Origin of the sequence: Roseicyclus sp., from assembly GCF_018402035.1 — a bacterium.
GTDB lineage: Bacteria > Pseudomonadota > Alphaproteobacteria > Rhodobacterales > Rhodobacteraceae > Roseicyclus.
Map to the genome: position 1 here is coordinate 285,151 of NZ_JAGYJN010000001.1, position 56,638 is coordinate 341,788.

Annotated in this window: 53 protein-coding genes and 1 tRNA gene (2 of these 54 running past the window's edge); 21 read left to right on the forward strand and 33 right to left on the reverse strand. The window is 61.3% G+C overall.

Annotation, left to right across the window (positions count from 1 at the left end; translation table 11 throughout):
* Both KG698_RS01345 and KG698_RS01350 read right to left on the reverse strand, forming a co-directional pair.
* Positions 1-294, reverse strand: the 5' end (the start) of a protein-coding gene (locus KG698_RS01345) for a 50S ribosomal protein L21 (protein WP_213683765.1). The gene continues 390 nt to the left of window position 1, outside the view; only the first 294 of its 684 coding nucleotides appear in the window; its start codon is at positions 292-294; its stop codon lies beyond the left edge, outside the window.
* 201 nt (positions 295-495) lie between these two features.
* Positions 496-1,389 (reverse strand): DUF2059 domain-containing protein, encoded by an 894-nt coding sequence (locus KG698_RS01350; protein WP_213683766.1) that lies wholly within the window; start codon positions 1,387-1,389, stop codon positions 496-498.
* A 192-nt stretch (positions 1,390-1,581) separates the two neighbouring features.
* Here KG698_RS01350 and KG698_RS01355 point away from each other — a divergent pair.
* The 3 genes from KG698_RS01355 to KG698_RS01365 all read left to right on the forward strand — a co-directional run bounded on the left by KG698_RS01355 (position 1,582) and on the right by KG698_RS01365 (position 4,850).
* Positions 1,582-1,671, forward strand: a tRNA-Ser gene (locus KG698_RS01355).
* A 271-nt stretch (positions 1,672-1,942) separates the two neighbouring features.
* Complete coding sequence (locus KG698_RS01360; RefSeq protein WP_213683767.1) at positions 1,943-3,388, forward strand: ATP-binding protein; 1,446 nt, start codon at positions 1,943-1,945, stop codon at positions 3,386-3,388.
* The gene (locus KG698_RS01365; protein ID WP_300982795.1) at positions 3,360-4,850 is read left to right on the forward strand and encodes a M20/M25/M40 family metallo-hydrolase; all 1,491 of its coding nucleotides are present in this window, start codon (positions 3,360-3,362) and stop codon (positions 4,848-4,850) included. The genes KG698_RS01360 and KG698_RS01365 overlap by 29 nt, the downstream gene beginning before the upstream one ends.
* Here KG698_RS01365 and KG698_RS01370 read toward each other — a convergent pair.
* The 3 genes from KG698_RS01370 to KG698_RS01380 all read right to left on the reverse strand — a co-directional run bounded on the left by KG698_RS01370 (position 4,802) and on the right by KG698_RS01380 (position 9,506).
* On the reverse strand, positions 4,802-5,359 hold the full coding sequence (locus KG698_RS01370; RefSeq protein ID WP_213683768.1) for a holin family protein: 558 nt from the start codon (positions 5,357-5,359) through the stop codon (positions 4,802-4,804). The genes KG698_RS01365 and KG698_RS01370 overlap by 49 nt on opposite strands.
* Complete coding sequence (locus KG698_RS01375; protein WP_213683769.1) at positions 5,350-5,961, reverse strand: holin-associated N-acetylmuramidase; 612 nt, start codon at positions 5,959-5,961, stop codon at positions 5,350-5,352. The genes KG698_RS01370 and KG698_RS01375 overlap by 10 nt, the downstream gene beginning before the upstream one ends.
* A 137-nt stretch (positions 5,962-6,098) precedes the next feature.
* Positions 6,099-9,506, reverse strand: coding sequence for an indolepyruvate ferredoxin oxidoreductase family protein (locus KG698_RS01380; RefSeq protein WP_213683770.1), 3,408 nt, complete (start codon positions 9,504-9,506; stop codon positions 6,099-6,101).
* 216 nt (positions 9,507-9,722) lie between these two features.
* Here KG698_RS01380 and KG698_RS01385 point away from each other — a divergent pair, with 216 nt between their 5' ends.
* The 5 genes from KG698_RS01385 (at position 9,723) to grxD (ending at position 14,216) form a co-directional block, all read left to right on the forward strand.
* Positions 9,723-10,637: a LysR family transcriptional regulator gene (locus KG698_RS01385; RefSeq protein ID WP_213683771.1), complete on the forward strand. Its 915-nt coding sequence runs from the start codon at positions 9,723-9,725 to the stop codon at positions 10,635-10,637.
* A 205-nt stretch (positions 10,638-10,842) separates the two neighbouring features.
* On the forward strand, positions 10,843-11,319 hold the full coding sequence (locus KG698_RS01390) for a GNAT family N-acetyltransferase (protein WP_213683772.1): 477 nt from the start codon (positions 10,843-10,845) through the stop codon (positions 11,317-11,319).
* 64 nt (positions 11,320-11,383) lie between these two features.
* Complete coding sequence (gene purL, locus KG698_RS01395) at positions 11,384-13,543, forward strand: phosphoribosylformylglycinamidine synthase subunit PurL (protein WP_213683773.1); 2,160 nt, start codon at positions 11,384-11,386, stop codon at positions 13,541-13,543.
* A 61-nt stretch (positions 13,544-13,604) separates the two neighbouring features.
* Positions 13,605-13,841, forward strand: a complete 237-nt coding sequence (locus tag KG698_RS01400) for a BolA/IbaG family iron-sulfur metabolism protein (protein ID WP_213683774.1) — start codon at positions 13,605-13,607, stop codon at positions 13,839-13,841.
* 15 nt (positions 13,842-13,856) lie between these two features.
* The gene (grxD, locus tag KG698_RS01405) at positions 13,857-14,216 is read left to right on the forward strand and encodes a Grx4 family monothiol glutaredoxin (RefSeq protein ID WP_213683775.1); all 360 of its coding nucleotides are present in this window, start codon (positions 13,857-13,859) and stop codon (positions 14,214-14,216) included.
* Positions 14,217-14,343: 127 nt separating this feature from the next.
* On the opposite strand, the gene der is transcribed toward grxD, so the two are convergent.
* The 4 genes from der to KG698_RS01425 are packed head-to-tail and all read right to left on the reverse strand — an operon-like array spanning position 14,344 to position 18,328.
* A complete protein-coding gene (gene der, locus KG698_RS01410) occupies positions 14,344-15,816 on the reverse strand; it encodes a ribosome biogenesis GTPase Der (protein WP_213683776.1) in 1,473 nt (490 codons plus the stop codon).
* 55 nt (positions 15,817-15,871) lie between these two features.
* A complete protein-coding gene (locus KG698_RS01415; protein ID WP_213683777.1) occupies positions 15,872-16,318 on the reverse strand; it encodes a YaiI/YqxD family protein in 447 nt (148 codons plus the stop codon).
* A complete protein-coding gene (locus KG698_RS01420; protein ID WP_213683778.1) occupies positions 16,315-17,076 on the reverse strand; it encodes an aldolase/citrate lyase family protein in 762 nt (253 codons plus the stop codon). Before KG698_RS01420 ends, KG698_RS01415 begins: the two co-directional genes overlap by 4 nt.
* 25 nt (positions 17,077-17,101) lie before the next feature.
* Positions 17,102-18,328, reverse strand: a complete 1,227-nt coding sequence (locus KG698_RS01425; protein WP_213683779.1) for a urate hydroxylase PuuD — start codon at positions 18,326-18,328, stop codon at positions 17,102-17,104.
* A gap of 3 nt (positions 18,329-18,331) precedes the next feature.
* Here KG698_RS01425 and KG698_RS01430 point away from each other — a divergent pair, with 3 nt between their 5' ends.
* The 7 genes from KG698_RS01430 (at position 18,332) to KG698_RS01460 (ending at position 24,198) form a co-directional block, all read left to right on the forward strand.
* A complete protein-coding gene (locus KG698_RS01430) occupies positions 18,332-18,490 on the forward strand; it encodes a hypothetical protein (protein WP_213683780.1) in 159 nt (52 codons plus the stop codon).
* A gap of 116 nt (positions 18,491-18,606) precedes the next feature.
* On the forward strand, positions 18,607-19,800 hold the full coding sequence (locus tag KG698_RS01435; protein WP_213683781.1) for an ABC transporter substrate-binding protein: 1,194 nt from the start codon (positions 18,607-18,609) through the stop codon (positions 19,798-19,800).
* Between the two features lie 72 nt (positions 19,801-19,872).
* On the forward strand, positions 19,873-20,667 hold the full coding sequence (locus tag KG698_RS01440) for an ABC transporter ATP-binding protein (RefSeq protein ID WP_213683782.1): 795 nt from the start codon (positions 19,873-19,875) through the stop codon (positions 20,665-20,667).
* Positions 20,664-21,488, forward strand: coding sequence for an ABC transporter ATP-binding protein (locus KG698_RS01445; RefSeq protein ID WP_213683783.1), 825 nt, complete (start codon positions 20,664-20,666; stop codon positions 21,486-21,488). Before KG698_RS01440 ends, KG698_RS01445 begins: the two co-directional genes overlap by 4 nt.
* A gap of 2 nt (positions 21,489-21,490) precedes the next feature.
* Positions 21,491-21,874 (forward strand): hypothetical protein, encoded by a 384-nt coding sequence (locus KG698_RS01450; protein ID WP_213683784.1) that lies wholly within the window; start codon positions 21,491-21,493, stop codon positions 21,872-21,874.
* On the forward strand, positions 21,875-22,891 hold the full coding sequence (locus tag KG698_RS01455) for a branched-chain amino acid ABC transporter permease (RefSeq protein ID WP_213683785.1): 1,017 nt from the start codon (positions 21,875-21,877) through the stop codon (positions 22,889-22,891).
* Positions 22,892-22,899: 8 nt separating this feature from the next.
* Entirely contained in the window at positions 22,900-24,198 is a 1,299-nt protein-coding gene (locus tag KG698_RS01460) for a branched-chain amino acid ABC transporter permease (RefSeq protein ID WP_213684266.1), read from the forward strand.
* A 97-nt stretch (positions 24,199-24,295) separates the two neighbouring features.
* Here the strand turns inward: KG698_RS01460 and KG698_RS01465 are convergent, their stop codons facing one another.
* The 3 genes from KG698_RS01465 to KG698_RS01475 form a co-directional block, all read right to left on the reverse strand.
* Positions 24,296-25,072 carry an enoyl-CoA hydratase-related protein gene (locus KG698_RS01465; RefSeq protein WP_213683786.1) on the reverse strand — a complete coding sequence of 259 codons (777 nt, stop codon included), beginning with the start codon at positions 25,070-25,072 and terminating at the stop codon, positions 24,296-24,298.
* A 71-nt stretch (positions 25,073-25,143) separates the two neighbouring features.
* Positions 25,144-25,632, reverse strand: a complete 489-nt coding sequence (locus tag KG698_RS01470) for a cytochrome c-type biogenesis protein (RefSeq protein ID WP_213683787.1) — start codon at positions 25,630-25,632, stop codon at positions 25,144-25,146.
* Positions 25,629-27,617, reverse strand: coding sequence for a heme lyase CcmF/NrfE family subunit (locus tag KG698_RS01475; protein WP_213683788.1), 1,989 nt, complete (start codon positions 27,615-27,617; stop codon positions 25,629-25,631). Before KG698_RS01475 ends, KG698_RS01470 begins: the two co-directional genes overlap by 4 nt.
* Before the next feature lie 182 nt (positions 27,618-27,799).
* Here KG698_RS01475 and KG698_RS01480 point away from each other — a divergent pair, with 182 nt between their 5' ends.
* Positions 27,800-28,642: a BadF/BadG/BcrA/BcrD ATPase family protein gene (locus KG698_RS01480; protein ID WP_213683789.1), complete on the forward strand. Its 843-nt coding sequence runs from the start codon at positions 27,800-27,802 to the stop codon at positions 28,640-28,642.
* Entirely contained in the window at positions 28,639-29,751 is a 1,113-nt protein-coding gene (locus tag KG698_RS01485; protein WP_213683790.1) for an N-acetylglucosamine-6-phosphate deacetylase, read from the forward strand. The genes KG698_RS01480 and KG698_RS01485 overlap by 4 nt, the downstream gene beginning before the upstream one ends.
* Here KG698_RS01485 and KG698_RS01490 read toward each other — a convergent pair.
* Together KG698_RS01490 and KG698_RS01495 are read right to left on the reverse strand one after the other, a co-directional pair.
* Positions 29,748-30,467, reverse strand: coding sequence for a VIT family protein (locus KG698_RS01490; protein WP_213683791.1), 720 nt, complete (start codon positions 30,465-30,467; stop codon positions 29,748-29,750). The two genes, KG698_RS01485 and KG698_RS01490, sit on opposite strands and share 4 nt — an antisense overlap.
* Positions 30,467-31,873: an FAD-linked oxidase C-terminal domain-containing protein gene (locus KG698_RS01495; protein ID WP_213684267.1), complete on the reverse strand. Its 1,407-nt coding sequence runs from the start codon at positions 31,871-31,873 to the stop codon at positions 30,467-30,469. The genes KG698_RS01490 and KG698_RS01495 overlap by 1 nt, the downstream gene beginning before the upstream one ends.
* A gap of 121 nt (positions 31,874-31,994) precedes the next feature.
* Between KG698_RS01495 and KG698_RS01500 the strand changes: the two genes are divergently transcribed.
* Positions 31,995-33,491, forward strand: coding sequence for a fused MFS/spermidine synthase (locus tag KG698_RS01500; protein WP_213683792.1), 1,497 nt, complete (start codon positions 31,995-31,997; stop codon positions 33,489-33,491).
* A 28-nt stretch (positions 33,492-33,519) separates the two neighbouring features.
* Here KG698_RS01500 and KG698_RS01505 read toward each other — a convergent pair whose 3' ends face one another.
* The 10 genes from KG698_RS01505 to KG698_RS01550 all read right to left on the reverse strand — a co-directional run bounded on the left by KG698_RS01505 (position 33,520) and on the right by KG698_RS01550 (position 42,522).
* Positions 33,520-34,743 (reverse strand): cysteine desulfurase, encoded by a 1,224-nt coding sequence (locus tag KG698_RS01505; RefSeq protein ID WP_213683793.1) that lies wholly within the window; start codon positions 34,741-34,743, stop codon positions 33,520-33,522.
* Positions 34,744-35,334 (reverse strand): YIP1 family protein, encoded by a 591-nt coding sequence (locus KG698_RS01510; RefSeq protein WP_213683794.1) that lies wholly within the window; start codon positions 35,332-35,334, stop codon positions 34,744-34,746. It abuts the gene before it with no gap.
* The gene (locus KG698_RS01515) at positions 35,331-35,840 is read right to left on the reverse strand and encodes a YIP1 family protein (protein ID WP_213683795.1); all 510 of its coding nucleotides are present in this window, start codon (positions 35,838-35,840) and stop codon (positions 35,331-35,333) included. The genes KG698_RS01510 and KG698_RS01515 overlap by 4 nt, the downstream gene beginning before the upstream one ends.
* Entirely contained in the window at positions 35,840-37,138 is a 1,299-nt protein-coding gene (locus KG698_RS01520) for a SufD family Fe-S cluster assembly protein (protein WP_213683796.1), read from the reverse strand. Before KG698_RS01520 ends, KG698_RS01515 begins: the two co-directional genes overlap by 1 nt.
* Entirely contained in the window at positions 37,138-37,893 is a 756-nt protein-coding gene (gene sufC, locus KG698_RS01525; protein ID WP_213683797.1) for a Fe-S cluster assembly ATPase SufC, read from the reverse strand. Before sufC ends, KG698_RS01520 begins: the two co-directional genes overlap by 1 nt.
* A 97-nt stretch (positions 37,894-37,990) precedes the next feature.
* Complete coding sequence (locus KG698_RS01530; RefSeq protein WP_213683798.1) at positions 37,991-38,878, reverse strand: FkbM family methyltransferase; 888 nt, start codon at positions 38,876-38,878, stop codon at positions 37,991-37,993.
* 128 nt (positions 38,879-39,006) lie between these two features.
* Entirely contained in the window at positions 39,007-39,201 is a 195-nt protein-coding gene (locus KG698_RS01535; protein WP_213683799.1) for a hypothetical protein, read from the reverse strand.
* A gap of 87 nt (positions 39,202-39,288) precedes the next feature.
* Positions 39,289-40,809, reverse strand: coding sequence for a Fe-S cluster assembly protein SufB (gene sufB / locus KG698_RS01540; RefSeq protein ID WP_213683800.1), 1,521 nt, complete (start codon positions 40,807-40,809; stop codon positions 39,289-39,291).
* Positions 40,810-40,911: 102 nt separating this feature from the next.
* Positions 40,912-41,955, reverse strand: coding sequence for an aminotransferase class V-fold PLP-dependent enzyme (locus tag KG698_RS01545; protein WP_213683801.1), 1,044 nt, complete (start codon positions 41,953-41,955; stop codon positions 40,912-40,914).
* A 105-nt stretch (positions 41,956-42,060) separates the two neighbouring features.
* Positions 42,061-42,522: an Rrf2 family transcriptional regulator gene (locus KG698_RS01550; protein WP_213683802.1), complete on the reverse strand. Its 462-nt coding sequence runs from the start codon at positions 42,520-42,522 to the stop codon at positions 42,061-42,063.
* 167 nt (positions 42,523-42,689) lie between these two features.
* Here KG698_RS01550 and KG698_RS01555 point away from each other — a divergent pair, with 167 nt between their 5' ends.
* Positions 42,690-43,343, forward strand: a complete 654-nt coding sequence (locus KG698_RS01555) for an alpha/beta hydrolase (protein ID WP_213683803.1) — start codon at positions 42,690-42,692, stop codon at positions 43,341-43,343.
* Positions 43,344-43,352: 9 nt separating this feature from the next.
* Positions 43,353-43,583, forward strand: coding sequence for a hypothetical protein (locus KG698_RS01560; protein WP_213683804.1), 231 nt, complete (start codon positions 43,353-43,355; stop codon positions 43,581-43,583).
* A gap of 26 nt (positions 43,584-43,609) precedes the next feature.
* Here KG698_RS01560 and KG698_RS01565 read toward each other — a convergent pair whose 3' ends face one another.
* The 3 genes from KG698_RS01565 to recA all read right to left on the reverse strand — a co-directional run bounded on the left by KG698_RS01565 (position 43,610) and on the right by recA (position 47,827).
* On the reverse strand, positions 43,610-43,900 hold the full coding sequence (locus tag KG698_RS01565) for a DUF1330 domain-containing protein (protein WP_213683805.1): 291 nt from the start codon (positions 43,898-43,900) through the stop codon (positions 43,610-43,612).
* Positions 43,901-43,903: 3 nt separating this feature from the next.
* Positions 43,904-46,564: an alanine--tRNA ligase gene (gene alaS / locus KG698_RS01570; protein WP_213683806.1), complete on the reverse strand. Its 2,661-nt coding sequence runs from the start codon at positions 46,562-46,564 to the stop codon at positions 43,904-43,906.
* A gap of 183 nt (positions 46,565-46,747) precedes the next feature.
* A complete protein-coding gene (gene recA / locus KG698_RS01575) occupies positions 46,748-47,827 on the reverse strand; it encodes a recombinase RecA (RefSeq protein ID WP_213683807.1) in 1,080 nt (359 codons plus the stop codon).
* Positions 47,828-48,013: 186 nt separating this feature from the next.
* On the opposite strand from recA, the gene KG698_RS01580 reads away from it, so the two are divergent.
* Positions 48,014-48,610, forward strand: coding sequence for a gamma-glutamyl kinase (locus tag KG698_RS01580; RefSeq protein ID WP_213683808.1), 597 nt, complete (start codon positions 48,014-48,016; stop codon positions 48,608-48,610).
* A 10-nt stretch (positions 48,611-48,620) separates the two neighbouring features.
* On the opposite strand, the gene KG698_RS01585 is transcribed toward KG698_RS01580, so the two are convergent.
* The 6 genes from KG698_RS01585 to KG698_RS01610 form a co-directional block, all read right to left on the reverse strand.
* A complete protein-coding gene (locus KG698_RS01585) occupies positions 48,621-50,945 on the reverse strand; it encodes an ATP-binding protein (protein ID WP_300982802.1) in 2,325 nt (774 codons plus the stop codon).
* A gap of 109 nt (positions 50,946-51,054) precedes the next feature.
* On the reverse strand, positions 51,055-52,218 hold the full coding sequence (locus KG698_RS01590; RefSeq protein ID WP_213683809.1) for an RsmB/NOP family class I SAM-dependent RNA methyltransferase: 1,164 nt from the start codon (positions 52,216-52,218) through the stop codon (positions 51,055-51,057).
* Positions 52,219-52,249: 31 nt separating this feature from the next.
* Entirely contained in the window at positions 52,250-53,704 is a 1,455-nt protein-coding gene (gene guaB / locus KG698_RS01595) for an IMP dehydrogenase (protein WP_213683810.1), read from the reverse strand.
* Positions 53,705-53,788: 84 nt separating this feature from the next.
* Positions 53,789-54,532, reverse strand: a complete 744-nt coding sequence (locus KG698_RS01600) for an RlmE family RNA methyltransferase (RefSeq protein WP_213683811.1) — start codon at positions 54,530-54,532, stop codon at positions 53,789-53,791.
* 119 nt (positions 54,533-54,651) lie between these two features.
* The gene (gene acuI, locus KG698_RS01605; RefSeq protein WP_213683812.1) at positions 54,652-55,644 is read right to left on the reverse strand and encodes an acryloyl-CoA reductase; all 993 of its coding nucleotides are present in this window, start codon (positions 55,642-55,644) and stop codon (positions 54,652-54,654) included.
* A 53-nt stretch (positions 55,645-55,697) separates the two neighbouring features.
* Positions 55,698-56,638 carry the 3' portion of a dimethylsulfoniopropionate demethylase gene (locus KG698_RS01610; protein ID WP_213683813.1) on the reverse strand. 163 nt of this gene lie beyond the right edge of the window, so the window shows 941 of its 1,104 coding nt (coding positions 164-1,104); its start codon lies beyond the right edge, outside the window; the stop codon is at positions 55,698-55,700.

Here is a 56,638-nt window from a genome sequence, read left to right on the forward strand (position 1 = left end):
CACGCGGATCAGCGTCAGCTTTTGACGATGGCCCTTGGTGCGCTGCGACGAGTGCTTGCGGCGGCGCTTGACGTAGTGAATGAGTTTTTCGCCCTTGATCTGGTCGATCACGGTGGCCTGAACGGCCGCGCCCGTGATCATCGGGCTGCCAACGCTGGGCGTATCGCCGCCGAGCATCAGAATATCGTTGAATTGGACGGTTTCACCCGCCTCTGCTGCCAGCCTTTCAACGCGCACGACGTCACCCGCCTGCACCTTGTATTGCTTGCCGCCTGTCTTGAGGACTGCGAACATCGCAATCGGTTCCTTCTTGTTTCCCGCGCCCTGTGGCCCCTGTCGTAACAGGTGTTTTTGGGGTTTCCCCGCCTCGGGCAGCGCGCCCCGCTTGGGGCGTGTGTCATCAAAAATCCAAAACCGCCCTGTTGGGGGCGGTGTCGGAGGCCTGCATTTGCCCCAAAGCGCGTGACGTGTCAAGCGGCCAAGGCCATTGGCGGCTTAGGTATCTTCACCTGCAATAAACCCCGCCGCGGCACGCCCCAGATCATGGCTAATGGCGTTAAAGACCGTGTCGAAAGCGGCAAACAGGCTGGCGTTGATCGCTTGGCCCGCAGCCGAGCGCGAGAAATCGATATAGGCCTGAAGATCAGCATCCGACAAATCCTCATAGGCAAGCGTCTGATAGGCCAAAAGCCATTGCACAGTATCGGCGCGGATCGCGGGCTCTTGGCCCCATACTTCGGCCAGCATCATCTCTTCGGGGATGGGCGTAGCAAAGGCGCCACCATCCGACAGACCCCGGTAAAAGGCGAAATTGGCATTGAGCGCGCCCGAGACGTTCCGCTCGACCAGATCATTGACGATGTTGAACGTGGTCAGCTGCGCGATGCGCGGATGGTTCTGCGCCGCGCGCTCATTGGCCAGATCGGTGGCGATCTGCTCAAGGGCCGGATCAAGAAACGCTTGCCGCGCCGCGATCTCGCCTGCCGCGATGCGTGCGCCCAGATCGCTTTCGAAAAATCCGCGCAAGGCTGCGATATCTGCGTCTGACAAGCGCTCCAAGGGCAGCGCCGCCTCGAAAGCGGCGGTCATCTTGTCAGTGGCGTAAATGCTTGCCGCGACGGCCATCCATGCCGCCCCGCCCTGCCCCGGGAACATATCGGCCGCGATATCGGGCGCAGACTCGCGCCCCTCGGCGGCCATGATCGCCAGAATATCATATAGGCCCATCGCTGCGAGCAATGCGCGCAATTCCGCCGCGCGTGGCCCCAGCGGATCATCGGGTGCGATCACCTGCGCCTGCATCGCGGGCGGCGCGCTTTGGGCAAAGCCCGCATGGCCCGACAGCGACAAGGTCGCGATGGCAAAAGCAATCAAAGGTCGACGCAGCATCGCAAATCTCCGGCTTGGGGGCGCTGTCCTTTTAGATGTGCGCATCATGACAGAATTTCCACTACCATCGCGATGATTTGCCCATGGCTTTGCATATTCGCGCCCGACGGTAGCAGGGATACGCCCATTGCCCCCTTGCGCACCCTCGCTATGCCAGCTAAATGCCCGCCCACTGACCCTGACCCAAAGCGCGGAGAGGTGCCGGAGTGGTCGAACGGGGCGGTCTCGAAAACCGTTGTGGGGGTGACTCCACCCAGGGTTCGAATCCCTGTCTCTCCGCCACTTTACTTATGTCATTGCGTTGACGCCGAAAGGCGCTTTTGATCATTACATTGGCACTTTCGCGCGGTGGTCATTGCTTTTGATCAATGTTGGGGCCTTCAGCCTGCCCTATGCGTGGTTAAGGTTTGTTTTTGAAAGCCCGTACCAGTGCATGACCCCTTTGGGATCGCATGCGTGATAAGATGCGCTTTCGCGCACCAAGCGCCCTTTTGGGTGAAATCAGCGGCGAAGGATAAGTTTAAGCATTCAACCAAATCAGCAAGAACACAGCATGCTCGTTTTGATCCTCGATCCAGCGATGACAGTGGCTTTCGTATCTGCGGATGCGGCGCTAGATTTCGCCCCTGCGCAAAACGCGATCACAAAGCCCATCGCGGACTGCGCGGGTTTGCTTGATGCCGATCCTGCGCTTTTAGACGATTGCCGCATGGTCTTGGCCACGAAAGAGCCCAAAGCGCTTCGCCTGCGGTCGGCCAATGGTGCAGGGATCTTGCGCAAGATCGCCCTGCGCGAGACTGCGCATCAGCCACCAGAGCTGATCATCACTTATGAATACGCAGCCGATCTTCACAACGCCGCAGCGCAAAGCATCGGGGCCGGTGGCAACGACCTCGCGCAAGAGCTGCGCCGCCGCGATGCGGCGATCACCGCGACGGGCGATGGGCTTTGCATCACCGATGACCGGGGCGTGATCATTGATGTCAATCCGGCGCTCACACGCATGTTGGGCCATGATCGGCCGAGCGATTTGATTGGCGTATCATGGTGTGCAGTTTTCGCCGATGCCTCGCTCAGCGCATTGCGCGCCATTGATCTTGATGCGCTGCATGATGCAGAAACATGGCACGGTCCCGCCCTGATGCGCTGCAAAAAGGGCCGCGATCTTGAGGTTGAACTCAGCCTGACCAAGATACAAGACAATGCCGTGATCTGGATCTGCCGCGATGTCACCGCGCGCAACGAGACACAGCGCCAGCTGCTTGCAGCACACGCAAATATCCAACGCGCCCAACGCCAAGAAATCGTCAACCTGATCGCGGCGGGATTCACCCATGATCTGACCAATCTGGTGGCCTTGATCTCGCATCTCTCTGACCCGGCGCTGCGCGGCCATTTCGCGCAAAACAAAGATGTCTTGGAAGAAATCCATTGCGCCGCGCGGCAAATGGTGGCGCTGCTTGAGCCGATAAAGCAGCTAGGCCGCCGCCAGTCGGCGCGCATGCGCCTTGATCTTGGGGCATTACTGGCCGAAGCGGCGGGGATCTTGCGCATTTCCGCACCGCGCGGCTTACAGATCACCACCAAGATTGCCGACGAACCCCTCGTTGTCGATGGCGACCGGATGCAGCTGATGCAAGTGCTGCTCAATCTTGGGCTGAACGCGCGCGAGGCGCTGGATGAGGGCGCGCAGACCATCACCCTATCGCTTAAACGCGCCACCGCCCTGCCAAGAGGTGTGAAGCTGGAAACAGGTGTTATCCCCCCTGCCCCCTTTGCGCTTTTCGCAATCACCGATACCGGGCCGGGGATGAGTGCCGCCACGCGGGCCAAGATCTGGGAGCCATATTTTACCACCAAAACCCTCAGCGGATCCGGTCTTGGCCTCTTTGTTGTGGCCGATATCGTGCGGGGCGTGGGTGGCGGCATCGCGCTGACAACAGCGCCGGGAAAAGGCACGACCTTTTATATTGCATGGCCACTGGACCAAGGGGCTTGAGCAGACCGCCCTTGGCTGTCACTCTTTCGACGGGCGCGATTGCGCTTTTGGCATGGCTTGCAAGGAATACCCCGTGATGCTTGAGAATGCGGCCCGCGATACGGCGGTCAATCTGGCCCGTGAGCTTGCCGGCGACGATGGGTTTCGTGCGGCCTTGGCCGATCTCATCGCCTTTCCGACCGATGCCAGCAACCCAGATGCGCCGCTACAAGACTATCTTTCGCATGTTGCCCAAGGCTTTGCTGCGATGGGCTTCACGACCGAGGGTTTTCGCGCCGATGGCCACCCCTTCTTGCTCATCAGCCGGATCGAAGGCGATGATCGCCCAACCATTCTCGGCTATGCCCATGGCGACACGGTCCCCGGCATGGCCGGGCGCTGGGCCGAGGGGCGCGATCCTTGGGTCTTGAGCGTCGATGCCACCGCCGGGCGGTGGTATGGGCGCGGCATTGCCGACAACAAGGGCCAGATGCTCGTCAATATGACCGCGATGCAGGCCGTGATCGCCGCGCGCGGGTCACTAGGCTTTAACGCCCATATCTTGATCGAGATGGGCGAAGAGATCGGCTCACCTGGGCTGCGCAAGCTCTGCGAAAAGCTGAAATCCCGCCTCAAGGCCGATCTGCTGATTGCCTCGGATGGGCCGCGCATCGATGCGATGACACCCACGCTGTTCTTGGGCGCGCGGGGCGGTGCCAGCTTTCGGCTGACGCTGCGCCGTCGCACGGGCGGGCGTCATTCGGGCAATTTCGGCGGTGCGTTGAAAAATCCCGCGCTTGAACTGGCCCATGCGCTGGCCAGCATCACCGATGTACAAGGCGCGCTGCAGGTGAAAGGCTGGCTGCCCGAAACTATCCCCGACGCCGCCCGCAACGCCTTGGCCGGGTTGACACCAGCGGGTGGCGAGGTCGATGCCGATTGGGGGGCCGTTGGCCTCACACCGGCCGAGCGGATCCATTCTTGGAACAGCGCCGAGATCTTGGCCTTTTCGGCAGGCGATATTGCCCATCCGGTCAATGCCATCCCCGATATGGCCGAAGCGTTGGTGCAACTGCGCTATGTGCCGGGAATTGACGATGACGATCTGGGGGCCGCATTGCGCGCCCATCTCGACGCGCATGGGCATGGCGATGTCATCATGACAGAACTTGGCCCCCGGTTTCGCGCCTCGGCCACGCCGGTCGATCACCCTTCGGTCGGTTTTGCCGCCGCATCGCTTGCGCGCACCCATGGCGCGCCGCCCGTGGTGCTGCCCTCGCTTGGCGGATCGCTGCCCAATGATATCTTTACCGAAGTGCTAGGCATCCCCACGATCTGGGTGCCCCATTCCTATCCGGGCTGTTCGCAACACGCCCCCGATGAGCATTTGCCCTCGGCCCTTTTTCCGCAGGCGACGGGGCTGATGGCCGGGCTTTACTGGGATCTTGGGACAGCCTCGACATCGGCATTGGGCCTCGGCTGATCTACACCTGCCCGCCAAGCTGAAAGCGCCGGGTTGGCGGCGATCGGGTCGCGTGGGGGCGGCACATCTGCCCTGCCCCTTGTGATGATGCGCCCGGCACGGCGCGCCAGATTTGGTGCGCGCATATAATGTAACTCACGCGCCCCGAAATAAAAGCTGACAACCGCCCCAAGTAGCCACCACAGCGGCTCAGGCACCAAGGACAGCCCCACCATTCGCGCCCCGAACCCCACAGGGTCGACCATCGCAAAGATGAACAGCCCCAAGGTGCCAAGCGCCAGCATCGGGCGCGGCAAGCGGTTCAACCCGTTGATGGCCGCGTCAAACCAAGTGCGGCCCGCATATTGGAACTCGGCCGTGGCGGTCTCCAACGTGGCGCGATGGATCGCGGCATCCAACTCGATGGCGCGTGTCGCGTTGGGCACAAAGACCTCCGATACACCTTCGGCCGCAGCGCCAAGCGCCTCGGCCGCGCGTGCGACCCCCATAGCCCGCCCGATCAACCCCATGACGCTACCCTTTCGCGATGTGCCGCTTCGCTCAAATGCCAACGCGGCGAGATGAATTCTTCGGCCCGCGTGATCCAGCCGCCTTTGCCACCATCGCGGCGACGCGCGAACTTGCGGCTGGCGGGGCGGCGGTCGGCCAAGCGGTAGTAGTAGTTGCGCCGCGCGATCCCGTAAGCATCGACCAGATGATCCGGGGCTTGCGCCATCGCATCATGGGCCGCGCGCGCCGTCAGCGGCCCGATCCTGCCATCGACCGCCACATCATGGCCCATCTCGCGCAAAAGCCGCTGCAAGATCCGAACGGCATTGGAACCGGCATTCACATACATGTCGAAAATGCTGGGCTGAAAGGCCGGTGGCAGCCGCCCGATCCCGGGACGCGCAAAATAATGCTCGATAAAAATCGCGACCGCTTGCGCGCGCGTGATCAGCTTCACATCGCTGGCATCGACATCACCGTCACCGTCCAAATCCAGCCCCAAGGCGCGCATTGTGTGGATGGTTACGCCGAAATTCGTAGGCCCACCCGGATCATCGGGATCGTCCACAAAACCCCCTTCGCGGGTCACGATATCTTCTGCAATGGCTCGAACCGACAGCATGGGTTCGCCCCTCCATGCTCGGTTGATCACATAGGCAGCCTCGCAGAACGCCATGAAGATTGCGTTAACGCGACAGGCTTCTTCGTTTCAAAAATATCCCGGGGGAACGGCCAAAGGCCGTGGGGGCAGCGCACCCCCTATTCCGCCGCCTGTGCCACGGCGGTTTTGCCTGATGCCAAGCGCTGCAAAATCTCCGCGCGCCGCAGCGCGGCTTTCGCGGCATTGGCTTCTTTCACCGGGCCGAAACCACGGATCGACAAGGGCAATTCGGCCAGCGCGACCAAGGCATCGCGATCGACGGACCCCACCTTGGGCAGCCATGCCGCCATATCGGCCTCAAACTGTGCAATCAAAGCCCGCTCCATCCGCCGTTCGGCGGTATAGCCGAATGGGTTCAAAGGCGTGCCGCGCAACAGCTTGAGCCGTGCGAGCATGGGATAGAGCCGCGCAATCCATGCGCCAAACTCACGTTTCTTGGGCCGACCCGCCCCATCGCGCCCGGGCAGTAAGGGCGGCGCAAGGTGATAGCTGATCTTGAAATCCCCATCGAACTGCGCGCGCGCCTTGGCCTCTGTCTCCAGATGCAGCCGGGCCACTTCGAATTCATCCTTGTAAGACAAAAGCTTATGATAGCCTTTTGCCACTGCTTCACGCAGCACAGGGTCGGTGACGCGGTCCAGCATACGCATGTACTGCCGCGCCAAGCCTGCGTTTTGGTAAGCGGTCAAATGCGCCGCACGATAGGCGATCTTTTCATCCAGCGACTTGGGCTTTTCCACAACCTCCGCCGCGATCAGGCGCGCGACAGCATCAGGGTTCACGATGGCCCACCGCCCCATATCGAAGGCCGTCATGTTCGGCGCAACCGCCGCACCATTGAGCGCGATGGCCTGCATAATCGCCGCGTGGCTCAGCGGGATCAGCCCCATCTGCCATGCCGCGCCAAAGACCATCATGTTGGAATAGATCGAATCACCCAACAGCACGCGCGACAATTCGGTGGCGTCGAAAAGGGCCAAGCGATCTTGCAGCTTTGCCTTTATCGCGACCTCCAAATCATTCTTTGGAATGGTGAATTCCGTATTGCGGGTGAAGTCACCGGTGATAATTTCATGCGAATTGACCACGCCGCCCGTTTGGCCCGCGCGCATTAGCGACAGGCTTTTGGCCCCGCCACTGACCACCAGATCGCCGCCAATCACGGCATGCGCCTCACCCAAGGCAAGGCGAATGGCCGAGATCTCGGCGGGTGTTTCGGCAATCCGCAGATGAATCCAAACAGCGCCACCCTTTTGGGCAAGCCCCGCCATCTCGATCATGCCGACGCCTTTGCCGTCGATCTGGGCCGCTTGCGCCATGACCGCGCCGATGGTGACAACGCCCGTGCCGCCCACGCCTGTGACAAGCACGTTATGCGTGCCATGGATCGCGGGCAGAACGGGATCGGGCAGGCCCGACAGATCAACCTCGGCTGTGGCCTGTTTGCGGATCTTGGCCCCCTCGAGCGTCACGAAGCTGGGACAAAACCCTTTGAGGCAGCTAAAATCCTTGTTGCAGCTGGATTGATCGATGGCGCGCTTGCGGCCAAGCTCGGTTTCCACCGGCACGATCGAGACGCAGTTCGATTGCACCCCGCAATCGCCACATCCCTCGCAGACATCGGTATTGATAAAGACCCGCCGATCCGGGTCGGGAAAGCGCCCGCGCTTGCGGCGGCGGCGCTTTTCGGCGGCACAGGTCTGGACATAGACGATGGCCGAAACGCCCGCGATTTGTTGAAACCGTTCCTGCACCGTCATCAGATCGTCGCGGGGGTGTTTCTCGATCCCCGCCGGAAAGGCGGCCCAGTCGATCTCTTCCTTGGGGTCATAGACCACGGCCAGATGACGCACGCCCACGGCCAAAACCTCAGCCACGACGCGCGCCGGATCAAGGCCACCATCATTGCCCTGCCCGCCCGTCATGGCGACAGCATCGTTGAACAAGATCTTATAGGTGATGGTCGTATTGGCCGCGACCGCCGCGCGGATCGCCATAATGCCCGAATGGTTATAGGTGCCTTCACCGATATTCTGGAAAATATGGCCACGCGTCGAAAATGGTGCCTCGCCGATCCAATTGGCCCCTTCACCACCCATATGGGTAAAGGCCTCGGTCCCGCGATCCATCCATTTGACCATGAAGTGACAGCCGATGCCCGCACCAGCGCGCGCGCCGTCCGGCACTTTGGTCGAGGTGTTGTGCGGGCAGCCCGAACAGAACCACGGCGTGCGCTGCGCCAGATCGGGGGCATTGCCACTGCGCGCCACCGCATCAACATGGGCAAGGCCCGCGCGAATACGGTCGGTGCCGCGCCCCTCCTCGATCAGGATTTGACCGAGTTTCAGCGCGATATCGCCGGGGTCGAGGGCGAAATGCTCAGGGAAAAGAACCTCGCCGCTTGCCCCCTTGCGATGGCCATAGACACGCCGCCCGCGCCGGTCGTCAAAGATCGCCTCTTTGACTTGGCCCTCGATCAGCTTGCGCTTTTCCTCGACCACCACGATCAGGTCCAGCCCCTCGGCCCAATCCGCAAGGCTTTGCATATCCAGCGGCCAAGTCTGGCCGATCTTATAGGTGGTCACGCCCAGTTCTTCGGCCGCCGCCGCATCAATGCCCAGCGTTGCAAGCGCGGTCATCAGGTCGAGCCAATTCTTGCCCGCTGCAACAAAGCCGATCTTGGCACCCGCTTTGCCATGCACCCGTTGATCCATGCGATTGGCCCGCGCAAAAGCCACGGCCGCGTCGCGCTTATGGGTGAAAAGACGTTCTTCTTGCGCGATCCAATGATCATCAAGCCGGATGTTCAGCCCACCCTCGGGCATGATGAAATCAGGCAACACAAACTGCATCCTGTCGGGGCGTCCATCGACGACGGCGGTGGCCTCGACCGTGTCTTTCATCGTCTTAAGACCAACCCAAAGCCCGGCAAATCGGCTGAGCGCAAAGCCATAAAGCCCATAGTCGAGGATTTCTTGCACGCCTGCGGGGCTAACCACTGGCATGCCCGCATCAACCATCGCCCAATCCGATTGATGGCACACGGTCGAGCTTTCGCCCGTGTGATCATCGCCCATCGCCATGATCACACCGCCATGGCGCGAAGAGCCCGCCATATTGACATGGCGCATCACATCGCCCGAGCGGTCCACCCCCGGCCCTTTGCCATACCAAAGGCCAAAGACGCCGTCATACTTGCCCTCACCGTAAAGCTCGGCGCGCTGACTGCCCCATAGGGCGGTTGCGGCTAAATCTTCGTTCGATCCGGGTTGAAACAAGACATCGGCCGGGCCGAGGTGGGATTTGGCGCGCGCCATCTGCATATCGACCGCACCCAGCGGCGAGCCGCGATAGCCGGTGACCAGCCCTGCGGTGTTCAAACCCACTGCGCGGTCGCGCGATTTCTGCATCAGCATCAAACGCACCAGCGCTTGTGTGCCCGTCAGCAAAACCTGCGATTTTGACAGATCGAACCGATCCTCTAGCGATACTTGCTGCACTCCCATGGCGGGCCTCCCGTGACAGCGTAGATCGTAATACATCAAACTATAGGTAACAAATGCTGACCTGTCTATTTATTTTGCCTCATTTGGGGCGTTGTTACAAAAAACATAAGAGAATCCGGCACATCCCCTTTTCAACTGGGTCGCCGCACCCCAAGATAGATCAGTGGCGTGCGAAAAACCCGGGGGTTCCCGATGTAGGCGGAGAGGAGTGCTGGGATGGATTGGGACAAGCTAAGGATATTTCACGCCGTCGCCGATGCGGGCAGCCTGACGCATGCGGGCGACACGCTGCACCTGTCGCAATCAGCGGTCAGCCGACAGATTCGCGCGTTAGAGGAAGGTCTGAACACCACCTTGTTCCACCGCCATGCGCGCGGGCTCATCCTGACCGAACAGGGCGAGCTTTTGTTCGACGCGACCAAGCATATGACCAAACGGCTTGACGCCGCCGCCGCGCGCATCCGCGACAGCGAGGAAGAGGTTTTTGGCGAATTGCGCGTCACCACGACCATCGGCTTTGGCTCGCTCTGGCTGGCCCCGCGCCTGCCCGCACTCTACGAGAAATACCCAGACCTCAAGATCGACCTGATGCTTGAAGAGCGCTTGCTCGATTTGCCAATGCGCGAGGCAGATGTCGCCATCCGCATGAAAGAGCCAAGCCAAGCCGATCTGATCCGGCGTAGGTTGATGACAATCAACATGCGGCTTTACGCATCCCCCACCTATCTGGCCGAACACGGCATGCCCGAGACGACCGATGATCTGTCAAAACACCGCATCATCAGCCAAAATGCCACCTCTGCCCAAGTCAGCGCAGGCGCACTTTTGGTGCGCGAATTAATGGCCTATCCGGTCGGCTCGACCCTGACGGTCAATAACTATTTCGGCGTTTTGCAGGCCGTAATCCATCATCTGGGAATCGGCGTTTTACCTGATTACCTGACCCAAGATTTCCCGCAGCTCGTCCGCGTTTTGCCCGATATTCAATCGGCAGAGGTGCCCGTATTCCTCGCCTACCCCGAGGAATTGCGCCAATCCAAGCGCGTCGAAGTCTTTCGCGATTTCGTCTCCGAAGAGGTGATCGCCTATCGCCGCCGCCGCCGCGAGGAAGAGCCAGAAGGCCAAAGCTGACCCTGTCAAAAGCCGTGTGTTATGCGCCACAGGCATAGCAGCTTTGCGGCAGTGCAGCGTGTTTTGCCTTGATTGGGGGCAATCTGCTGATTAATTGGGCGGCAATGGGATGAGGCGCTTGCGCTGTCCCATTACCTCCCTGTTGGACTTTGGCCGAGATTCGTCTCGGCCTTTTTTTTGGCGTGGCACCCGCGTAATCAGAAACATGACCGCGCAGATTGTCGAATCAAACCCCGCCGATTTTGAGGATTTCATCGCATTGCATGCGCTGATTTCAGATGCCTTCGCCTTTATGGAAGGGCGGATCGATCCGCCCTCTTCGATCATGGCGATGGGGCCTGATGGCCTCCGCGCCAAGGCGATGGCCGAGGATTTCTTTTTGATCCGGGATGTGGGACAGCCCATCGCCTGTCTCTTTGGTCAGCCGCAAGGGGCGGTCTATTATGTCGGCAAGCTTGCGGTCGCACCCGCCTATCGCAGGGCGGGACTGGCGCGGGCATTATTGGATCAGGCAAGCCATCACGCCCGCAGGCTTGGGCATACGGCGCTCGAATTGCAAACGCGCGTCGCATTGCTCGAGAACCACACGACATTTGCCCGGCTCGGGTTTTACCAGACCGCGGCCACAGCCCATCCGGGCTATGACCAGCCCACTTCACTGACATTTCAGCGCCCAGTCTGACCATCGGCCCCTTTCCCCTGCCCGCGTGCTGTCATAAACAGCAGCCAAACGGGGGAACCGCGCCATGACCGAACCAGCCATCACACCCGAATTGATCGCAGCCCATGGGCTGAAGCCCGATGAATATGCACGCATCCTCGAGATCATCGACCGGGTGCCGACATTCACCGAGTTGGGCATTTTCTCGGCGATGTGGAACGAGCATTGCTCCTATAAATCCTCCAAGAAATGGCTACGCACCCTGCCCACCACCGGCCCACAGGTGATTTGCGGACCGGGCGAGAATGCGGGCGTTGTCGATATCGGCGATGGCCAAGCGGTCGTGTTCAAAATGGAAAGCCACAATCACCCCAGCTACATCGAGCCCTATCAGGGGGCCGCGACCGGCGTGGGCGGTATTTTGCGCGATGTCTTTACCATGGGCGCGCGCCCCATCGCCGCGATGAATGCGCTGAGTTTTGGCGAGAAAGATCACCCCAGGACGCGCCAGCTTGTCCATGGCGTGGTCGAGGGCGTGGGCGGTTACGGCAATTGCTTTGGCGTGCCCAATATCGGCGGCGAGGTACGCTTTCACCGCGCCTATAATGGCAATTGCTTGGTCAATGCGTTTGCCGCCGGTCTCGCCGATGCGGATGCGATTTTCTACTCTGCGGCGTCCGGCGTGGGCATGCCGGTGGTCTATCTTGGCGCCAAGACAGGGCGCGATGGTGTTGGCGGGGCGACCATGGCCTCGGCCGAATTCGACGACACGATCGAAGAAAAGCGCCCAACCGTGCAGGTGGGCGACCCCTTTACCGAGAAGCGCCTGCTTGAGGCCTGTCTGGAGCTGATGGCTTCGGGTGCGGTGATTTCCATCCAAGATATGGGCGCCGCTGGTCTGACCTGTTCGGCGGTAGAAATGGGCGACAAGGGCAAGCTTGGCATCAAGCTGGTGCTCGATCATGTCCCCCAGCGCGAAACTGGCATGACCGCCTATGAGATGATGCTGTCCGAAAGCCAAGAGCGGATGCTGATGGTGCTCAAACCCGCGATGGAGGCCGAGGCGCGGGCGATTTTCGCCAAATGGGATCTCGATTTTGCCATCGTCGGCGAAACCATTCCCGAGGATCGCTTTATCATCGAACATCGCGGCGTCGTCATGGCCGATCTGCCGCTCTCCAAGCTGTCCTCCGAGGCACCGGAATATGACCGCCTTTGGGTCGAGACGCCCCCCGCCCCGGCGATGGAACCCGTGGCCGAGGTTGATGTTATCTCCGCGCTCAAGATCTTGATCGCATCGCCGAATTACTGCTCACGCGCATGGGTCTATCAGCAATATGACCATATGGTCATGGCCGATACGGTCTGTGCGCCGGGTCTTGGCGCGGGTGTCGTGCGGGTGCATGGTACGCAAAAGGCCTTGGCCTTCACCTCGGATGTCACGCCGCGCTATGTGAAGGCCAATCCTTTCGAGGGCGGCAAACAGGCCGTGGCCGAGGCCTATCGCAACCTATGCGCCATGGGGGCCACGCCTTTGGCCGCAACCGACAATTTGAATTTCGGCAATCCTGAAAAGCCCGAGATCATGGGCCAATTCGTGGGCGCGATCAAAGGCATCGGTGCGGCCTGTGCGGCGCTCGACATGCCGATCGTCTCGGGCAATGTCAGCCTTTACAACGAGACCGATGGTCAAGCGATCTTGCCCACACCGACGATTGGGGCGGTGGGGCTCCTCGGGTCATTGGATGACCTCGTCGCCGGGCGGCCGCGTGATGGGCATGTGCTCTTGGTGGTGGGTGAGACCAAGGGCCATTTGGGCCAATCGGCACTCTTGGCCGAGGTGTTCAACCGTGAAGACGGCGATGCCCCGCCTGTCGATCTGGAAGCCGAGCGCCGCCACGGGCGTTTCATTCGCGACAATCGCCAGTGGATCGGCGCATGCTGCGATGTCTCGGACGGTGGTATCGCACTTGCAGCTTTCGAGATGGCGGTATCGGGCGATGTCGGCCTGACGCTTGAAGCAAGCGATTGCGCCACGCTTTTTGGCGAGGATCAGGCGCGCTATTTGATCGCCACGAGTTTCGACAAGGCCGAGGCGCTGATGGTCGCCGCGGGACAAGCGGGTGTGCCCATGCTCAGCCTCGGGAAATTCGGCGGTGAAACAGTGCGGTTCGGCGCATCCGAGGCGGGCCTGTCCGATCTGACCGCGATCTGGCAGGCGGCCTTTGCCTCCCATTTCGGATAAGCAGCGCTTGCGGCTTTGCGCAGGCGCGCCTAGGTTTGGATCAGGAACACGAGGATAGCCCATGCCGATCACCGCCCGCGACATCGAGACAATGCTGCGCGACGCTTTTCCGCAAGGTCAGGTCAAGGTCGAAGGTGACGACGGGGCGCATTTCGCGGCCCAAGTCATCGATGAGAGTTTTCGCGGCATGAACCGCGTACAGCAACAACGCGCGGTCTATGCCGCGTTGAAGGGCAAGATGGATGGCAGCCATGGTGAGCTGCACGCGCTTGCCCTGACCACCAAAGCCCCGGATTAAAAGGGAAGTCCCCAGATGAGCACCGAAGAAACCATCCGCAAGACCGTGACCGAGAACGACGTCGTGTTGTTCATGAAAGGCACCAAGATGATGCCGCAATGCGGCTTTTCCTCGCGTATCGCGGGGGTGCTGAATTACATGGCCGTCGATTTCGCCGATGTGAATGTGTTGGCTGATGAACAGATCCGCCAAGGGATCAAGGATTATTCCGACTGGCCCACGATCCCGCAGCTTTACGTCAAGGGCGAGTTCATCGGCGGCTGCGATATCGTCACCGAAATGACCCTGTCGGGTGAGCTGGACCAGCTTTTCGCTGACAAAGGCATCGGCTTCGACAAGGATGCCGCCGACAAGATCCGCGAAGCAAACGGCTAATCCCGGCGTCGCCTGTTTTGCAGGCGACCCGACGTGGGGCTTGGCCCCCGCACGATGCAACGGGGGGCTTTGCCCCCCGGACCCCCCAGAGTATTTGTGAAGCAAAGATGGGCAAAGCCTTGGTGGCTTAGCCCTTTTTCTTTGTGTCGCCTGCGCGCACATGCTTGGCAAGCCGCGAGGGGATGGATTTCTTTCGGTTCTTATAGGGATTTTGATCGGACTGGCTGCGCATGAAAAGCCGGATCGGGGTGCCGGGCATGTCGAAATCCTGCCGCAGGCCGTTGACCAGGTAGCGCGCGTAGCTTTCTGGCAATTTCTCGGGATGAGAGCACATCACCACAAAGCCCGGCGGGCGGGTTTTGGCCTGTGTCATGTAGCGCAGCCGGATGCGGCGCCCGCCCGGTGCAGGTGGGGGATGCGCCTCGGTCATGGCCATGAGCCAGCGATTGAGTTGCGCGGTCGTCACGCGGCGGTTCCAAACGTCATGGGCCTTGAGAATGGCAGCATGCAGCCGGTCAAGCCCCTTGCCCGTCACAGCCGAGACCGTGACCAAGGGCGTGCCCTTGAGCTGCGGCAGCATGGTTTCCAAGCCATTTATCAGATGCTTGAGCTTATCTTGCTTCTCGTCCTCGAGATCCCATTTATTGACCGCGATGACCACGGCGCGCCCCTCGCGCTCGGCCAGATCGGCGATGCGGAGGTCTTGGCTTTCAAAGGGGATGGCGGCATCGAGCAGCACCACGACGACTTCGGCGAATTTCACTGCGCGCAAACCGTCCGAGACCGAGAGTTTCTCGAGCTTTTCTTGCACCTTGGCCTTTTTGCGCATGCCTGCGGTGTCAAAGATACGCATGGGCGTGCCATCCCATGTGACGGGCACCGCGATCGCGTCGCGGGTAATGCCCGCCTCTGGCCCGGTGAGCAGCCGCTCTTGGCCAAGGATGCGGTTGATCAAGGTGGATTTGCCGGCATTGGGGCGGCCCACCACGGCGATCTGGAGGGGCCGGGCAACGGTGATGCGGCGCTCTTGATCGGGGTTGTCGCCATCGGGGTCGATGTCGATGTCGGTTTCGGCCTCCTCGATCTCGGCCAAGCGCGCCTCGGCCTTGGCGATTAGGGGCGCAAGCGCCACGGCCAATTCACCCATGCCTTCGCCATGCTCGGCCGAAAGTGCAATCGGCTCGCCCAAGCCAAGCGCAAAGGCTTCGATTACACCAGCCTCGCCTTGGCGGCCTTCGGCCTTGTTCACACCCAAGATGACCGGGCGACCGGCGCGGCGCAAAATTTCGGCGAAAAGCTGGTCGTTGGGCGTGATGCCTGCGCGTGCATCGATCAAGAACAGGCTCGCGTCGGCCATGGCCACGGCGCGTTCGGTCAGCTTGCGCATCCGCCCTTGCAGGCTGTCGTCGGTCGCATCCTCAAGCCCTGCGGTGTCGAGAATGGTAAAGCGCAGATCGCCCAAGCGCGCCGCACCTTCGCGCAGATCGCGCGTGACACCCGGCTGGTCATCGACGAGCGCAAGCTTGCGGCCCACCAAGCGGTTGAACAAGGTGGATTTGCCGACATTGGGGCGGCCGACGATGGCGAGGGTAAAGCTCATGGATTGGGTTTCCGGCATGGCGAAGTGGCCGAGATACCCCAAGCCCCGCCCGCCATCAAGCCCCGAGGCTGCGCACGACCCGCTCGAGCGCTTGGGCAAAGGCGCTGCGGTCGGATTTCGAGAATGGGCGCGGCCCGCCAAGCCCCTGCCCATCCAGCCCGCCGCGCAGATCGGCCAAAAGATCGCGGGTGGCAAGCTTGCCACCGATATTGGCCGCCGTCAGCGCCTCGCCCCGTGGGCTTAGCACCTGCGCGCCGGCCTTGATCGCGCGGTCGGCCAAGGGGATATCGGCAGTGATCACCACCATGCCGGGTGCAGCGGTGGCCGCGATCAGATCATCGGCGGCATCGAAGGCGTCACCGGCCATGGTCATGGTGATCAACGGATGATCGGGATGGCGCAAATAGCCCGCCGCAAACAGGCGCACGGGCATGTTGTGGCGATAGGCGATGGTATAGATCTCATCCTTGACCGGGCAGGCATCGCCATCGACGAGGATCAAGGCGCGCGCCCGATGGTACGACTGAGCGCCTCGGTCAAGATGCTGCTATCGGCGCCTAGCCCCACGAAACGCACACCGGCCTTGACCATCTCATCGGTCATGGCGGGTGGGCCGATGATGCCCGCCATCTTGCCTGCAGCGGTGATCACCGCGATGGCTTTGCGGATCTCATCCCAAAGCGCGGGGGCAGAGAGATCATCGCGGTGGCCCATATCGGCGGCCAGATCGGCCGGGCCGATAAAGACACAATCCACACCATCGACAGCGGCGATGGCGGCCAGATCAGCAATGGCGGCACGGCTTTCGGCCTGCACGATCACGCAGATCTGATCATTGGCGGTGGCGGCATAATCGGCGATGGCACCAAAGCCGCCCGCCCGGATCGTCGCCCCGCCATTGCCGCGGATACCCTGTGGCGGATAAAGGCAAGCGGCGACAGCCGCGCGCGCCTCGGCGGCAGAGTTGACCATCGGCACCATTACGGTTTGTGCCCCGATATCAAGCGCTTGCTTGATCACCCAATCGCTGTTGACAGGAACGCGCACCACGGCGGGGGTGCCTGTGCCTGCCAGCACCATCAATTGCCGCCGGATCAGCGTCGGGTCCCATGGCCCATGTTCACCATCGATCAAGCACCAATCAAACCCGGCCCGCCCTGCGATGTCGGTCACTGTTTCAGACCCAAGCGCCAGCCATAGGCCGCGCAGGTGACGCCCCGCGCGGATGGCGGCTTTGAGCGTGTTTATAGGTGCTGGCATAATGTCCCCCTGCCTTCTGTGACGCTTAAATTGCGCCGCCGCGCGCCTCGCGATACCAACGCCGGATCAGCGCGCGATCCTTGGCGGTGAGATAGGCGAAATTGCCCGGTGGCATGGCATGGCTGACGCCCGCTTGCAGATAGATGGCCTGTGCCTGTGTCGCGATCCGCGCTGCACTGTCGAGCATCACGCCGCCCGGTGCAGCGGCAAGGCCCGGCATATAGACCTCAGACGCATGGCACATGGCACAATTGCCCGCGACCAGATCGGCCACAGCGTCAAAGCTTGCATGGGCGATAAATCGTTCTTGATAGGGGGAAAGCCGCGCCTCCTCGACCGCATCGGCGCGCATCAGGGGCAGGATCGAGAGCCAGATGATCACCCCAAAAATCGCGACCGTTGCCCCCCATGTCCACCAGACCATGCCCTTGCGTGCATGCATGGTGTTAAAGAAATGCCGGATCGTGACGCCCATCAAGAACACAAGGCTTGCAATGAGCCAGTTCAGATCCGAGGCAAAGGCCAGCGGGTAGTGATTGCTGAGCATCAAGAAGATCACAGGCAGCGTCAGGTAATTGTTATGGGTCGAGCGCAGCTTGGCGATCTTGCCGTATTTCGGATCTGGGCTGCGTCCCGCCTTGAGATCGGCCACGACGATCTTTTGGTTGGGAATGATGATCATCGCGACATTGGCAGTCATGATCGTTGCTGTCAGCGCCCCCAGATGTAACAGCGCCGCCCGGCCCGAAAACACCTGCGCATAGGCCCAAGCCAGCGCCACGATGATCGCGAAGAGCAACACCATAAGCGCCGTGGGATTGTCGCCCAGCTTGGATTTGCACAACAGATCATAGGCCACCCAGCCCACCACCAACGACAGGCCCGAGATTGCCATCGCCTGCCACGGGGCAAGTTCCATCACGTTCCAGTCGATCAAATACATCTCTGCACCCACCCAGTAGAGCAGGATCAACAGCGCAACGCCTGACAGCCATGTGGCGTAGCTTTCCCATTTGAACCAAGTCAGATGCTCGGGCATGGCGGCGGGGGCGATCATGTATTTTTGGATGTGGTAAAAACCACCGCCGTGAACCTGCCATTCTTCGCCATCCGCAGGGCCTTGGATGTTGCGGTTCAACCCCAGATCAAGGGCGATGAAGTAAAAACTCGACCCGATCCACGCGATGGCCGTGATCACATGCAGCCAGCGGGCCGCAAACTCCGCCCAATGTAGTAGGATGGTGAAATCCATGTCATGCCCCCGTCCGGTGTTCCGGTGCTTGGGCCGACCATCCGACGAAATGGCATCGAAGTGCAAGCCACCCCTGTCGCAAGCGGCACGCTGGGCGATCTTGGCTTTGCCACATCGCCGCATGCCAATCGTGCTGACCAACAGGCCGCGATGTGCCCCTGATCAAGTTTTGCTGGCGCGTTGCAGCTTGACCTTCGGATACCCCTTTTCATGTGAGTGTCACAAAGCTAGGGTTTCGGCCCATAACAACGACACTGTCCAACCTGGGAGATTGACAGATGAAGAAGATCCTTCTCGCATCGGCCGCGACGCTCGCGCTTGCCGGTGCAGCGCATGCTGATGCGCATGGCCCCGTGACGCTGGGTATTTCGCTTGGCTTTACTGGACCGTTGGAATCCTTGGCCCCGCCGATGGCGGCTGGTGCCGAAATGGCGATGGCCGAAGTGACCGCCAGCGGTTTGCTTTTGGGTGGCAAGGCCGTCACCTCCGTGCGCGGCGATTCGACCTGCATCGACGCCTCGGCGGCTGTAGCGGTTGCTGAACGCCTGATCACCTCGGATGGTGTTGACGGGATCGTCGGCGCGATGTGCTCGGGTGCCACCACCGCGATGCTGACCAATGTGGCCGTGCCCAATGGCATGGTCATGATCTCGCCCTCGGCCACCTCGCCTGCGCTGTCGACGGTCGAAGATAACGGCCTGTTCTTCCGCACCGCCCCCTCTGACGCCCGTCAGGGTGTTGTGATGGCTGAAATCCTGATGGATCGCGGCATCGACAATGTCGCTGTGACCTATACCAACAACGACTACGGTCTTGGTCTGGCCAATAGCTTTGCCGAGGCCTTTGCCGCAGCGGGCGGCACCGTCACCTTGGTTGCAGCGCATGAAGACGAGCGTGCCGATTACTCGGCCGAAGTCGGTGCCTTGGCGGCTGCCGGTGGTGATGCGCTGGTTGTCGCGGGCTATGTCGATAGCGGTGGATCGGGCATCATCCGCGCCGCACTCGACACCGGCGCTTTCGACACCTTCGTCTTCCCCGACGGCATGGTCGGCCAAGCGTTGGTCGATAACTTCGGCGCAGAGATCAATGGCTCGTTCGGCCAGTTCCCCGGCACCGATTCCGATGGTGCGGAAATCTACCACAACATGGCAGCCGCGGCCGGTTTCGATGGCACCTCGGCCTTCTCGAAAGAAGCCTATGATGCGGCGGCACTGATCATGCTGGCGATGCAGGCTGCAGGCTCGACCGTGCCTGCCGATTATGCGCAGCATGTGATGAACGTCGCCAACGCACCGGGAGAAAAGATCCTCCCCGGTCAGCTTGGCCGCGCGCTCGAGCTTCTCGCAGCAGGTCAAGACATCGACTATGTCGGTGCCTCGGCTGTCGAACTGGTCGGCCCCGGCGAGTCGGGCGGTGCCTACCGCGAGATCGAGATCCAGAACGGCGAAATCGTCACCGCACGTTTCCGTTGATCGCGATCTGAAAGCGACAGATGCAGCCCGGGTTCCCCCCGGGCTGCGTTTTTTCAAAGGAGATCACCCATCATGATCGAGGTGCGCGAGCTTCATAAGCATTTCGGCGGCTTCCATGCCGTGGATGGCGCAAGCCTGCGGATCGAAACCGGCTCGATCACCGGGTTGATCGGCCCCAATGGCGCGGGCAAGACGACCTTATTCAACGTGATCGCCGGGGTTTTGCCGCCCACCCGTGGCACCGTCATCATGGATGGCGAAGATATCACCGGGCTGCCGCCGCATGTGCTGTTTTCCAAGGGGCTTTTGCGCACCTTCCAGATCGCGCATGAATTTCATTCGATGACCTGCCGCGAGAACCTGATGATGGTGCCCGCCGGTCAATCGGGCGAGACATTGTGGAACACATGGTTCGGCCGCCGTCGCATCGCCGAGGAGGAGCGCGCGCTGCGCGCGAAAGCCGACGAGGTGCTCGATTTCCTAACGATTTCGCATCTGGCCGATCATCCGGCGGGCAAGATCTCGGGCGGGCAGAAAAAGCTGCTGGAACTCGGCCGCACCATGATGGTCGATGCCAAGATCGTGTTTCTGGACGAGGTCGGCGCAGGCGTGAACCGCACGCTGCTCAATACCATCGGTGATGCGATCATCCGCCTGAACAAAGAGCGCGGCTATACCTTCTGCGTCATCGAGCATGACATGGATTTCATCGGCCGCCTCTGCGACCCGGTCATCGTCATGGCCGAGGGGCACGTGCTGGCCCAAGGCACAATCGATCAGATCAAATCCAATGAACAGGTGATCGAGGCTTATCTGGGCACCGGCCTGAAAAACAAAGGCAAGCTCGAAGCGGGGGCAAGCGCATGACCGATAGCCCCTATCAAAACGACCGTGGCAACAACGACCGCACACTGACCAACCCTGTCGGTGCATCGACAATGCAACCCTCTCCCGGCACGGGGCGCGCAATGCAAAGCGACAACGCCTTTTTGATCGGTGACCTGATGACAGGCGGCTACGGCAGCGGCCCCGACATCCTGCACGACTGCACCATCGCCGTGAACAAGGGCGAGATCGCGGTCATCGTCGGCCCCAATGGCGCGGGCAAATCCACCGCGATGAAGGCCGTCTTTGGCATGCTGAACCTGCGCCAAGGTGCAGTGCGCCTTGATGGTGAGGATATCACCGATCTGACCCCGCAAGCGCGCGTGGCGCGCGGCATGGGCTTCGTGCCGCAGACCGGCAATATCTTTGCCGCGATGACGGTCGAAGAAAACCTCGAGATGGGGGCCTTCATCCGCCGCGACGATATCCGCGCGACGATGGAACAGATCTACACCCTTTTCCCGATCCTGCGCGACAAGCGCCATCAGGCGGCGGGTGAATTGTCGGGCGGTCAACGCCAACAGGTGGCCGTGGGTCGGGCGCTAATGACCAAGCCCAAGGTCTTGATGCTTGATGAGCCCACCGCCGGTGTCTCGCCCATCGTCATGGATGAATTATTCGACCGCATCATCGAGGTTTCGCGCACCGGCATCCCGATCTTGATGGTCGAACAAAACGCCCGCCAAGCGCTTGAGATTGCCGATCGCGGCTATGTGATGGTGCAAGGGCGCAATGCCCATACCGGCACGGGCAAAGAACTTTTGGCCGACCCGCAGGTCCGGCGCAGCTTTCTGGGGGGCTGAGGATGCGCGCCCTGCCCCTGCCCGCATTGATCATCGCGGCAAGCTATGCCGCAGCACCCGCCATGACCCTGGCCGAGCCTTGGCATTGCCGCTTCACGGTGGAATGTGCGGCAAGCTTGGGCTGCGAGACTGCGGGTTTCGATGCCCGCCTGATCGCCGCCGATCACGCGGGCGAGTTGTTCTTGTCGACCGCCATGGGCGATAGCCCCATCATCCGGCTGACGCCCCAAGGGTTGCTTCCAGCCAGCTATGCGGGCACCTCGCGCAGCGCCACAGCCGAGCTTGTGACCATCGCGGCTGACCGCACCGCCATCATGAGCCTGCATCTCTTCGACGGCGAGGCCACAGCCATCACCTATTTCGGAACTTGTGAGGAGTTGACCTGAATGGACGTCCTCAACGCGATTGTCGTTTTGCTGAATTTCGTGATCATCCCCGCGACCGCCTATGGGGCGCAACTGGCCCTTGGCGCACTTGGCGTGACCTTGATCTACGGCATCTTGCGCTTTTCGAACTTCGCCCATGGCGACACCATGGCCTTTGGCACCGCTGCGACCATCCTTGTCACATGGGGCCTCACGGCGCTTGGCATTTCCATCGCGCCGCTGCCCACCGCACTCTTGGCGCTGCCCTTCGGGATCATGGTGACCATGCTGCTGGTTTTGGGCGTGGACCGGGTCGTTTACCGCTTTTACCGCCGGGTCAAAGCCAAGCCGATCATCTTTGTGATGGTCTCGATCGGGGTGATGTTCGTAATGAACGCCTTCACCCGCTTTTTGCCCGGCATCGGTGTCGATGATATCCGCTTCGCCGATGGCGAGCGGTTCTTGATCTCGGTGCGCACCTTCAAAGAGATGACCGGCCTAGAAGAAGGGCTCGCCATTCGCACGACGCAGGCCATCACCGTTGTGGTAGCCGCGATCTGCGTGGCGGCGCTGTTTTGGTTTCTCAACCGCACCCGCACCGGCAAATCCATGCGCGCCTATGCCGATAACGAGGATCTGGCGCTTTTGTCGGGCATCAACCCCGACCGGGTCGTGATGGTGACATGGCTGATCGTGGCAGCCCTCGCCACCACGGCCGGTACGCTTTACGGGCTGGACAAGGCGTTCAAAGCCTTCACCTATTTCCAACTGCTTTTGCCGATCTTCGCCGCCGCCATCGTGGGCGGCTTGGGCAACCCTATCGGCGCGATCTTGGGCGGTTTCCTCATCGCTTTCTCCGAGGTCAGCGTCACCTATGCCTTCCGCAAGGTGGTGGGCTATCTCGGCCCCGCCGATTGGCAACCCGAGGGGATGATCCAGCTCTTGTCAACGGATTACAAATTCGCCGTCAGCTTCTCGATCTTGCTCATCGTTTTGCTGTTCCGCCCGACCGGTATCATGAAGGGTAAATCGATATGATCGCCGCGATGGATAAAAAGGCCGTGTTGCTCTTTGCGCTCGTGGGCGCCCTCTTTGTCGGTACCGGCTTTTTCGAGTCGTGGAACACTAGCTTGGGCATCTTCAACATGGCCCTTGTCAGCGCGATCATGGCCTTGGGCGTGAACATGCAATGGGGCTACGCGGGCCTGTTCAACGTAGGCGTCATGGGGTTCGTCGCGCTGGGTGGCCTTGCCGCGGTGCTGGTCGGCATGCCCCCCGTGGGTGCCGCATGGGCGGCAGGCGGGCTTCAGGTGCTTTTGGGGCTTGTGCTGGGTGCAGCCACCATTGTCGCTGCAATCTTGATCTACGCAAAGATGCCCCCAACCCGCGCGCGCATCTGGGCGATGATCGCGATCTTGATCTTGGGCTTTGCCGTCTTCCGCGCGGTTTTCGACAGCGGCGTCGCGCTGGTCGAGGCAGTCAATCCCGCCGCCGAGGGCTATCTGGGCGGTCTTGGCCTGCCAGTGCTTTTGGCCTGGCCCGTGGGCGGCGTGCTGGCCGCAGGTGCCGCTTGGGTGATTGGCAAAACTGCCCTTGGCCTGCGCTCAGATTATCTTGCCATCGCCACGCTGGGCGTGTCCGAGATCATCATCGCCGTGCTGAAGAACGAAGATTGGCTGACGCGCGGGGTCAAGAATGTCACCGGCATCCCCCGCCCCGTCCCTTACGAGGTCGAACTGCAAGCCGCTTCTTGGTTCACCGATCTGTCAGCCCGGCTGGGCGTTGATCCGGTTGCCTTTTCCTCGGTCACGGTCAAGCTGTGCTATGCGGGCCTGTTCATCATCGTTTTGCTGGTGCTGATCTGGTTTTCCGAAAAAGCGTGGAATTCACCATGGGGCCGGATGATGCGGGCGATCCGCGACAATGAAGTCTCGGCCGCCGCCATGGGCAAGGATGTGAAATCGCGCCACCTACAGGTCTTTGTGCTGGGCTCGGCCGTGGTCGGCATGGCAGGGGCGATGATGGCCACGCTTGATAGCCAGCTGGTGCCAAGTAGCTATCAGCCCTTGCGCTTCACCTTTCTTGTCTGGGTCATGGTGATCGTCGGCGGGTCGGGCAATAACTGGGGCGCGGTCTTGGGCGGTTTCTTGATCTGGTGGCTTTGGGTTATGGTCGAACCCATCGGCTATGACGCGTTGGTTTTTCTCACCTCCGGCATGGCCGAGGGCAATTGGCTCCGCGATCACCTGCTCGCATCGGCGGCCCATACGCGACTGTTGACCATGGGGTTGGTGCTTTTGCTGGTGCTGCGCTTTAGCCCGCGCGGCCTGATCCCGGAACGCTAACCTCCCATTAAGGTTAACGCGCGCCCCTTCTCTGTTTCAAAAATATCCCGGGGGGAACGGCAAAAGGCCGTGGGGGGCAGCGCCCCCCCTGCCCGTGCTACCGCCCCTCAAATGTCGCAGGGCGCTTTTCCTGAAAGGCCAAAACGCCCTCCTTGAAATCGCGCGTGCGTCCGCATTCGCCCTGAAGCTGTCCTTCAAGCACCAGCTGCTCGGCCAAGCTATGGCCAAAGCTTGCGTGCATCGCCACTTTCACCCGCTTGAATGCCTCGGTCGGCCCTTGGGCAAGCTGGGCTGCGCGCGCTTGCCAGATGGCCGCGAACTCCCCATCAGGCACGGCTTGCCAGATCATGCCCCAGTCTTCGGCCTGCCGCGCCGTGATGCGGTCGCCAAAAAGTGCGGCCCCCATCGCCTTTTGTAGGCCGATGGTGCGCGGCAACACCCATGTGCCACCTGCATCGGGGATCAGCCCGATCCGGGTAAAGGCTTGGATGAAATAGGCCGATTCCGTCGCAATGGTGATGTCACACACAAGGGCCAGATTGGCCCCCGCGCCTGCCGCCGTGCCATTAACCGCCGCGATCACCGGCACGGGGCAGTCGACAATGGCCATCAGCATCGGAACATATTCGTCGCGCAAGGTCCGCTCGAGGTTCAGCGACGCCGCACTGCCACCATCGCCCAGATCTTGACCCGAACAAAACGCGCGCCCGGTGCCCGTCAAAACCACCACCCGCGCTGTGCGCCCGGCACTTTCGACCGCGTGGGTAATCTCGGCCCGCATCAGCGTGTTGAGCGCGTTCATCACATCAGGACGGTTCAGCGTGATGACCGCAACCGCGTCGCGCTCTGCATAGGTGATGGTTTCGTATTGCATCGGCCCCTCCGGCTCGCGAGTTGCGCTGAGCTTAGGCCCAACCACGCGGCGCGAAAAGCGCCAACGCCGCGTCACTCTTTCAAAATTGCCTGAAGCCGTGCTTCTTCTTCCGGCGACAACACCGCCTCGCCGGGTGCGGTCGCGCGCGAACGCCGCCGGATATAGGCCAGCGACAACCCGCCCCCTGCCAAGATCAACACCAAGGGTGCGAACCACAACAAGATATTGCTGCCGGTCATTGTTGGGCGCATCAGCACATATTCGCCGTAACGCTCGACGATGTAGTGCATCACATCATCATCGCTGTCACCCGCCACCAAGCGTTCGCGCACCAGCAGGCGCAGATCGCGGGCAATCTCGGCGTTGGATTGGTCGATCGACTCGTTGCGGCACACAACGCAGCGCAGCCCGGCCGAGATATCGCGCGCGCGTTCCTCGAGCGCTGCATCGGCCAACACCTCATCAGGCTGCACCGCGACCGCTGGCAAGGCCATTGCCCAGACCATCATGGCCGCCGCCACGATCCACGCATGACCCCATAGGTTGCGCCGCGCGCTCATTCTGCTGGCACTTCGCGCGTAGGCTGACCCGGTGCCTTGGCAGCACCGGCTGCTACGCGGTAACGCCTGTCACTCAGGCTCAGCAGCCCGCCAAGCGCCATGATGATGGTGCCACCCCAGATCCAATTGGCAAAGGGCTTGATCCATGTGCGCAGCGCCCAACCGCCTGATGGCTGCGGATCGCCCAAGGCAAAATAGACATCGCGCGTCCAGCCACTATCAATCCCGGCCTCTGTTGTGGGCATGCCCGCCACGGGGTAGAAGCGCTTCTCTGGATGCAAAAGCGCGATCTGCTGCCCTTGCGCGTCACGCACGGCCACATGCGCCATGGTCGAGATATAGTTCGGCCCCTGCACATTTTGCGCGACGCTCAGCAACTCAATCTCATAGGCGCCGACCTGATAGGGCTGGCCGGGTTCGGCCACGCGGATATCCTCGAGCTGATAGCCGGTAAGTGCGGCCACCCCGAACATGGTGATCCCCACACCAGCATGCGCCGTAGCTTTGCCCCAATCGGCGCGCGGCAAACGCCACAGCCGTGCAAAGCGACCCGATACCGCGCCGCGCCCGGTGCGCGACCACAGGTCAAGAAGCGAGCCCGCGACCAACCACACCGCCAGCGCAATCCCGATGGGCGCCAAGGCCGATTTGCCCGAATAGACCGCCCAGACCAAAAGCCCCACCGCGATGGCCAAGAACAGCGCAGGGATCAGTTGCAATACCGCGCGATCAAGCTTGGCGCGTTTCCAAGCCAGCATACCACCAAGCGGCATCGCTACGGCCATCGCCAAGGCAAAGGGCGTGAAAGCCATGTTGAAAAACGGCGGCCCAACCGACACGGTACGGTCGGTGAACATCTCGATCACCAAGGGCCAGATCGTGCCGATGAACACCACAAAGGTCGATACTGCCAAAAGCAGGTTGTTCAGCACCAGCCCGGATTCGCGGCTGACCATCGAAAAGACGCCCTTGGCCTCCATCGCGCCCGCGCGCAGCGCAAACAACAACAGCGCGCCGCCCATAAAGAAGCACAAGATCATCAAGATAAACACGCCGCGTTCGGGATCATTGGCAAAGGCATGCACGCTGGTCAGCACGCCCGAGCGCACGATAAAGGTGCCAATCAGCGAGAAGCCAAAGGCCAAGATCGCCAACAGGATCGTCCAGCTTTTCAGCGCCTCGCGCTTTTCCACCACGATGGCCGAATGCAACAGCGCCGCCGCGATCAGCCATGGCATGAGCGACGCATTCTCGACAGGATCCCAGAACCAAAACCCACCCCAGCCCAATTCGTAATAGGCCCACCACGAGCCAAGGCCGATGCCGATGGTCAAAAACAGCCATGCCGCCAGCGTCCAGGGCCGCACCCAGCGGCCCCATGCAGCATCCACCCGCCCCTCGATCAAGGCGGCGACGGCAAAGGAAAAGGCCATCGAAAGCCCGACATAGCCGAGGTACAGAAACGGCGGGTGAAAGGCGAGGCCGGGGTCTTGCAACAGCGGGTTCAGATCTTGGCCATTCATCGGCGGCACGGCCAAGCGGGTGAACGGGTTCGAGGTGAACAGGATAAAGGCGAAAAATGCCGCCGCGACCGAGGATTGTACCGCCAAAACCCGCGCCTTGAGGGTCGGCGGAAGATTGCCCCCAAACCATGACGCGCAAGCCCCAAACAGCGTCAAGATCAGCACCCACAACAGCAACGAGCCCTCGTGATTGCCCCAAACGCCTGTGATCTTGTAGAGCATCGGCTTATCGGTATGCGAGTTTGCCGTCACAAGATTGAGCGAGAAATCCGAATTCACAAAGGCCCAAGTCAGCACCGCAAAGCTGAAGGCAGTCAAAAGGAATTGCGTCGTGGCGGCCGGGTCGGCCACCGCCATCCACGCGCTATTGCCGCGATGCGCACCCACCAGCGGGACGATCATCTGAAAGATCGCCACCATGAAGGCGAGGATCAGGGCGAAATGTCCAAGTTCTGTTGTCATGGCACCTATCTTAATGGCACATCGCGGTTGCGCCAATAGGATCTGACAGAAGTTCACATTGGATTGACCGTGTCAAAGCCGCGCGGGGGGCAAGGGCTTGCGCCACAAAGCGCGCGCCACATCCCTCTTTGCAACCAAGACAGGCTGTTTCGCGCGTCTGCGCCATGGCATAGACTGATGTCATGAACAGGCGCATCGACATCGGTATCGACGGGGGCGGCACGGGCTGCCGTGTGGCGCTATCCGTCGATGGTGGCCCCGTGCATGAGACCACGGGCGGTCCCGCGAATATCGTGACCGACCCCGCCGGGGCCGAGGCCGCGATCAGGCTGGCCTTGGGTGAGGCGCTGGCAGCGCGGGGGCTTGATCTGACGGATCTGCAAGATGCCCGCATCTGCGCCGGGCTGGCGGGTGGGCGGCTACCCGGTGCGGCGGATCGCTTTGCCACCCGCCTGCCTTATCTCGCCTATGTCGTCGATGACAGCATCACTGCCCTCGTGGGGGCGTTGGGCGGGCGCGATGGCAGCTTGGTCAGCCTTGGCACCGGCAGTTTCTTTATCGCCAAGCAAGATGGCGTGATCCGCCATCACGGCGGCTGGGGCTTTATCTTGGGTGATGAAGGGGGGGCAGCTTGGGCCGGGCGGATGGCGCTTTCGCTTGCCCTGCGTGTCAGCGATGGGCGTATGCCCGACGATCCCGTGGCGCATGCCCTTATGAACGCCTGCATGCCGCATCCGGTGTTATGGGCGCAAACAGCCAAACCCGGTGATTTCGCGGACCTCATGCGCATTTTGGGCGCATATCCCGAAAGCCCCATCGCGCAACAGGTGCAGGGCGCGGTGTTGCAGGTCTTGGTTGCAGGGCTCAACGATTTGGGCCACCGGCCCGGCCAAGCGCTTGTTGTCACGGGCGGCTTGGGCGAACGCATCGCCCCGCAGCTTCCCGCCGATCTGGCAAGGGATCTTTGCCCGCCCTTGGGGCGCGCGCTTGATGGTGCATTGCAACTGGCGCGGGGGCTGCCATGAGCTGGTTCACAGGTCTTGATCTTTTGGATGCAACCGGGCTGCAGCGCGATATCGCGCTGCGCGTCACCGCCCATGGGGCCGAGATTGCCCCACGCGCCGGGCAAAGCGGCACGGATTTATCCCGCGATGGTGCGCGCGCCCTCGTCACGCAGGGCTTGGTCGATCTTCAGGTCAATGGCGGTGCCGGGCGCTTGTTGGGTGATTTCACCACGACCGACGATCTGCACGCGATGGACGCAGCCCATTGGGCCACCGGCACTGCGGCCATTTTGCCCACGCTCATCTCGGACCGGCCGGACGTGACGCGCCGGGTGATCGATCTGGTGGCATCGGCACAACAAGGCTGCCCGGCCATTCTTGGGCTGCATCTGGAGGGGCCGCATCTGGCCGTGCCAGGCGCGCATGATCCGGCGATGCTCAGGCCGCTGAGCGATGATGATCTGGCGCTCTACATCGCCGCGCGCGCGCGGTTGGGGGTGTTGATGATCACGCTGGCCCCCGAGATGGTGACGCAGGCGCAAATCGGCGCTTTGCGCGATGCAGGGGTCATCGTTTCGCTCGGCCATACGGGCTGCGATTACGACATGGCCGGTGCGGCCTTCGCGTCCGGCGCGCGAATGGCGACACATTTGTTCAACGCCATGTCGGGGCTGCATCACCGCAATCCGGGGCTGGTGGGCGCGACGCTTGATTGCGCCATGCCCTATGGGCTGATCGCCGATGGCGTGCATGTCCACCGGGCGGCGTTGAAAATCGCGCTGGCCGCCCATGAGCCGGGGGCGGTTCTGGTGTCGGACGCCATGGCGCTGACAGGATCGGCGGCGGATCACTTCACCTTGGCAGGGCGCACCGCCTATCGCCGAAACGGGCGGTTGGAACTGGCCGATAGCACCTTGGCTGGTGCGGATCTGACGCTGGTCAAGGCGGTCGAGAATATCGCCGATTGGACCGCATGTGATCTCGCACATGCCGCAGCGATGGCCATCGCGCGGCCCTTGGCCTTGACGGGGCGCGCGCATCCCACACCGTCACGCTGGGTGATCTGGCACGCCGGACGCGCCACGGGGCGTATCGATGCAGGTGCGCTTTTGCCCTTGGCGCAGCTCTAAAGCGCCTGCCCGACCAAGGCACCGATGGCGCTGGTCGCGGCCATGGCCAAGACGCCCCAGACCATCACGCGCAGCGTGGCGCGGCGGCGCGGTGCGCCACCGGCCTGCGCACCGAAGGCACCCAATGCGCCAAGTGCCACTAAAGTCGCGCCCCCAACCCAGACCTGCAAGCTGTCGAGCGGCGCAATCGCCCCCACGCCCAGTGGCACCGATGCCCCCGCCGCAAAGGTCAGCGCCGAGACAACCGCCGCCTGCAAGGGGCGCGGTGGCGACAGGTCGGTCAGCCCGATCTCATCACGCAGATGCGCACCAAGCGCGTCGGCTTCGGTCAATTGCTCGGCCACTTCGCGCGCCAATTCCGGCGGCAGCCCGCGTGTCTCGTAGATTGCGGTCAACTCGTCCAATTCGCCATCGGGGTTGCGCTTCAACTCGGCTTTTTCTTTGCGGATATCGGCCTGTTCCACATCCTCTTGGCTTGAGACCGAGACATATTCACCCGCCGCCATCGACAAAGCACCCGCCGCCATGCCAGCGGCCCCCGCCAGCATGATCGTCACATGATCACTCGCACCCGCAGCCACCCCCATGATCAGCGACGCGGTCGACAAGATCCCGTCATTTGCCCCCATCACAGCCGCGCGCAACCACCCCGAGCGGCCCGACAAATGCGGCTCTTCATGGGCCGAGGGGATGCCGTGATTATCGGGGCGTGCCATCAACCAAGCCCCATCTTGCCGGGGTTCATGATATTGAGCGGGTCGATGCCGCGCTTGATCGCTTGCATCATCACCATGGCCCCTGCACCCAATTCGCGTTCAAGATATTTCGCCTTGCCCTGCCCGATGCCATGCTCACCCGTGCAGGTGCCATCCATCGAAATCGCGAGATCATTGAGCCAACCGACAAAACCCTCGGCACGATGCACCTCGTCTGGGTTGTCCATATCGACAAGCAGCAGGCAGTGAAAGTTACCATCGCCCACATGGCCGACGATGGGGGCCGTGATCCCATCGGCGGCCAGCTTTTCTTGCGCAGCGCCGACACAATCGGCCAAGCGGCTGACCGGCACACAGACATCGGTCGACAGTCCCTTGGCACCGGGCCGCAGTTGCAGCCCCGCCCAATACGCATCATGGCGCGCTTGCCATAGCTGGTTGCGCTCTTCCTCGCGGGTGGTGAAGGTAAAGCCCGATCCACCCATTTCGGCGGCGATATCGCCAAAGGCCTCGGCCTGTTCGGCAACACCTGCCGCTGATCCGTGGAACTCCAGCAACAAAAGCGGTGCCTCAGGCAAGGAGAGCTTGGAATAGGCATTGACCGCGCGCACCTGTAGCGCATCGAGCAATTCGATCCGCGCCACGGGTAGCCCATACTGGATCGTCAAGATCACCGCGCGACAGGCCGCATCGACCGAAGGAAAGGAACAGGTCGCAGCCGAGATTGCCTCGGGGATGCCGCGCAGGCGTAGGGTCAATTCGGTGATCAACCCCAATGTCCCCTCAGAGCCCACCATCAACCGCGTCAAATCATATCCGGCCGAGGTTTTGCGCGCGCGCGCCGCCGTGGTGATCACCTCACCCGAGGGCAGCACCGCCTTCAGCGCCAAGATATTATCCTTCATCGTGCCATAGCGCACCGCATTGGTACCGCTGGCCCCCGTCGCGGCCATCCCCCCGATGGAGGCATCGGCACCGGGATCAACCGAAAAAAACAGCCCCGTATCGCGCAGATGGGTATTGAGCGCCTTGCGCGTCACACCGGGCTGGACCGTGGCATCCATATCATCGGCATTGACCGCGAGAATGGCGTTCATGTCCTTGAAATCAATCGATATGCCCCCATGCGGCGCGTTGACATGCCCCTCAAGCGAGGAGCCGGTGCCAAAGGGGATGACGGGCACGCGATATTGCGCGCAAATGCCCACGACCTTTTGCACCTCGGCCGTATCACGCGGACAAAACACCGCATCGGGGGGCTGGTTGGTCAACCATGTGGTGGTATGCGCATGCTGGCTGCGCAGGGCTTGCCCCGTTTCGACCCGTTCACCGAAATGCTGTTTTAGAACGGCCAAACCGTTGGAGAGCCCGGCCTTGGATTGAGATGTTTCAGCGGCGTCAGACATGGCGGCCCCACTCTCACGGATGATGCGCGCACTATCCCCCGCGCCTTGCCCGCGCGCAAGCACCCTTGCCATGGCCGCCGCCATGACCTTTGATACTGCAACGACTGGGATGGAGCAGAAAATGACACGCGCAACGCCGCTTTGGCTATTGGTTGGGTTACAAGGTGGGATATCGGCGGCGTCGCTGGTGGTGGAGATTGTGGCGGGTAGGATGCTTGCCCCGCATGTCGGCATGTCGCTTTATACTTGGACCGCTGTCATCGCCATCGTGCTTGCCGGGTTTTCGGCGGGCCATTGGTGGGGCGGGCGCTTGGCCGAGAAACCCGCCCATAGCGCGTTGGCATGGACGGGGGGCGCAATGCTTGCCGCGGCCCTGACCACCGCAGGTGCGGTGCTGATCTTGCCGCTTGTCGCGGGCCCGGTGCTCAGTGTCGTGACAAGCCCGGTCTGGGGCATCACCGCGCTGACGACTCTTGTTTTCTTCCTCCCCTCGTTCTTCGCGGGGGTGCCTGCACCCGTCTTGGCGCAGATCGCGGTCGATACCGCCGAACGCTCTGGCCCGGCGCTGGGGGCGATGTTTGCCTCTGGCGCGGTGGGGGCCATTGCGGGCACGCTTTTGGCAGGGTTCTTGTTCATCGGCTGGCTTGGCTCGGCGTTGACGCTTGTTGTCGTGACCTTGCTTTATATCGCCTCGGGGCTGTTGTTTTTCTGGCTCGCCCGTTCGCGCGCTTTTGGTCTTGCGCTGCTAGCCGGGGCGGCGGCGGCTGGCATGGCGGGGCTGGCGTTGGCGGCACCCGCGCAATGCCATGAAGAGACGCGCTATTTCTGCCTGCGCGTCGATGATCTTTCGGCTGATCCCAATAGCCCCGTGCATCTGATGGTGATCGACCACCTTGCCCATGGGATCAGCGCGCGTGACCTGCCGCAGATACAGTTCACGCCACATGGCGCGATGCTGGATCACCTGTCGCGGCTGCGCGCGCCGCGCGGGGATTTCAGCACCTATGTGATCGGCGGCGGCTCATTCTCGGTGCCGCGCAGTCTGCTGGCGCAAGGGGCTGGCGCGATGACCGTCTCTGAGATCGACCCCGAAGTGACCAAGATGGCCGCCGAGGATTTCTGGTTCGACCTAAGCCGCGCCGATATCTGGCACGAGGATGCGCGCCGCGCGCTGCTGACCCGGCCCGAGGCGGTCTTTGACATCGTGATCGGCGATGCCTTCACCGATGTGGTGGCCCCCGTGCATCTGGTCACACGTGAATTTTTCGAATTGATCGCGGCGCATATGACGCCTGAGGGCAGCTTTTTGATGACCGTGATCGATTATGAAGACAGGCTTGCGGCCCTTGGCTCCATCGTTTTGACGCTGCGCGAGGTTTTCCCCGTGGTCGAGGTGTGGACCCATGCCACCCAACCCGCACCCGGCGCACGGATGGTCTTTGCCGTGGTGGCGGGTGCCGCAGCCACACCCGTGGACCAGTTTACCGCCCCTGCCCCGGATCTGACCGTATTTGGCGCTTTGGGGGATCGCTTCGTGACCGAGTTGGCCGATGCGCGCGGCATGGTCCTGACCGATGATTACGCGCCTATCGACCGGCTGATGGGGCGGCGGGATTGATCCGCGCCGCAGCCTAGGCCCGGTCAATTCAAGCGAAAAGATCGTGGCACAGCTCCAGCGCGTCGATCAGCACATCGACCTCGCCTTCGGTGTTATACATCCCGAAACTGGCCCGACAGGTCGCCGCCAGCCCCAGATGCGCCATCAATGGCCCTGTGCAATGCTGCCCCGCGCGCACCGCGACACCGCGCTTATCAAGCACGGTCGAGATGTCATGGGCATGGGCCGCACCATCAAGCGTAAAAGAAAAGATCGCGCCCTTATTGGCGGCATTGCCCTGAATGTTGAGCCAATTCAGACCTGAAAGGCGGTTTTGCGCATAATCGCGCAGACGCGCCTCATGGGCGGCGATATTCTCCATACCAACGCCCATCATGTAGTCGAGCGCGACACCAAGCCCGATCTGTTGCACGATGCCCGGTGTGCCCGCCTCGAACTTCATTGGCGGGTCGTTATAGGTGACCGTGTCGCGGGTTACTTCACGGATCATGTCGCCACCGCCGATAAAGGGGCGCATCTCGGCCATGCGGGCGGATTTGATATGGATCGCGCCCGAGCCTGAGGGGCCATAAAGCTTGTGGCCTGTCACAGCGTAAAAATCCGCCCCCAGCGCATCAAGATCAAGCGGCATATGCACCGCCGCTTGGCTGCCATCGAGCAGAACCGGCACCCCTTGCGCATGGGCGGCGTCGATCACGGGCTTCACATCGAAGATCGTGCCCAGCACATTCGACATATGCGACATGGCCACCAGCTTTGTGCGCGGGCCGATCGCGTCGATCATGGCTTGCGGGTCAAGTGCGCCGTTCGCGTCCACATCGACCCATTTCAGCACCACACCTTGGCGTTCGCGCAAGAAATGCCACGGCACAATATTGGCGTGATGCTCGGCGATGGTCAGCACGATCTCGTCACCTGCCTGCATGCGCGGCATGGCCCAGCCATAAGCGACAAGGTTGATCCCCTCGGTCGCACCCGAGGTAAAGACGATCTCATCTTGGTTCTTCACACCCAAGAACCGCGCGATTGTGGCGCGCACGCCCTCGTATTTCTCGGTGGCGAGGTTCGACAGGTAATGCAGCCCGCGATGCACATTGGCGTATTCTTGGCTATAGGCATGGCTGATCGCGTCGATCACCACCTGCGGCTTTTGTGCCGAAGCCCCATTGTCGAGATAGACCAAGGGCTTGCCATTCACCTCGCGCCCGAGGATTGGAAAATCGGCGCGAATTTTTGCGATGTCATAGCTCATTCAAACCGTCCCGAACCCGATGCCAAGCAAGGTCAAGATCAAGCTCAGCGCGAAAATGATCCCAAAAGCGGTCAAAATCGTCGCGACAAAGATCATACCAAGCGATGTAAAGCTATGTAGCGCGGCAATAAAATTAACCAGTAGCCAAAAGAACAGCCCCATCGCCAAGATGGTAATCAAGCCTGCAACAGGCGGGATCACCAACATCGCCAATAGCTGCACCACCTGCACGCACAGGAAAATAAATTGCAGCCAGATGATCAGCGCAAGCGCACCCTCAAAGCTGCCCGTCCCGCCAAACCAACGGCCGATCAGCGTGATGGCATGGGCGATCACGAATAAAAACGCCGCCTGCACCAGGCCCATGGTCACGGGCGAGACATTCAGCGCACCCTCTGGCGGTGGCGGCGTGATCAGCACGACCAACTCACCCAAGAGCATCGACAAAACGACGACCAAGCCGAACGCGATCCGCAGCGCTTGCACCGAAAGGTGAAGGCCAAGGATCGTCGCCGCACCAGCACGCGGGTTTGTGACCGTCTCACGCGCCAAGCGCAGCAAATGGCCCAAATTCATGAATTCAGTGCTCACGCCGCCACCTCTGCTTCTGCTGCGCGTTCGGCCTCGGCCAAGCACAGGGCCCAGATCGTCAAAAACGCTAAAAGCAAGATCGCACCCACCACGCTCAGTGCCGGACCCGGCCCGATAAAGCCCGCAACCAGCCCATGCAACAGCCACGCAGGCGAGCTGGCCAAAAGCGCCCAAAACAGCGCCAGCCGCGCCGAATACCAACTGCCGCGTCCGCCAAAGAGCCGCGCGACCAGATGCGTCAGCCCCGCCAGCCCATAGGCCATCAAGGGCCAGATCATCAGCATGGCGAAAAAGGTGATCGCCATCTGCGCCTCAAGCGGTGCTTGGCCTTCGCTCGCGAAATAGCTCTCGCGGCTCAGGCGCGGCCATTGCGCGATAAAGATGACCAGACAAGCGGCAAGCAAGATGGCCAGCGCGCGATCCTCGCGCCGGCCCATCGCCAATAGCTTGCGCATGACCTGCGTGGGCCTGCGCCATGTCGCCACGATGTCGGTCGAGACTGCCATCAGCCCTGCCTACGCCGCCCCAGCCAAAGCTCTAGCCGGTTGCGAATATCGGCGGATAGGCGTTCATCTGCAATCTCGGCAATCGCCTCATCGATGAAGGCCAGCACCAGCAGATCGGTGGCGACATCACGCGGCACACCGCGCGCGCGCAGGTAGAAAAGCGCTGTCTCATCAATCGCGCCGGTAGTCGAGCCATGCGAACAGCTGACATCATCGGCATAAATCTCAAGCTCGGGCTTGGCCAAGAACACCGAATCCTCGTCAAGCAACAGCGATTGGCTGATCTGGTAGCCATCGGTTTTCTGCGCGCCGGGCTTGACCAAGATCTTGCCCTGAAACACGCCCACCGCGCCATTGCGCAGCACTTTCTTGAAGACCTGACGGCTTTCGCAGCGCTCGGCATCATGGGTGATGAAGACGGTATCATCATGGTGGAACGCGCCCTGCGCCCCATCGCCAAGGGCTGCCCCCGCCACATGCGCGCTGGCATCATCGCCCGATAGGGTGATAACATGCTCATTGCGTGTCAGCACGCCATTGCCAGTCAAGGTAAAGGATTTGTACTGGCTGCGCGCGCCCAGACGGGCAAAGATATGCGTCGCTGCCCGGCGTTCATGATCGCGCCCTTGGGTGCGGATATGGTGGAAATCGCCATCATCGGCGAGGCTAATCTCTGTCACATTGTTGAAGCGTGCGGCGGCCGGTCCATTCTCAAGCAAGGTCAAGGATGCCCCGCTTTCAACCCGCACGACATGGTGCACCATCGCGTCCGACGCTGAATCATTGTGCAGATAGACCAAGCTGATCGGCTTTTCGACAATGCCCGTGGCGCGAATGACAACGCCGTCACTGGCAAAGGCGGTGTTGAGGGCTGCCAAGGGCCGGGCAACGGGCGATTGGCCCGCTGCCTCCAGCACGCCGTAATGCTCGCGCGCCCAATGCAGATCCTTGGCCATCACATCGCTCAAACGCTCGATCGTGACATGGGTCAACGCCAGATCATCTGATTGCGCGGGATCGAAGACACCATCGACAAACACGATGCGCAGCCTGTCGATTTCGCCGAAAATCGGCGCCTCATCATCGACATGGAGCGCCGCGCGCGGTGCGGCGGCCTGCGTCAGGCTGCTGGGGTCGGTGTATCGCCAGTATTCATCGCGCCGCGCGGGCAGGCCCATGGCGCGCAGCCGCGCCAACGCCTCGGCGCGCGCGGTCTGCGCCCAGCCCTTTGATTGCGGCATCGCCAAAGCACTGATGCGGGTTTCGGTAAGATCAAGCTTGGTTTGTGCCACAGCCATTACGCCACCTCGGCCAGAATATCGGCATAGCCGTTCTTTTCGACCTCAAGCGCCAGTTCCGGACCGCCGGTTTTCACGATGCGCCCATCGGCCATGATATGCACCACATCGGGCGCGATATGATCGAGCAAGCGCTGGTAATGGGTGATGACCAAAAAGCCCCGCCCGCTATCGCGCAGCGCATTCACACCATCGGCCACGAGCTTCATCGCATCGACATCAAGGCCCGAATCCGTCTCGTCCAAGATGCACATCTTGGGTTCCAACATCGCCATCTGAAGGATTTCATTACGCTTTTTCTCGCCACCCGAGAAACCCACATTGACCGGGCGCTTGAGCATATCGGCGTCGATCTTCAACGCCTTGGCTTTCTCGCGCACCAGCTTGAGGAAGTCGCCTGCGCTGATCTCATCCTCGCCACGGGTCTTGCGCTGCGCGTTCAGCGCCGTGCGCAAAAAGGTCATGTTGCCGACGCCGGGAATTTCGACCGGGTATTGAAAGGCCAAGAAAAGCCCCGCCGCCGCGCGTTCCTCGGCCTCCATCGCCAAAAGGTCTTCCCCCTCCAGCGTGGCCGACCCATCGGTCACTGTGTAACCATCACGGCCAGACAACACATAGGACAAGGTCGATTTGCCCGATCCGTTCGGCCCCATGATCGCATGCACGCGCCCCGCCTCGACCGTCAGATCGACGCCTTTGAGGATTTGCTTGTCTTCATCCTCAAGCTTCACATGCAGGTTCTTGATGGTCAGCATAAATCGGTTCCTTCGGTCAGTGCATCATGAGATGACGGCGCGCGCCGCGCATCGGGGTATTGTTTGTGCCATGCTGGTCTCGTTTGAAACGCATGGCTCAGCCCGCTTCTCGTGGGCTGACAAAGGGTAACATGTCGAGATAGTCGTGGATTGCAGAGGCGGGTAGCACGCCACGCGCCTCAAGCTGCGCCATCGCTGCGACGGCAACATCTTGGCTGTCGAAAACCGCATCGGCAAGGATGGCCAGATGCTTGAGCCCTTCATCATCGATATGCGACAGCGACAGCACATCGCGGACGAAAACCACATCGCCATCGACAAACTGGCTCCGAAACTTGCGCATATGCATCCGCTCGGCAAAGGGGCCGCGGAATGAAAAGCTTTTCGTCGTCAAGAGCTTGTGCAAGACATACCCAAGGGGCGCAAGCGTGGTCATCTGTTTATCAAGCAAGGGTTGATCCACATAGAGCGGCACAGCTGCGGCTTCGGTGATCACGCATAATGCCTTGGCGAGCTTTTTCTTGCCGCCTTTGAACACCTCGACCTCGCCCCCTTGAATATCGATCTTCAGAAGATCGAAATCGGGAAGCTCGTCCATATCGTCAAGCTTGCGGGTCTTGAGCTTGATCCGCTCGACAACGCGGCCGCTCTCGTGAAAGCGCTGCAGCGCATCAAAGGTGTCGCGATTAGGCTCAAGCGTCGAGGTCAAGCCGGACGAGGCGCAGATCCGGAGCTCGGCGGTTTTTCCGGAACCAACAGCATGCGGCAAGTAATGTTCATGCGGGCCCGCTTCGGCCACAAGCTGCGCAAACGCCTCGGGCTGCGGCTCAAAGCCCCAAACCTCGCACAGTCCTGCGGCGAGCAATGGGGCATAGGGTGGCGGGCTCAGCGGGTTTGCCCCCACATCCACAACCCGCGTCAAGCGCTGCGGCGCCAGTGTTTTGACCAGCGCGCTGACGCGTGATTTATCAAATCCAATACCCATTACTCTACCCTTCACACACCGATACAAAACGCCCATCGCAGCGCATGACGCAGACTGCGCCAAAGCGGCGTGACCCTCAGCCATTGGACTGATCCGCCGTTGCGTTGCGATGCCCTGCGCGATCACTTTTACCCTCGCATCACAAGCTTGGCTGACACATGCGACACGACCGTCGCAACAACAGCCGAAAACGCCGCCAGTCCACGACCGCCGGGTTGCCAAATGCCATATGTCAGCGTCATCAAGATCACCACGCCAATCGCGACAAGAAGCGCGTAGCGCGGACGCGGCTCTGCTGCCGTCAACCAAAACTTCCAATCCATCGTGTCGTCTTACCCTCAGAAAAACACTGCTATTGCTTGCCGCCATGCTTGATGCATGCGCGGTCAAACCTTGCGCGCCGTCCTAAATTACCCCACCGACCCCTCAAGGCTGATGGCCACAAGCTGTTGAGCTTCCATGGCAAACTCCATCGGCAGCGCTTGCAGCACTTCGCGCGCAAAGCCGTTCACGATCAAGGCCACGGCCTCTTCCTCGCCCATGCCACGCGAGCGGCAATAAAACATCTGATCATCATCCACCTTGGATGTCGTGGCCTCATGCTCCACCCGGCTAGAGTTATTCTTGACCTCGATATAGGGCACGGTATGCGCGCCGCATTTATCGCCGATCAGCAAGCTGTCACACTGGGTATAGTTGCGGCTGTCCTTGGCCTTTGGGTGCATCGACACCAGCCCGCGATACGTATTCTGCGCGCGCCCCGCGCTGATCCCCTTGGAGACGATGCGCGATTTGGTCCGCTTACCCAAATGCACCATCTTGGTGCCGGTATCGGCCTGTTGGGCATTATTGGCGATCGCGATGGAATAGAACTCGCCCTGTGAATCGTCGCCCCGCAAAATGCACGAGGGGTATTTCCACGTGATGGCCGAGCCGGTCTCGACCTGTGTCCACATCACCTTGGAGCGGTCGCCGCGGCAATCGGCACGCTTGGTGACGAAATTGTAAATCCCGCCCCGCCCTTCGGCATCGCCGGGATACCAGTTTTGCACGGTTGAGTATTTGATCTCGGCATCCTCAAGCAGCACAAGCTCAACCACGGCGGCGTGCAACTGGTGGGTTTCGCGCTTGGGCGCGGTGCAGCCTTCCAGATAGCTGACATAGCTGCCCTTGTCGGCGATGATCAGCGTGCGCTCGAACTGGCCCGTATTCTCGGCGTTAATGCGGAAATAGGTCGACAATTCCATCGGGCAGCGCACGCCCGGCGGTATATAGACAAACGATCCATCCGAAAACACGGCGCTGTTGAGCGTCGCAAAGTAATTGTCCGTGATCGGTACGACAGAGCCGAGGTACTTCTTGACCAGTTCGGGATGTTCGCGGATCGCCTCGGAGATCGAGCAAAAGATCACGCCCGCCTTTTTCAGCTCGGCTTGAAAGGTGGTGCCGACGCTGACACTATCGAAAACCGCATCGACGGCAACCTTGCGCCCCTCGCTGGGCATATCTTCGGCCCCCTCGACACCGGCAAGGATCATCTGTTCCTTCAGCGGGATGCCGAGCTTCTTATAGGTCGCCAAAAGCTTGGGATCGACATCATCAAGGCTTTTGGGCTTTTCGGCCATGCTTTTGGGGCGGGCATAGTAATACTGACTTTGATAATCGATCGCGGGATAGTTCAGCATCGCCCATTCGGGTTCTGCCATCTGCTTCCAGCGCTTGAACGCCTGCAAGCGCCAATCGGTCATCCATTCCGGCTCTTCGTTCTTTTCCGAGATCAGACGCACGATGTCTTCGTTCACACCCTTGGGGGCGTAATCCATCTCGATATCGGTGGACCACCCGTATTTATAGGTGCCGCTCATGGCCTGAACAGTTTCGACCGTCTCGCGGTCAACGCCGTCGCGGATATCGGTATCAAGTGCGGCCATGGTCTTTCCTCCGTCGCACCGGCCTGCGCCGGTCATTTCCAAGGGGCGAAAACGCGGCCCCGTCCTGTTCGTCGCCCCCGCGCGCTGAGGGCGTGATCCGTTTTAGCGCGCGCGCTCAGCAGCCCGCCTGCGCGCGGCCAACCACAGATCGGCAAAGGTCAAAACCTCGGCCTCTCGCGTCTGGGGGCCAAGCGACACCCGCAAACCGGCGGCGGCATGCGCCGCGTCATAACCCATCGCGCGCAACACGCCGCTCGCCTTGACCTTGCCAGATGAACAAGCCGAGCCTGCCGAAACGGCCACCCCCGCCAGATCCATCTGCATCACCTGCGTCTCCCCTCGCCAACCCGGCGTGAGGATGAAACTGGTGTTCGGCAAACGTGCGACGCCTTTCCCGACTAAAATAGTCGATTGCGCATCATCTTCCAGTATCTTTTCTAGAATATTTCTAAGTTGCGCAACCCTTTCCCAAACGCCATCGGCTAAATCTTGTGTTGCCGCGGCCGCCGCCGCGCCAAATCCCGCGATGCCGATGACATTCTCTGTGCCCGCGCGCCGACCCATTTCTTGCCCGCCGCCCCGGATCTGTGCGCCAAGATCCAAGCCTCGCTTGATGATCAAGGCCCCGATGCCCTTGGGGCCACCGATCTTATGGGCCGAGACAAAGGCCATCTCAATGCCTGACCAATCAAAGGCCAAGGGCAGTTTGCCAAACCCTTGGGTCCAATCGCTGACCGCAAGCCCGCTTGGCAAATCCTGTACGATCCCGGTCTCGGAATTGGCCAGTTGCAAGGTCGCACGCGGCGGATCAGTGATCTGCACAAGGCCGGATTGATCCACGGCCAGAACTTCGCGCGTCCACGCGCGCACCGCGTCATGTTCGATCCCTGCGCCATGCAGATCGCGCCCGGCCAAGGCCAGCGCTGCGGCCTCGGTCGCGCCTGAGACAAAAACGATATCGGCCCCATGCGCGCCCAAAGCGGTGGCAAGCGCAGCGCGCGCCTGTTCGACAATCGCCTTGGCCGCGCGCCCCTCGGCATGGACCGAGGATGGATTGCCCACCACATCCATGGCCGCAATCATCGCGGCGCGGGCCTCGGGCCGCAAAGGTGCGGTCGCATTATGATCGAGATAGATCCGTGCCATCACGCCCCTGCTTCACCTGTCTGGAAATACGCCCACGGTCCATGATCCTGCGCGATGCGCCTCTGAGCGGAGGCCACACGATTTTTCGTCTGAAAAATCGCATCCTCACCCCTCATCGACGACTTCGAATAACGTCGGCACCGCAGGGCACGGGGTCAGCTCGTTTTGCACCACATCCGACAGCCGGGTCTGGTGCAAGAACACATAGACATGCGCCGACATGCTTTCCCAAAGCCGGTTGGTCATGGATTGCGCGCGGCTGCCAGACACGGCCCCCGTGGCGCCCGCGCCTGTGTGCAGCGCGCTGACCGTCTCATCGACGGCGGCAAAAATCTCGACCACCCGGATCTCGGACGGAGGGCGGCCCAGCTTATAGCCGCCACCCGGGCCCCGCACCGACTCGACCAGCCCCGCGCGCCTGAGCTTGACGAACAACTGCTCAAGATAGGGCAGCGAAATATCTTGCCTGCGCGACAGTTCGGACAGTGTCATCAGCCCATCGCCTTGCATCATCGCAAGATCGGCCATCGCGACCATGGCGTAACGGCCTTTGGTGCTCAGCTTCATTGCACCCCATCCCCCTTGCAAAGATTGACCTTTACCGTCCGCGCGCTTAACTGCAAAGCAACCCGGTCGCGCCGTAGCGCGTTCGGCACGATTTGGAATGGTTCTAGGCAGCGGCCCCCGATGCGTCAAGCACGGCCACCGCCCAAGCCACGGCAAGGAGAGACATTTTGCCTGAGGTGATTTTCCCCGGCCCCGAGGGTCGGCTCGAAGGCCGCTACCACCCGCAAAAGGCCAAGGATGCGCCCATTGCCATCATCTTGCACCCGCATCCGCAATTTGGCGGCACGATGAACAATCGCGTGGTCTATAACCTCCACTATGCGTTCCATAAAATGGGTTTTACCGTGCTGCGGTTCAACTTTCGCGGTGTGGGGCGTAGCCAAGGTGAGTATGACCAAGGCATCGGCGAGCTAAGCGATGCAGCCTCGGCGCTTGATTATTTGCAGGCGATGAACCCCAATTCCAAGCATTGCTGGGTTGCGGGCTTTTCCTTTGGCGCATGGATCGGGATGCAGCTTTTGATGCGTCGCCCCGAGATCACCGGGTTCATCTCGGTCGCCCCGCCCGCGAATATGTATGACTTCTCGTTCCTTGCACCCTGCCCTGCCTCGGGCCTTGTGATCAATGGCACCGCCGACCGCGTGGCCAAGCCGCAAGATACGCGGATCTTGGTCGATAAGCTGCACGAACAAAAAGGCATCACCATCACCCATGAAGAGATGGAGGGTGCCGGCCATTTCTTCGAAGATCCCTATATGGATCCGATGATCGACAGTGTGCAGGCTTATGTGCGCCGCCGCTTGACGGAAAACACCCGCTAAGGACCAACGATGAGCCGCATCGCCGAGGAGATTGCCGATCAACTGGCTTGCGATACAATCGCGGCGGCCGAAGAGCTCGGCGATGAGCGGCTGATCGAACAGGTCGCGGCCGCGATCGGCACCTCCTCACCCACCACCGAAGAGCTGTTTCGCACATTGGTGCGGGTGCGTTTGGCGGCTGCACGCGGGCGCAAACTTCTTGATCAGAAAAGATCGGCCAGCGCGCCTGCGCGGGAATAATCGGCGTGCAACCTTTGGGCTACGCCCTACTGCACGGCCTCGACCAGCACCAATTCACGCTCGCATGCCCCTATGGCATGGCTGATCGCCTCTTGGTAGGTGGCGCTCTCATAGCAAGCATTGGCCGCCTCTAGGCTGGGGAACACCGCCACCACATTGCGCGGATGGGCGCGCCCCTCTTTTTGAATGGCGGTGCCGCCGCGCACCAAAAACTCACCCCCATGCGCGGCGATGGCTTTTGTCGCCAATGCCGCATAGCGGCCATAGGCGGCGTCGTCGGTGACGGTCACATGTGCGATCCAATAGGCCTTTGGCATGCGTTATACTCCCTTGAGAACCTCTTGCGCGGCAGCAATGGCCGCGCTGGCATTGGCAACATCCTTGCCGCCGCCTTGGGCAAAATCGGCCCGTCCGCCACCACCTTGACCGCCGAGTTCAGCAACCGCCGCGCGCACCAATTCCACCGCCGATAGCCGCCCGGTCAGATCATCGGTCACACCGGCCGCAACCGCAGCCTTGCCGCCCGTATCGGCGATGAGCAATACCGCACCCGATCCCAAGCGCGCCTTATGATCATCGATCAAGCCCGCCAGATCACGCGCGGTCACCCCGCCAAGGGCTTGGGCATGAAAGGCGATACCATTGATGCTGTCCACCGCCTGCGCCGCGTGATCCGCACCGCCCGCCATCGCCAACTGTCGGCGCATTTGCGCCACTTCGTTCTCAAGGCGTTTGCGCTCATCTTTCAAGATGCGCACACGCTCGAGAACCTCATCGGCGGTGGCGTTCATCTCTTGCGCGACGGCCTGCATCCGCCGGTCCTGCGCCGTGAGATAGGCCAAGGCAGCAGGGCCTGTCAGCGCCTCGATCCGCCGCACGCCCGAGGAGGACGCGCTATCGCCCAACGCCACGAAAAGACCGATATCGCCCGTCTGGCGCACATGGGTGCCGCCGCAAAGTTCCAGCGAATAGGTCTGGCCATCCATCCCCTTGCCCGACCCGGCCTGATTGCCCATCGACACCACGCGCACCTCGTCGCCGTATTTCTCGCCGAAAAGCGCCTGCGCGCCCAGATCGCGCGCCTCATCGGGTGTCATGATGCGGGTTTCAACGGCGCTGTTTTGGCGGATGAAGGCATTCACCTCGGCCTCGACCCCAGCCAATTCCTCGGCGCTCAGCGCCTTGGCATGGCTGAAATCAAACCGCAGCCTGTCGGGCGCGTTGAGCGAGCCACGCTGGGCGACATGATCGCCAAGCGCGCGGCGCAGCGCCTCGTGCAGCAGGTGGGTGGCCGAGTGATTGGCGCGAATATCGCTGCGCCGCGCATGATCGACGAGCAGTTCGGCACCCTGACCGGGCAAAATCTCGCCGCTGATCACCTCGGCCATATGCAAGAACAGCCCCGCCACCTTCTTCGTATCATTCACCCGTGCGGTGCCGGTGGCCGTGCGGATCAGGCCGGTATCGCCGACCTGACCGCCGGATTCAGCGTAAAACGGTGTCTGATTCACGATGATGGCCAGCCCCTCGCCCGCGCGCACGTGTGTCTGCACCACACCATCCCGCACCAAGGCAGTGATCTGCCCTTCGGCGATTTCGGTGTCATAGCCCAAGAACTCGGTCGGCCCGCCTTGATCGGCCAGATCAAACCAGATCGCGGCATCGGCCGCCTCGCCCGACCCTGCCCAAGCGGCGCGCGCCTTGGCCTTTTGCGCATCCATCGCGGCATCAAAGCCGGATGTATCGACCGCGCGCCCCTTTTCGCGCAGCGCATCTTGCGTCAAATCGAGCGGGAAGCCGAAGGTATCGTAAAGCTTGAACGCCGCCTCGCCGGGAAGATCGGCACCATCGGGCAACTGCGCGAGTTCATCTTCCAGCAATTTAAGACCACGATCGAGCGTGGTGCGGAAACGCTCTTCTTCCAGCTTCAATGTCTCAGTGATCAAAGCTTGCGCGCGGCCAAGCTCGGGATAGGCTTGGCCCATCTGTGTGACAAGCGCAGGCACCAGCTTGTGCATCATCGGGTCTTTTGTGCCGAGCAGATGCGCATGACGCATCGCGCGGCGCATGATCCGGCGCAGCACATAACCACGCCCCTCGTTCGAGGGCATGACACCATCGGCGATCAAGAAAGAACAGCTGCGCAGATGGTCGGCAATCACGCGGTGATGGATATTCTTCGGCCCATCAGGATCGACCGAGGCCGCATGGGCCGAGGCCTCGATCAACGCGCGCATCAGATCGGTATCGTAATTATCGTGCTTGCCTTGGAGTAGCGCGCCGATCCGCTCCAGCCCCATGCCGGTATCAATCGATTGCATATCGAGCGGGCGCATCGTGCCATCGGCGAATTGCTCGTTTTGCATGAAAACGACGTTCCAGATCTCGATGAAACGGTCGCCATCCTCATCGGCGCTGCCCGGCGGGCCGCCCCAGATGTGATCGCCGTGATCATAAAAAATCTCGGTGCAGGGGCCACAGGGGCCGGTCGGGCCCATCTGCCAGAAATTGTCAGAGGTCGCGATGCGGATGATCCGATCCTCGGGCACACCCACCTTTTTCCACAGCGCATAGGCCTCGTCATCGGTGTGGTAGACGGTGGTCAAAAGCCGCGATTTATCGATCCCAAAATCGCGGGTGATCAATTCCCATGCAAAGGGAATGGCGTCATCTTTGAAGTAGTCGCCAAAGCTGAAATTGCCCAGCATCTCGAAAAACGTGTGATGGCGCGCGGTATAGCCCACATTGTCGAGGTCATTGTGCTTACCGCCCGCGCGCACGCATTTCTGCGCGGTGGTGGCACGTTTGTAGTCGCGATGCTCAAGCCCGAGAAACAGGTTCTTGAACTGCACCATCCCTGAGTTGGTGAACATCAAGGTCGGATCATTGCGCGGCACCAAGGGGCTGGAGGCCACGACCTGATGGCCGTTACGCTTGAAGTAGTCGAGGAAGGTGGAACGGATATCGTTGAGGCTGGCCATCGGATCTCGCGCGCGCAATGTTTTGATCACACGCCATCTATTCCCCTGACCGGCCCATGTCCACAGGATGATGCCGCATCACATGGGCACGAAAGGTAAAAGGCGGCCTCCGGGCCGCCTTTCATGCGCGTATTCTCCGCCGGGGCGTGGGCCATTTCTGCGGTCGGCCATCCGCAAGCGCGATTAGTCGTCGATCATATCCATCGGGGCATCATCATCGCCTGCGCTGATCGAGAAATCCAAACCATGCGCGGCGCGGATCTTATCTTCCAATTCCAAGGCAGTGGCGGGGTTGTCGCGTAAGAACTGCTTTGCGTTCTCACGCCCCTGCCCGATCCGCTCATCGCCATAGGAATACCAAGAGCCGGATTTTTCAACCACACCCGCTTTGACACCCATATCGACCAGCTCGCCGGCCTTGGAGATGCCTTCGCCATACATGATGTCAAACTCGACCTGCTTGAAGGGGGCCGCGACCTTGTTCTTGACCACTTTCACGCGGGTGGTGTTGCCGACAACCTCTTCACGATCCTTGATTGAGCCGATACGGCGGATATCAAGCCTGACGGATGCGTAGAACTTCAGCGCATTGCCGCCAGTGGTTGTCTCTGGGCTGCCGAACATCACGCCGATCTTCATCCGGATTTGGTTGATAAAGATGACCATGCAATTGGAGCGCGCGATCGAGCCCGTCAGCTTGCGCATCGCCTGAGACATCAGGCGCGCATGCACACCGACCGAGCTGTCGCCCATATCGCCTTCGAGTTCAGATTTCGGCGTGAGGGCCGCAACCGAATCGACCACCACCATGCTGACCGCGCCCGAGCGCACCAGCGTATCGACAATCTCAAGCGCTTGTTCGCCAGTGTCGGGCTGGGAAATCAAAAGCTCGTCAAGATTGACCCCAAGCTTCTTGGCATATTGCGGGTCAAGCGCGTGTTCAGCGTCGACAAAGGCGCAAACCCCGCCCTTTTTCTGCTCTTCCGCGATGCAATGCAGGGTCAGCGTGGTCTTGCCCGAGCTTTCGGGGCCGTAAACCTCGATGATCCGGCCCTTGGGCAGGCCACCGATGCCAAGGGCGATATCAAGGCCAAGCGAGCCTGTCGATGTCGCCTCGATGTCGCGCATGGCGTTGTCGCCACCCAGCTTCATGATCGAGCCCTTGCCGAACTGGCGTTCGATCTGGGCCAATGCGCTATCGAGCGCCTTTTGTTTGTCGGCGGAAATGCGGTTTGTCATATCGAGAAGCGTTGCCGTTGCCATTACGTTGACCTCCTTATTCCACGTCACGGCTGGCGCGGCAACGGGATGCTCATGTTCACCTCTTGTTCTGTTTCCCTTTTGCAAACAAAACAAGAACACTTCAAGTAAAATCTTGCACGCACTCAGAATTGCGATGAAGGGTTAAGGAAAGGTTGATCTTGTGCGCCTGCCATGGGGAATTATGTGATGCTATTGTTTTGGCATGCGAAATTGGTGCTTTTGGCGGTACCAAAAACCGGCACGACAGCGCTTGAGGCGGCCCTTTTGGCGCATGCTGATACGGCGATTCTCAACCCGCCCGAGCAAAAACACCTGACCGCGCGGCGCTGGCGCAACCATTTGGCACCCTTCTTCGAGACGCGCGGTGCGCGGCGGTTCGAGACCATGGCGATCATCCGCGAGCCGCGCGATTGGTTGGGTAGCTGGTATCGTTACCGCGCCCGCCCCGAGATTGCAGGCAGCCCGACAGCAACAAGCACAATGGATTTCGCGCAATTCGTCACCGGATGGCTCAGCGATCCCGAACCGGAATATGCCCGCGTTGGGCGGCAGTCGCGCTTTGTCTCCAATGCCCAAGGCAAGGTGATCGTCGATCACCTGTTCCGCTACGAAGACTTGCCACAAGCGGTTGATTTTCTTGAGGCGCGATTGGGCGTGTGCTTGGCGCTTGGGCGGCACAACCCCTCGCCCAAGGCAGATCTCACGCTGCCCCCCGCGTTGGCCGCGCGGCTACAACAGGAGGCGGCGGCTGATTTTGCCCTTTGGGCAGGTTTAGCTCGCTAGGGCCAAAGCGCTAGGGCAGTTGCCGCTGCACGGTCTCGGTCAAATCAGCCAAGGAGAATGGCTTGGGCAAGAAGACCGCGTTTGGAACCGCGATTGCGCCATCCTCAAGCTGATCTTCGGCATATCCCGACACAAAGATCACCTTCACGCCGGGCCGATCACGCAAGGCACGCCGCACCCATGTCGGCCCATCCATCCCCGGCATCACGACATCGGTCAGGAACAGATCAATCTTGAGCGCCTCATCGGCAAGCTTTTCAAGCGCCTCTTCGGCGCAGCCAGCCTCGATCACGGTGTAGCCGTTCAGCCGCAGCGCGCGCGCTGCAAAGGCGCGCACAGGCGCTTCATCCTCGACCAAAAGCACAACGCCACCGCGCTCATCGATGCCCGGATCACCTTTTGCGCCAGAGGTTTTGGCCGTGATCGGCGCGGGGCTTTTTGGCACCACTTGCTGGGCCGGAGGATCGAAAGCCGGGCAATAGATGGTAAATGTGCTGCCAACCCCCACCACACTATCGACAAAGATATAACCGCCCGTTTGCTTGATGATGCCGTAAGCCATGCTGAGGCCAAGCCCCGTCCCCTCGCCTTGGCGTTTGGTGGTGTAGAAGGGCTCAAAGATGCGGTGGCATTTGTCGGGCGCGATCCCATGCCCCTGATCACACACGCGGATCGTGACATAGCGGCCCGCCGGCACCTCGGCCCGGTCACGATAGAGAGGCTCGGTCAAGCGCACCATACGGGTTTCAACACGCACCTCGCCCCCGTCTGGCATAGCATCACGAGCATTGACCACAAGGTTCATGATCACCTGATCAAGCTGGCGTCGATCCGCCCGGATCGGCAAAAGACCGGGGTCATGGCTGAGCGTCAGCGTGATCTTTTCACCCACCAACCGGTTCAGCAGATGGGTCAAATCCCCCATCGTGTCGCGCAGATCGAGAATCTCAGGCTCAAGCGTCTGTTTGCGCGAAAAGGCCAACAATTGGCCAACAAGGGCAGCGGCGCGGTTGGCATTTTGGTTAATCTGGACCAGATCGCCGTAATCGGGATCACCTTGATCATGGCGCAGCAAAAGCAAATCGCAATGCCCTGCGATGGCGGTCAGCAGATTGTTGAAATCATGCGCAATGCCCCCCGCCAATTCGCCGATCGCTTGCATCTTCTGGCTTTGGACGAATTGCTGTTCCAGCGTCTTGAGTTCGGTCGCGTCATGCAGGACCGCCAAAAGCGATGGGCCGCCGGCATCGGTGATCCGGCTGAGGGTGATTTGCAAAAACACCTCCTCCGCGCGGCGGCGCGCGCGCACCACCTCCGAACGGTCGGGGATCCGCTCGGCCAGCGTATCCATGACCCAATCATTCACCGGCCGGCCCAAACCCTCGACGAATTGGGACAATGGTCCGGTGGCGGGTTCGACAATCCCCAACAGGGTTTGCGCATGCCGATTGGAGGCCAGCAAACAGCCATCCGACCCGATATGTAGCAAAGCAACAGGCAGCGATTCAAAGGCGCGCGCGGCAACCGTCGCCGCGGGCGGATCGGCAAGGCCCGGCACGATGTAAACCTCGCGCCGCCCATCGCGCGACGGCACGATGACGGGCACAACACCCACCTCACCATGAGCGCCGCGCATAATCGCCCGTCGCCCCGCCACCACATCGGGGTCGACGAAAACATCAGCCATCGCGGTCCGTCGTCGCCCCAACACCGCGCGCATGGCAGAGTTCATCGACAAGATCGTGTCCGATTGGCTGACCACCATCATCGGCAATGCGATCCCATCGCCCGAATGTGGGGCGGCACCGCCTTGATCATCGATCCGCCAAAAGATGCCGCCCGTCACACGATGTGCCGTAATTCGCACAGCGCCACGCGCGGTCAGCACGGTCTCATGCGTCACGGATTGGCGTTCCAGCGCATTCTCGGTCCGAAAAACCACAGCGGTAGCATTGGGCAACATCCCAATGATTGCACGCGCCATGGATTGGCCCAAAGGCTCACCAAACCGGCGCGCGCTTGCCGCATTAATGGCCACGATTGCGCCTGTCTTATCGGTGCAAAAACATGGCGCTGGATCATGCTCCATGATGCGCAGGGCGGCACGCAAACCGGCCCGCAAGCGCCCCTGTGTGAGCATCGCGGCGCTCACCATGAGCAAGCAAGCCGACAAAGACCCACCCGCAACTGCCCAAAGCGCAAAGGACAGGCTCGCGTGATCCACAAAGATCGCGGCCAATAATGCGACCAGTCCAAACAGCAACAGGACCAGCGGTTGCAGGCGCGCCCACGAACTCCCACCGATCATCCGCGAAACCATTTGATCCGAGTTCAAGACACCCTCATCTTCACTACATCGCGACCCTGCCAAGATGGCTTAACCAAGAATTGGTTAAGCGTATCTTAAGATAGCGCAGATGGGCGAAATCATGAAGCGGCGATAATCAAGGGGCGCGCAAGATCGCGTGAAAAAACCCGTCCGAGGCTGATAATGGCGTCTCAATCGCTTGCGCATCGCAGCGCCAACCTTGGTGTCGCGCCAGAAACGCCGTGATCTGCGCCTCGTTCTCCTCATGGAAAAGCGAACAGGTCATATAGACCAACTGTCCATCTGGCCTCACAAGTTTGGCCGCATGATCTAGGATGTCTGATTGCAGCTCAACCAATTCTGCCAAGCGCGCTGGGGTCAGGCGCCACTTGGCCTCGGGATCGCGCCGCCATGTGCCCGACCCGCTGCATGGCACATCGCACAGCACGGCGGCAAAACGGCCCGCGCGGGGTAAATCTTCGGTTCGGCACAGATCAATCACTGCGCCCGCACGTGCGGCGCGGATCGGTAGATCAGCCATCCGCCCCGGCGCGGCATCATGCGCGGTCAAGCGCAAGCCCGTGAGCGCAGCGATGGCCAGCGTTTTGCCCCCGCCACCTGCACAATAATCCAAGATCGGCCCTTTCGGCCAATCCACCGCCAGAACCGCACGCTGTACCGACAAATCTTGTGGTTCGATCCAGCCGTCGCGATAGGCGGGCGTCGATTTCACCTGCCGCGCCCCTGATGTGACCTCAAGCGCCGTGGCCGCACGCGGATCGGCAATCGCTGTGATCCCATGCGCGGCAAGATCGGCAAGACAGGCCTCTCGCGTTGCCTTGAGCGTGTTGACGCGAAGGTAAAGCGGCGCACGGTCATGCAGCGCCGCCAAAAGCTTTGCCAGATCGCCCCCCGCCCGCTGTGCCAAGCGATCCACCAGCCATGCGGGAACATCATCTTGCGGATTGACCAAAGCGCGATCAGCACACCCAGCCAGCTCATCAGGCCGCAACACCGCCGCGCTATAGGCGTCGCCTGTAAAAATACCTTCCGGATCAATGTCTTGCAGACGGGTCAGTCCCAAGATCAAGGCGCGCCCATCGCTGCCCCCGCCCAAGCGTGCACAACTGCCGCGCGCGCGCAGCACATCATAGACCAGATCGCGCACCGCCGCCCGGTCCTTGGAGCCGGCATAGCGCGCGCCGCGCGCCCAATTGGTCAAGGCCTGCTCGGCGGGCTTACCAGCCTGCCAATCATCCAACACCGCAATCGCGGCGGCAGCGCGGGCCGCCGGGGTCATGCAACCACCTGAGGATCGCGCGGCACCCTACTTATCCCAAACGATAATTCGGGCTTTCGCGGGTGATCTGCACATCATGGACATGGCTTTCTTTTAGCCCCGCCCCGGTGATCCGCACAAAGCGGCAATCGCGGCGCATCTCATCAACGGTGGCACAGCCCGTATAGCCCATCGCCGCGCGCAGACCGCCGACGAGTTGGTGAACCACGGCACTTGCCGAACCCTTGTAGGGCACTTGCCCCTCGATCCCCTCGGGCACCAGCTTGTCGGATGCGGCATCTTTCTGGAAATACCGATCCGCCGAGCCACGCGCCATGGCGCCAAGGCTGCCCATGCCGCGATAGCTTTTGAAGCTGCGCCCTTGATAGAGGATCACCTCGCCGGGGCTTTCATCCGTCCCCGCGATCATGCTGCCTACCATGGCGCAATGGGCGCCTGCCGCAATCGCCTTGGCGAAATCGCCCGAATATTTGATCCCGCCATCCGCGATCACCGGCGTGCCGCTTTCGGCGGCGGTGGCCGCGCAATCCATGATCGCGGTCAGCTGCGGTACACCCACACCCGCCACGATGCGCGTGGTGCAGATCGAGCCGGGGCCAATCCCCACCTTGATCGCATCCGCGCCCGCGCCGATCAATGCGCGGGTCGCCTCGGCCGTGGCGACATTGCCTGCCACGACCTGCACCGCGTTGGAGAGTGCCTTAACCCGTTCGACCGCGCGCGCCACCCCTTCGGAATGGCCATGAGCCGTGTCGATAACGATCAGATCACAGCCCGCGTCAATCAAGGCCGCCGAGCGTTCAAAGCCCGCATCCCCCACGGTGGTGGCCGCAGCCACGCGCAGCCGACCCAACTCATCCTTGCAGGCTTGTGGGTTCAGCACCGCGCGCTCGGTGTCTTTCAGCGTCAAAAGCCCGGTCAGCTTGCCCGCAGCATCGGTGACCAAAAGCTTCTCGATCCGGCGCGATTTCATCAAGCTGATCGCTTGGCCCCGGTCAGCGGGTTCGCGCAAAATGGCAAGGTTCTCGGTCGTCATCATCACCCGCACGGGGGTGTCATCATGTTCGGCAAAGCGCATATCGCGGTTGGTCACGATCCCCAGCACGCGGCGATCCTCATCGACCACGGGAAAGCCGGTGAAACCATAGCGCTCCATCAACGCGCGCGCATCGGCCAAGGTTTGATCGGGGGTCAGCGTCACGGGGCTATAAACAATCCCGCTTTCAAAGCGCTTGACGCGGCGCACCTCGCGGGCTTGTGCCTCGATATCAAGGTTGCGATGGATCACGCCCATACCGCCTGCCTGCGCCATGGCAATCGCCATGCGCCCCTCAGTCACCGTATCCATCGCGGATGACAGCAAGGGGATATTGAGCAAGATCGACTTGGTCACCCGCGTGCGCGTATCGGCGGTGGCCGGCAAGACGGAACTCGCCCCGGGTACGAGCAAAACATCATCGAAGGTCAGTGCCTCGCGAATCTCCATCGGGGTCTCCTTGGGCTTCAGCGTTGGCACGTCCCTATTTCATGCAGCGCGCCAGAGGAAAAGAGCGAAAACCGCGCGCGGCCCTCAATCCTCGGATTGCGCATCCTCGGCCAAGTCGCGAAAGCCCGTGGCCACGACGAATTTCTCGGAACTATCGGCGCGGCTTGCGGGGGGTTTGACATTCACCACCTTGTCGAAACGCTGCTTGAGCAGGGTTTGCAAACTCCCCTCCGCACCGCCTGCCAAAACCTTGGCGACAAAGGTGCCGCCGGGCTCCAACACATCAAAGGCCAGCTGCGCCGCCGCCTCGCACAGCGCTACGATCCGGATATGGTCGGTCTGCTTATGGCCCGAGGATGCGGCGGCCATATCGCTCATCACCACATCGGCCCGCCCGCCAAGCCATGTCTTGACCTTATCATCGGCCCCATCTTCGAGGAAATCGAGCACGTGGAGTTCCACACCCGCGATGGCATCGACCTCTTGCAGATCGACCCCGATGATGCGGCCGATAGCTTTGCCTGACTTCTCGCCCAAGGCATTGACGCGCGGCACAGCCACTTGGCACCAGCCACCCGGCGCACAGCCCAAATCCACCACCCGCGCACCGGGCACGAGAAAGCGAAATTTATCGTCCAACTCCATGATCTTATAGGCCGCGCGCCCGCGATAGCCCTCGCGCTTGGCGCGTTGGACATAAGGATCATTCAACTGGCGCTCGAGCCACAGGGTCGAGCTAAGCTTGCGCCCGCGCGCGGTCTTGACCTTGGTGCGCAACTCGCGCTGCCCGCGTCCGCTTGTGGATTTGCCGGTGGGGGTTTTGGTCATGCGCGCTTTCCTAGCTTCATCTTGCCCCAAATACGCATGCGCGCGGCGAAAGGCAAAGCGCTGTCATCAAATCGTGCAGAATGCCCGCAAAGGGCCGCGCGCTGCGTAAGCCGCGCGCCTCAGGCGCGCGTGTCGACAACCACCCGGCCCCGCACTTTGCCCGCCAGAATATCCGCGCCAAGCTTGGGCAGATCGGCCAAACCCGCCGGCGTGATCATCGCGGCAAGCTTGTCCATCGGCAGATCGCGCGCGATCCGCTCCCATGCCCTCAGGCGGTTTTCATAAGGCTGCATCACGCTGTCGATGCCCAAAAGGTTCACGCCCCGCAACAAAAACGGGATCACCGTCGCAGGCAGGCCCGCACCCCCCGCAAGACCCACAGCCGCGACCGATCCGCCGTAGGTCATCTGCCCCAAGACCCGCGCCAACATCGCGCCGCCGACCGCATCAACGCAACCGGCCCAAGTCTCAGCCTCGAGCGGTCGCTTGACGGTCTCGGCCAGATCGGCGCGCGCCACGATCCGCGCCGCCCCCAAACCATGCAGGTAGTCGGCCTGTTCGGCGCGCCCCGTCACAGCGGCGACCGTGTAGCCAAGATTGGCCAAGATCGCGGTCGCGACCGAGCCCACACCGCCTGCGGCACCCGTGACCAAAACCTCGCCCTTTTCAGGGGTTAGCTCATGATCTTCCAGCGCCATCACCGCCAGCATCGCGGTAAAGCCCGCCGTGCCAACGGCCATCGCCTGTTGCGTGCTTAGGCCCTTTGGCAGCGGGACAAGCCAATCTGCCTTGACGCGGGCCTTTTCGGCATAGCCGCCCCAATGCGCCTCGCCCACACGCCAGCCGGTCAGCACCACCTTGTCACCCGCGCTGTAGCGCGCATCATCAGAGGCCAGCACCGTTCCGGCAAAGTCGATCCCCGGCACATGCGGGTAGGTTCTGACCAAACCACCGCCCGTGCCAAGGCACAGCCCATCCTTGTAGTTCACGGTCGAATACTCGACCGCGACCGTCACATCGCCCGCGGGCAGACGATCATCGGCCAGCGCTTGAACGGCGGCATGGGTGATGCCGGTGTCATCTTTCTCAACGACGAGAGCGCGAAATGTCATAGCCTGTCACCTTTCTGAAGCGATACTTGCACGTCGCACCGCAGTTCTCTGTTTTAAATCCAAAATTCATCTCTCACGACGGCGGGGTAGCTGCCATCTTGGGTCACCACCGCAAGCGGTGTTCCCGCATCCCAATGGGTCATGCGCACCATGCCAATCGCCACGCCACAGCCGAAATCGGGCGATTGCGCGGCCGATGTCACCTGACCCACGCAGGTCGTGCCATCCATCAACGCCCATGGCCTGTCGCAGCGCGGCAAGCTTTTGCTGTCGATTGCGATGGCGCGCACCTGCTTGATCGGCCCTTCCTTGGCCACCCTCAGCAGCGCGTCGCGCCCGATACAACCAATCGCCGTGGCCGTGTTGCAGAACCGGCCCAAACCCGCCTCATGCGGGGTATTCTCGGCCGTCATGTCATTGCCATAGCTCAGCAATCCACCCTCGACCCGTTCGATCCCGTTGGGGCATCCGGCGCGCACATCCAGATCGCGTCCAGCCTCCATCAGCGCGTGCCACAGGGGCATGCCGATATCGCCGCCTGCGACATAGATCTCGAATCCGCCTTGCTTGGAATAGCCCGAGCGCGCGATCACCATGTCGCGGCCTTGGAAATCGAAATGCCCAAAGCGGAAAAAGCGAATGTCGCGCACCGCATCGCCAAAGACGCGCGCCATCAGATCATCGGCTTGCGGCCCTTGCACCGCCAAGGGCGAAACATCGGGCTCATCGATCAAGACATCAAGCCGATAGCCATAGGCGATCCCTTTGACCCACAACAGCAAATCGCTGTCCGCGATGGATATCCACCAACGATCCTCGGCCAGTTTCACTGCGACAGGGTCGTTGAGCATGCCGCCCGTCTCATCGACCATCGGCACGTAGTAGCACTGCCCCGGCAACATGCCGCGCAGATCGCGCGGTGTCAGCATTTGCACAAGCTTGGCGGCATCCGGCCCGCGTACCTCAACCTGCCGCTCGCAGGCGACATCCCAAA

Excerpts from the sequence above, each read along its gene's own strand:
- KG698_RS01560 (WP_213683804.1), top strand. The coding sequence starts at position 43,353 with ATGAGCCGCATCGCCGAGGAGATTGCCGATCAACTGGCTTGCGATACA.
- KG698_RS01390 (WP_213683772.1), top strand. The coding sequence starts at position 10,843 with ATGACCGCGCAGATTGTCGAATCAAACCCCGCCGATTTTGAGGATTTC.
- KG698_RS01500 (WP_213683792.1), top strand. The coding sequence starts at position 31,995 with ATGACACGCGCAACGCCGCTTTGGCTATTGGTTGGGTTACAAGGTGGG.
- KG698_RS01485 (WP_213683790.1), top strand. The coding sequence starts at position 28,639 with ATGAGCTGGTTCACAGGTCTTGATCTTTTGGATGCAACCGGGCTGCAG.
- KG698_RS01435 (WP_213683781.1), top strand. The coding sequence starts at position 18,607 with ATGAAGAAGATCCTTCTCGCATCGGCCGCGACGCTCGCGCTTGCCGGT.
- KG698_RS01470 (WP_213683787.1), bottom strand. The coding sequence starts at position 25,632 with ATGAGCGCGCGGCGCAACCTATGGGGTCATGCGTGGATCGTGGCGGCG.
- sufB (WP_213683800.1), bottom strand. The coding sequence starts at position 40,809 with ATGGCCGCACTTGATACCGATATCCGCGACGGCGTTGACCGCGAGACG.
- sufC (WP_213683797.1), bottom strand. The coding sequence starts at position 37,893 with ATGCTGACCATCAAGAACCTGCATGTGAAGCTTGAGGATGAAGACAAG.
- KG698_RS01545 (WP_213683801.1), bottom strand. The coding sequence starts at position 41,955 with ATGGCACGGATCTATCTCGATCATAATGCGACCGCACCTTTGCGGCCC.
- KG698_RS01590 (WP_213683809.1), bottom strand. The coding sequence starts at position 52,218 with ATGACCCCGGCGGCCCGCGCTGCCGCCGCGATTGCGGTGTTGGATGAT.
- purL (WP_213683773.1), top strand. The coding sequence starts at position 11,384 with ATGACCGAACCAGCCATCACACCCGAATTGATCGCAGCCCATGGGCTG.
- der (WP_213683776.1), bottom strand. The coding sequence starts at position 15,816 with ATGAGCTTTACCCTCGCCATCGTCGGCCGCCCCAATGTCGGCAAATCC.
- KG698_RS01520 (WP_213683796.1), bottom strand. The coding sequence starts at position 37,138 with ATGGCTGTGGCACAAACCAAGCTTGATCTTACCGAAACCCGCATCAGT.
- KG698_RS01515 (WP_213683795.1), bottom strand. The coding sequence starts at position 35,840 with ATGGCAGTCTCGACCGACATCGTGGCGACATGGCGCAGGCCCACGCAG.
- KG698_RS01480 (WP_213683789.1), top strand. The coding sequence starts at position 27,800 with ATGAACAGGCGCATCGACATCGGTATCGACGGGGGCGGCACGGGCTGC.
- acuI (WP_213683812.1), bottom strand. The coding sequence starts at position 55,644 with ATGACATTTCGCGCTCTCGTCGTTGAGAAAGATGACACCGGCATCACC.
- recA (WP_213683807.1), bottom strand. The coding sequence starts at position 47,827 with ATGGCAACGGCAACGCTTCTCGATATGACAAACCGCATTTCCGCCGAC.
- KG698_RS01375 (WP_213683769.1), bottom strand. The coding sequence starts at position 5,961 with ATGCTGTCGGTTCGAGCCATTGCAGAAGATATCGTGACCCGCGAAGGG.
- KG698_RS01490 (WP_213683791.1), bottom strand. The coding sequence starts at position 30,467 with ATGGCACGCCCCGATAATCACGGCATCCCCTCGGCCCATGAAGAGCCG.
- KG698_RS01425 (WP_213683779.1), bottom strand. The coding sequence starts at position 18,328 with ATGGATTTCACCATCCTACTACATTGGGCGGAGTTTGCGGCCCGCTGG.
- KG698_RS01460 (WP_213684266.1), top strand. The coding sequence starts at position 22,900 with ATGGATAAAAAGGCCGTGTTGCTCTTTGCGCTCGTGGGCGCCCTCTTT.
- KG698_RS01565 (WP_213683805.1), bottom strand. The coding sequence starts at position 43,900 with ATGCCAAAGGCCTATTGGATCGCACATGTGACCGTCACCGACGACGCC.
- KG698_RS01400 (WP_213683774.1), top strand. The coding sequence starts at position 13,605 with ATGCCGATCACCGCCCGCGACATCGAGACAATGCTGCGCGACGCTTTT.
- KG698_RS01550 (WP_213683802.1), bottom strand. The coding sequence starts at position 42,522 with ATGAAGCTGAGCACCAAAGGCCGTTACGCCATGGTCGCGATGGCCGAT.
- KG698_RS01530 (WP_213683798.1), bottom strand. The coding sequence starts at position 38,878 with ATGGGTATTGGATTTGATAAATCACGCGTCAGCGCGCTGGTCAAAACA.
- guaB (WP_213683810.1), bottom strand. The coding sequence starts at position 53,704 with ATGGAGATTCGCGAGGCACTGACCTTCGATGATGTTTTGCTCGTACCC.
- KG698_RS01430 (WP_213683780.1), top strand. The coding sequence starts at position 18,332 with ATGCCCCCGTCCGGTGTTCCGGTGCTTGGGCCGACCATCCGACGAAAT.
- KG698_RS01535 (WP_213683799.1), bottom strand. The coding sequence starts at position 39,201 with ATGGATTGGAAGTTTTGGTTGACGGCAGCAGAGCCGCGTCCGCGCTAC.
- KG698_RS01455 (WP_213683785.1), top strand. The coding sequence starts at position 21,875 with ATGGACGTCCTCAACGCGATTGTCGTTTTGCTGAATTTCGTGATCATC.
- KG698_RS01600 (WP_213683811.1), bottom strand. The coding sequence starts at position 54,532 with ATGACCAAAACCCCCACCGGCAAATCCACAAGCGGACGCGGGCAGCGC.
- KG698_RS01420 (WP_213683778.1), bottom strand. The coding sequence starts at position 17,076 with ATGCCAGCACCTATAAACACGCTCAAAGCCGCCATCCGCGCGGGGCGT.
- alaS (WP_213683806.1), bottom strand. The coding sequence starts at position 46,564 with ATGGCCAGCCTCAACGATATCCGTTCCACCTTCCTCGACTACTTCAAG.
- KG698_RS01580 (WP_213683808.1), top strand. The coding sequence starts at position 48,014 with ATGCTATTGTTTTGGCATGCGAAATTGGTGCTTTTGGCGGTACCAAAA.
- KG698_RS01385 (WP_213683771.1), top strand. The coding sequence starts at position 9,723 with ATGGATTGGGACAAGCTAAGGATATTTCACGCCGTCGCCGATGCGGGC.
- KG698_RS01370 (WP_213683768.1), bottom strand. The coding sequence starts at position 5,359 with ATGGGGTTGATCGGGCGGGCTATGGGGGTCGCACGCGCGGCCGAGGCG.
- KG698_RS01360 (WP_213683767.1), top strand. The coding sequence starts at position 1,943 with ATGCTCGTTTTGATCCTCGATCCAGCGATGACAGTGGCTTTCGTATCT.
- grxD (WP_213683775.1), top strand. The coding sequence starts at position 13,857 with ATGAGCACCGAAGAAACCATCCGCAAGACCGTGACCGAGAACGACGTC.
- KG698_RS01450 (WP_213683784.1), top strand. The coding sequence starts at position 21,491 with ATGCGCGCCCTGCCCCTGCCCGCATTGATCATCGCGGCAAGCTATGCC.
- KG698_RS01505 (WP_213683793.1), bottom strand. The coding sequence starts at position 34,743 with ATGAGCTATGACATCGCAAAAATTCGCGCCGATTTTCCAATCCTCGGG.
- KG698_RS01465 (WP_213683786.1), bottom strand. The coding sequence starts at position 25,072 with ATGCAATACGAAACCATCACCTATGCAGAGCGCGACGCGGTTGCGGTC.
- KG698_RS01380 (WP_213683770.1), bottom strand. The coding sequence starts at position 9,506 with ATGGGAGTGCAGCAAGTATCGCTAGAGGATCGGTTCGATCTGTCAAAA.
- KG698_RS01445 (WP_213683783.1), top strand. The coding sequence starts at position 20,664 with ATGACCGATAGCCCCTATCAAAACGACCGTGGCAACAACGACCGCACA.
- KG698_RS01350 (WP_213683766.1), bottom strand. The coding sequence starts at position 1,389 with ATGCTGCGTCGACCTTTGATTGCTTTTGCCATCGCGACCTTGTCGCTG.
- KG698_RS01495 (WP_213684267.1), bottom strand. The coding sequence starts at position 31,873 with ATGTCTGACGCCGCTGAAACATCTCAATCCAAGGCCGGGCTCTCCAAC.
- KG698_RS01440 (WP_213683782.1), top strand. The coding sequence starts at position 19,873 with ATGATCGAGGTGCGCGAGCTTCATAAGCATTTCGGCGGCTTCCATGCC.
- KG698_RS01475 (WP_213683788.1), bottom strand. The coding sequence starts at position 27,617 with ATGACAACAGAACTTGGACATTTCGCCCTGATCCTCGCCTTCATGGTG.